The sequence below is a fragment of the Arsenicibacter sp. R0_47 genome (assembly GCF_057652235.1).
This window is the reverse complement of sequence record NZ_JBYFCJ010000042.1, coordinates 1-48037: the sequence shown is the minus strand read 5'-3', so window position 1 is coordinate 48037 and position 48037 is coordinate 1. Positions and strand designations below refer to the sequence as shown.

Annotated in this window: 50 protein-coding genes; 17 read left to right on the top strand and 33 right to left on the bottom strand. The window is 52.9% G+C overall.

Features of this window, described 5'->3' with window-relative positions:
* Window positions 1-269: 269 nt before the first annotated feature.
* Both AC23NW_RS33525 and AC23NW_RS33520 read left to right on the top strand, forming a co-directional pair.
* Window positions 270-989 carry a hypothetical protein gene (locus AC23NW_RS33525; RefSeq protein ID WP_218964890.1) on the top strand — a complete coding sequence of 240 codons (720 nt, stop codon included), beginning with the start codon at window positions 270-272 and terminating at the stop codon, window positions 987-989.
* 12 nt (window positions 990-1001) lie between these two features.
* Window positions 1002-1601 (top strand): hypothetical protein, encoded by a 600-nt coding sequence (locus AC23NW_RS33520; protein ID WP_218964889.1) that lies wholly within the window; start codon window positions 1002-1004, stop codon window positions 1599-1601.
* A gap of 25 nt (window positions 1602-1626) precedes the next feature.
* Here the strand turns inward: AC23NW_RS33520 and AC23NW_RS33515 are convergent, their stop codons facing one another.
* From AC23NW_RS33515 to AC23NW_RS33430, 18 genes are all read right to left on the bottom strand, one after another.
* On the bottom strand, window positions 1627-4038 hold the full coding sequence (locus tag AC23NW_RS33515; protein ID WP_487454994.1) for a TonB-dependent receptor domain-containing protein: 2412 nt from the start codon (window positions 4036-4038) through the stop codon (window positions 1627-1629).
* Between the two features lie 143 nt (window positions 4039-4181).
* Window positions 4182-4760, bottom strand: a complete 579-nt coding sequence (locus tag AC23NW_RS33510) for a hypothetical protein (RefSeq protein WP_138507195.1) — start codon at window positions 4758-4760, stop codon at window positions 4182-4184.
* A 100-nt stretch (window positions 4761-4860) separates the two neighbouring features.
* Complete coding sequence (locus AC23NW_RS33505; RefSeq protein WP_143874721.1) at window positions 4861-5220, bottom strand: hypothetical protein; 360 nt, start codon at window positions 5218-5220, stop codon at window positions 4861-4863.
* A gap of 35 nt (window positions 5221-5255) precedes the next feature.
* On the bottom strand, window positions 5256-5705 hold the full coding sequence (locus tag AC23NW_RS33500) for a 5-fold beta-flower protein (protein ID WP_099077268.1): 450 nt from the start codon (window positions 5703-5705) through the stop codon (window positions 5256-5258).
* Window positions 5706-5964: 259 nt separating this feature from the next.
* A complete protein-coding gene (locus AC23NW_RS33495; protein WP_293871839.1) occupies window positions 5965-7089 on the bottom strand; it encodes a BamA/TamA family outer membrane protein in 1125 nt (374 codons plus the stop codon).
* A gap of 59 nt (window positions 7090-7148) precedes the next feature.
* Entirely contained in the window at window positions 7149-7940 is a 792-nt protein-coding gene (locus tag AC23NW_RS33490) for a PEMT/PEM2 family methyltransferase (protein ID WP_138507197.1), read from the bottom strand.
* 84 nt (window positions 7941-8024) lie between these two features.
* Window positions 8025-8150, bottom strand: coding sequence for a hypothetical protein (locus AC23NW_RS33485; RefSeq protein ID WP_262709547.1), 126 nt, complete (start codon window positions 8148-8150; stop codon window positions 8025-8027).
* Window positions 8151-8168: 18 nt separating this feature from the next.
* Complete coding sequence (locus tag AC23NW_RS33480) at window positions 8169-9398, bottom strand: glycosyltransferase family 87 protein (protein WP_138507198.1); 1230 nt, start codon at window positions 9396-9398, stop codon at window positions 8169-8171.
* Window positions 9399-9429: 31 nt separating this feature from the next.
* On the bottom strand, window positions 9430-10638 hold the full coding sequence (locus tag AC23NW_RS33475) for a glycosyltransferase family 61 protein (protein WP_138507199.1): 1209 nt from the start codon (window positions 10636-10638) through the stop codon (window positions 9430-9432).
* A gap of 50 nt (window positions 10639-10688) precedes the next feature.
* Window positions 10689-12545, bottom strand: a complete 1857-nt coding sequence (locus tag AC23NW_RS33470; RefSeq protein ID WP_138507200.1) for an efflux RND transporter periplasmic adaptor subunit — start codon at window positions 12543-12545, stop codon at window positions 10689-10691.
* A 2-nt stretch (window positions 12546-12547) separates the two neighbouring features.
* The gene (locus AC23NW_RS33465; protein ID WP_171044961.1) at window positions 12548-13996 is read right to left on the bottom strand and encodes a heavy metal-binding domain-containing protein; all 1449 of its coding nucleotides are present in this window, start codon (window positions 13994-13996) and stop codon (window positions 12548-12550) included.
* Window positions 13974-15347 (bottom strand): TolC family protein, encoded by a 1374-nt coding sequence (locus AC23NW_RS33460; RefSeq protein WP_487454993.1) that lies wholly within the window; start codon window positions 15345-15347, stop codon window positions 13974-13976. The genes AC23NW_RS33465 and AC23NW_RS33460 overlap by 23 nt, the downstream gene beginning before the upstream one ends.
* The gene (locus AC23NW_RS33455; RefSeq protein WP_487454992.1) at window positions 15298-17241 is read right to left on the bottom strand and encodes an efflux RND transporter permease subunit; all 1944 of its coding nucleotides are present in this window, start codon (window positions 17239-17241) and stop codon (window positions 15298-15300) included. Before AC23NW_RS33455 ends, AC23NW_RS33460 begins: the two co-directional genes overlap by 50 nt.
* A gap of 10 nt (window positions 17242-17251) precedes the next feature.
* The gene (locus AC23NW_RS33450; protein WP_487454991.1) at window positions 17252-17875 is read right to left on the bottom strand and encodes a class I SAM-dependent methyltransferase; all 624 of its coding nucleotides are present in this window, start codon (window positions 17873-17875) and stop codon (window positions 17252-17254) included.
* Window positions 17862-19256 carry an efflux RND transporter permease subunit gene (locus AC23NW_RS33445; RefSeq protein WP_246082386.1) on the bottom strand — a complete coding sequence of 465 codons (1395 nt, stop codon included), beginning with the start codon at window positions 19254-19256 and terminating at the stop codon, window positions 17862-17864. Before AC23NW_RS33445 ends, AC23NW_RS33450 begins: the two co-directional genes overlap by 14 nt.
* 116 nt (window positions 19257-19372) lie before the next feature.
* A complete protein-coding gene (locus AC23NW_RS33440) occupies window positions 19373-19741 on the bottom strand; it encodes a hypothetical protein (protein WP_487454990.1) in 369 nt (122 codons plus the stop codon).
* A 242-nt stretch (window positions 19742-19983) separates the two neighbouring features.
* Window positions 19984-20211 carry a heavy-metal-associated domain-containing protein gene (locus AC23NW_RS33435; RefSeq protein ID WP_138507205.1) on the bottom strand — a complete coding sequence of 76 codons (228 nt, stop codon included), beginning with the start codon at window positions 20209-20211 and terminating at the stop codon, window positions 19984-19986.
* A 101-nt stretch (window positions 20212-20312) separates the two neighbouring features.
* On the bottom strand, window positions 20313-20852 hold the full coding sequence (locus AC23NW_RS33430; RefSeq protein ID WP_293690896.1) for a helix-turn-helix domain-containing protein: 540 nt from the start codon (window positions 20850-20852) through the stop codon (window positions 20313-20315).
* A gap of 245 nt (window positions 20853-21097) precedes the next feature.
* Between AC23NW_RS33430 and AC23NW_RS33425 the strand changes: the two genes are divergently transcribed.
* Window positions 21098-21316: a hypothetical protein gene (locus AC23NW_RS33425; protein ID WP_138507206.1), complete on the top strand. Its 219-nt coding sequence runs from the start codon at window positions 21098-21100 to the stop codon at window positions 21314-21316.
* A 66-nt stretch (window positions 21317-21382) separates the two neighbouring features.
* On the opposite strand, the gene AC23NW_RS33420 is transcribed toward AC23NW_RS33425, so the two are convergent.
* The 9 genes from AC23NW_RS33420 to AC23NW_RS33380 form a co-directional block, all read right to left on the bottom strand.
* A complete protein-coding gene (locus tag AC23NW_RS33420) occupies window positions 21383-21949 on the bottom strand; it encodes a helix-turn-helix domain-containing protein (protein WP_487454989.1) in 567 nt (188 codons plus the stop codon).
* 53 nt (window positions 21950-22002) lie between these two features.
* Entirely contained in the window at window positions 22003-22494 is a 492-nt protein-coding gene (locus tag AC23NW_RS33415) for a DUF3347 domain-containing protein (RefSeq protein WP_138507208.1), read from the bottom strand.
* Between the two features lie 67 nt (window positions 22495-22561).
* Window positions 22562-24052 carry a multicopper oxidase family protein gene (locus tag AC23NW_RS33410; RefSeq protein ID WP_138507209.1) on the bottom strand — a complete coding sequence of 497 codons (1491 nt, stop codon included), beginning with the start codon at window positions 24050-24052 and terminating at the stop codon, window positions 22562-22564.
* On the bottom strand, window positions 24049-24828 hold the full coding sequence (locus tag AC23NW_RS33405; protein WP_138507210.1) for a hypothetical protein: 780 nt from the start codon (window positions 24826-24828) through the stop codon (window positions 24049-24051). Before AC23NW_RS33405 ends, AC23NW_RS33410 begins: the two co-directional genes overlap by 4 nt.
* 6 nt (window positions 24829-24834) lie before the next feature.
* Window positions 24835-25551 (bottom strand): DUF2231 domain-containing protein, encoded by a 717-nt coding sequence (locus AC23NW_RS33400; RefSeq protein WP_012931293.1) that lies wholly within the window; start codon window positions 25549-25551, stop codon window positions 24835-24837.
* Window positions 25552-25607: 56 nt separating this feature from the next.
* Window positions 25608-26051, bottom strand: coding sequence for an LURP-one-related/scramblase family protein (locus AC23NW_RS33395; RefSeq protein WP_012931292.1), 444 nt, complete (start codon window positions 26049-26051; stop codon window positions 25608-25610).
* Window positions 26048-26731: a class I SAM-dependent methyltransferase gene (locus AC23NW_RS33390; RefSeq protein WP_012931291.1), complete on the bottom strand. Its 684-nt coding sequence runs from the start codon at window positions 26729-26731 to the stop codon at window positions 26048-26050. The genes AC23NW_RS33395 and AC23NW_RS33390 overlap by 4 nt, the downstream gene beginning before the upstream one ends.
* Window positions 26732-26735: 4 nt before the next feature.
* Window positions 26736-27602 carry a DUF2911 domain-containing protein gene (locus tag AC23NW_RS33385; RefSeq protein WP_487454988.1) on the bottom strand — a complete coding sequence of 289 codons (867 nt, stop codon included), beginning with the start codon at window positions 27600-27602 and terminating at the stop codon, window positions 26736-26738.
* Between the two features lie 14 nt (window positions 27603-27616).
* Window positions 27617-28693, bottom strand: a complete 1077-nt coding sequence (locus AC23NW_RS33380; protein ID WP_487454987.1) for a YncE family protein — start codon at window positions 28691-28693, stop codon at window positions 27617-27619.
* Window positions 28694-29511: 818 nt separating this feature from the next.
* Here AC23NW_RS33380 and AC23NW_RS33375 point away from each other — a divergent pair.
* The gene (locus tag AC23NW_RS33375) at window positions 29512-29880 is read left to right on the top strand and encodes a four-helix bundle copper-binding protein (protein WP_012931288.1); all 369 of its coding nucleotides are present in this window, start codon (window positions 29512-29514) and stop codon (window positions 29878-29880) included.
* A gap of 56 nt (window positions 29881-29936) precedes the next feature.
* Here AC23NW_RS33375 and AC23NW_RS33370 read toward each other — a convergent pair whose 3' ends face one another.
* Complete coding sequence (locus tag AC23NW_RS33370) at window positions 29937-30986, bottom strand: sialidase family protein (RefSeq protein ID WP_138507211.1); 1050 nt, start codon at window positions 30984-30986, stop codon at window positions 29937-29939.
* Between the two features lie 116 nt (window positions 30987-31102).
* Between AC23NW_RS33370 and AC23NW_RS33365 the strand changes: the two genes are divergently transcribed.
* From AC23NW_RS33365 to AC23NW_RS33315, 11 genes are all read left to right on the top strand, one after another.
* A complete protein-coding gene (locus AC23NW_RS33365; RefSeq protein WP_487454986.1) occupies window positions 31103-31447 on the top strand; it encodes a DUF6660 family protein in 345 nt (114 codons plus the stop codon).
* 109 nt (window positions 31448-31556) lie between these two features.
* On the top strand, window positions 31557-35969 hold the full coding sequence (locus AC23NW_RS33360) for a CusA/CzcA family heavy metal efflux RND transporter (protein ID WP_487454985.1): 4413 nt from the start codon (window positions 31557-31559) through the stop codon (window positions 35967-35969).
* A 91-nt stretch (window positions 35970-36060) separates the two neighbouring features.
* On the top strand, window positions 36061-37296 hold the full coding sequence (locus AC23NW_RS33355) for an efflux RND transporter periplasmic adaptor subunit (RefSeq protein ID WP_487454984.1): 1236 nt from the start codon (window positions 36061-36063) through the stop codon (window positions 37294-37296).
* Between the two features lie 9 nt (window positions 37297-37305).
* Window positions 37306-37665 (top strand): hypothetical protein, encoded by a 360-nt coding sequence (locus tag AC23NW_RS33350; RefSeq protein ID WP_487454983.1) that lies wholly within the window; start codon window positions 37306-37308, stop codon window positions 37663-37665.
* A gap of 13 nt (window positions 37666-37678) precedes the next feature.
* Complete coding sequence (locus tag AC23NW_RS33345) at window positions 37679-38425, top strand: ZIP family metal transporter (RefSeq protein WP_487454982.1); 747 nt, start codon at window positions 37679-37681, stop codon at window positions 38423-38425.
* A 24-nt stretch (window positions 38426-38449) separates the two neighbouring features.
* A complete protein-coding gene (locus AC23NW_RS33340) occupies window positions 38450-39076 on the top strand; it encodes a hypothetical protein (protein ID WP_487454981.1) in 627 nt (208 codons plus the stop codon).
* A gap of 6 nt (window positions 39077-39082) precedes the next feature.
* Window positions 39083-41080: a heavy metal translocating P-type ATPase gene (locus tag AC23NW_RS33335; protein WP_487454980.1), complete on the top strand. Its 1998-nt coding sequence runs from the start codon at window positions 39083-39085 to the stop codon at window positions 41078-41080.
* Window positions 41081-41105: 25 nt separating this feature from the next.
* Window positions 41106-41534 carry a hypothetical protein gene (locus tag AC23NW_RS33330; RefSeq protein ID WP_487454979.1) on the top strand — a complete coding sequence of 143 codons (429 nt, stop codon included), beginning with the start codon at window positions 41106-41108 and terminating at the stop codon, window positions 41532-41534.
* 63 nt (window positions 41535-41597) lie between these two features.
* The gene (locus AC23NW_RS33325; RefSeq protein WP_487454978.1) at window positions 41598-42122 is read left to right on the top strand and encodes a hypothetical protein; all 525 of its coding nucleotides are present in this window, start codon (window positions 41598-41600) and stop codon (window positions 42120-42122) included.
* A 2-nt stretch (window positions 42123-42124) separates the two neighbouring features.
* A complete protein-coding gene (locus AC23NW_RS33320) occupies window positions 42125-42307 on the top strand; it encodes a hypothetical protein (RefSeq protein WP_487454977.1) in 183 nt (60 codons plus the stop codon).
* Window positions 42308-42413: 106 nt separating this feature from the next.
* Entirely contained in the window at window positions 42414-42797 is a 384-nt protein-coding gene (locus tag AC23NW_RS33315) for a four-helix bundle copper-binding protein (RefSeq protein ID WP_487454976.1), read from the top strand.
* A gap of 35 nt (window positions 42798-42832) precedes the next feature.
* Here the strand turns inward: AC23NW_RS33315 and AC23NW_RS33310 are convergent, their stop codons facing one another.
* The 5 genes from AC23NW_RS33310 to istA form a co-directional block, all read right to left on the bottom strand.
* Window positions 42833-43222: a hypothetical protein gene (locus AC23NW_RS33310; protein WP_487454975.1), complete on the bottom strand. Its 390-nt coding sequence runs from the start codon at window positions 43220-43222 to the stop codon at window positions 42833-42835.
* A gap of 78 nt (window positions 43223-43300) precedes the next feature.
* Complete coding sequence (locus AC23NW_RS33305) at window positions 43301-43675, bottom strand: hypothetical protein (protein ID WP_487454974.1); 375 nt, start codon at window positions 43673-43675, stop codon at window positions 43301-43303.
* Window positions 43676-43713: 38 nt separating this feature from the next.
* The gene (locus AC23NW_RS33300) at window positions 43714-44376 is read right to left on the bottom strand and encodes a hypothetical protein (protein ID WP_487454973.1); all 663 of its coding nucleotides are present in this window, start codon (window positions 44374-44376) and stop codon (window positions 43714-43716) included.
* On the bottom strand, window positions 44373-45317 hold the full coding sequence (gene istB, locus AC23NW_RS33295; RefSeq protein WP_487454972.1) for an IS21-like element helper ATPase IstB: 945 nt from the start codon (window positions 45315-45317) through the stop codon (window positions 44373-44375). The genes AC23NW_RS33300 and istB overlap by 4 nt, the downstream gene beginning before the upstream one ends.
* A gap of 26 nt (window positions 45318-45343) precedes the next feature.
* Complete coding sequence (gene istA / locus AC23NW_RS33290; RefSeq protein ID WP_487454971.1) at window positions 45344-46882, bottom strand: IS21 family transposase; 1539 nt, start codon at window positions 46880-46882, stop codon at window positions 45344-45346.
* 316 nt (window positions 46883-47198) lie between these two features.
* On the opposite strand from istA, the gene AC23NW_RS33285 reads away from it, so the two are divergent.
* Window positions 47199-47501 carry a transposase gene (locus tag AC23NW_RS33285; RefSeq protein WP_487454970.1) on the top strand — a complete coding sequence of 101 codons (303 nt, stop codon included), beginning with the start codon at window positions 47199-47201 and terminating at the stop codon, window positions 47499-47501.
* Window positions 47498-47896, top strand: a complete 399-nt coding sequence (locus tag AC23NW_RS33280; RefSeq protein ID WP_487454969.1) for an IS3 family transposase — start codon at window positions 47498-47500, stop codon at window positions 47894-47896. The genes AC23NW_RS33285 and AC23NW_RS33280 overlap by 4 nt, the downstream gene beginning before the upstream one ends.
* Window positions 47897-48037 lie beyond the last annotated feature (141 nt).

The following is a 48037-nucleotide window of genomic DNA, read 5'->3' as shown; positions in this document are numbered from 1 at the left end:
GAAAAGCAGTATTATCAAGCTAATTTCAATCACAACTCTCAATCACAAGTGTCCGGCTAAACCGACCCACCTCAGCAAACCATATTTTTGATGTAAAGTGTTTGCATAGTAGAGTTTTCGTTTAACCATCAGAAGTGACGAACGGTCTTGTAGGCTTGTTAAAGTTACCACAAAAAAACATGAGTCATCCCGAATTTTAGGGTCTGACTAAACAAGCGAAAACCTCCTGAACTTTGTGGTCGCCAAACTACAAAACAGGAGGTTTTCTAATGAATACTGCTGCAAAACAAACCAATTCTGAACAAGAATGGCCACAATCCGTGGGCCTTTTTTATCAACAGCGCTTAACCCAGTTTACCCACAGTATCCTGGAGGAGTTAACCACTTTGATAGATGTGCGGTTAGTGCGCACCTTTAGCCAACTTCTGATTACCTTACTGCGCTTTCGGCATCGAAATCAGGGACTGCTATTGAGCGAACTAGGCGAACATCTGCTCTCTGCCCGTCAAGCTCCAGCAGGCACTAAACGAATCTCTAACCTACTCAGAAGTCCTCATTGGAGTCATACCCTGATCCAGACAAGCATTCGTGCCAAAGCCCAGACGTTTTATGAGCAACTTCATCAGCAAGGCCAACGCGTATTGGTGCTCTGGGATGAAAGTGTGATGGAGAAACCAGAGACACTGGCCAGTGAAGATCTGGGGGCTGTTCGCAGTAGTAAAGCCCGCCGACTCAAACGTATTCGACCCGGCTATTTCAATCCACCTGACGGCAAACCGGTTTGTGTGCCCGGTCTGGAATGGGTAGGTATTTTATTGGCAGGGGCCAGCGGAGCCCCCTGCCTGTATGAGTTTGCGTGGTGGACTAGACGGGGTGAACATGCTCGTCAAGGGGCAGATGTGCTCAGTGATATCTTGACGGAACTAACCCATCGTTTTGGTCAGACTGTCTTCCATATCTTTGATCGGGGCTATGCCTCCCAAGCTTGATTAGGAAAGCTATTGACGGCCAATCTGAAAGGTCTGATTCGATGGCAAACCCAATACCGCTTACTCAATCAGGCGGGAGAATTGATAAAGACGTGGGAAATAACCCGTGGCAAACGCTCCGTTGATCATCGGTTAGTCTATGATGCCGTCCACAAGTGTACTCGAAAAACAGGTATTATCTATCAGCCAGTAAGGCATCCCGCTTATCCAGATGTGCCTCTGTATTTGATTGTATCTCGCCCTGGCAAGGGTCGTACCCCTTGGTATTTGCTGACCAACGAAGCCATTAACTCGGTGGAGTCGGCTTGGCAACTGGTCTTTGCCTATGCCCGTCGTTGGCAGATTGAGACCTCCTTCCGCTATACCAAATCGGAGTTGGCCTTAGAATCTCCTCGCTTATGGTTCTGGGAAAACCGCCTTAAGTTAATGATGATCGTGGCTTTGTTATACGCCTTTTTACTCTCCTTACTACGGGCTGAACTTAGTCACTGGCAGCAACTACTCTTACGATTGGGTTGCCACCGAACGGCAAAGCGGTGCCGAGAAGCCTCAGCACCGCTTTATCGGATCCGAATTGCCTTCACCCACTTATGGACTCAAAATTCGGGATGACTCATGTTTCTCCGAGTTACAGTCATTACAACTTAATGCCGACGGTCACGTAAAAATTACGTGCGTCGGCGGGCAGAATACCCGGCCCCGGATACCCCCCAGCCCGCCGGGTAAAGTAGCGTTCATCCGTTAAGTTATTAACCCCTGCTTTAAACAGATATCGCTTCCTCCGAAGCGAGGTCGATACGTCTATTACCTGATACGCCGGAATTGGCCCCGTTTGGGCATTGGCAGTGGCGTTTTCAGTATTATTGGCATCGCTGTACGCTTTGCCCACCCGGTTTAGCAGGGCTGTGAGCGTAAAGGTGCGGTAGGTATAGTTCAAGCCAAAACGGCCAATAAATTGCGGGGCGTTCTCCACAAATTTACGCTGTAGGTTCCCTTCTACGAGTTGACCGTTCGTGACGGTTGCCGTAGGCAAATCCAGGTAGCGGGCATCCGTAAAACCCAGTGAGGTAAACAAACTTATGTACCCCACTTTTGAGCGGCCCGCCAATGCTACTATCGGATCAATTTCGACATAGGCTTCTACGCCCTTACTTACGCTCCGACCCAAATTCGTCCGGAATTGGTAGGGGCGGTTGGCTTCATTCAGGCGGGTCAGGGTGCCAATGCGATTGGCGTAGTTCAAATAATAAACGCCCAGGTCGTAGGTCAGGAATTTACGGTACGCGCCCCGCAAACCGGCATCAATCGTGTAGCCCCGCGCATCCCGCAGATTCGGATCAATCACAAAATCGGTCAGGGCAGCGGGTGTCAGGTCGCCGAACAGCACCGGACGATACGCCTGCGAATAGTTTCCGTAGAACGTAGCAAAATGGGCCAGTTTGTACTCCGTTCCCACACCCAGCAGGGCAAATGATCGGCTGCGTTGTTGGCTGATCTGGTTTTCGGTTTCGTTGGCTGCAAAACTGTAACGTCCTGATACGCTGTTATCAAGTAGTTCAACCCGGATGCCCGGTGTCAGCGTCCAGCGGTCGGTCAACCGGAACAGGTTTTCGGCAAACGCGGCTACGTTCGTCGTCCGCAGGTTGAGCGCACGGGGAAAGGCGGCATCCACCAGTCTCAGGTTGAAGTCCGAGCCGACATCGCCTTTACCCTGCTGTCGGCGGTCGGTGTAGCCGTTAAAATATTTCACCCCCGCCGAGAGAACGTGTCGCCGACCAAGCGCGTTATACTGACTAATCAGCCGCAGCTCGCTTCCCCAGTTCTGATACGTATCGCGGTCGATAGTCCGGTTTGCCAACTGACCGCCCGCAGTGGGTACGTCGGGATTGGTGATGGCATTGACAAAGCCGATCTGATTCCGCTCGCTAAACAGGCCATGTACTTTCAGGTTCAGCTGGGTACGCTCATTTATGGTGTAATCAACCGTAACAGAGGGAACCGTCCAGGGTACGTTGAACCAGTTGCGTGCCCGTGAACTCTGCCGGGCATTCTGGGCGAACTGGCCGTCGGTCAGGCCGCCCGGCTGCTGATTGACGCTGGAAGCCCGCGAAATTTCGGCCCCGATCTTAAGCCGGTTCGTGACTAAATAACTGATCGAGACAAAGCCGTTGAAGATGTTGTAGCGGCTATTTTCACGCCAGCCATCAGCCCGGCGGTAGTCTACGTACCCAAAATACTGCCACCGCCCCGACGTGCCGCCCAACGAGTTATAGGTAGAAAATAACCCGTAGCTGCCTACCGACTGCTGCGATTCGATGGCTATCGGTTTGTCGGTTGCCGGACCTTTCAAAACGTAATTGAGCAAACCGCCGAATTGCGGGCCGTATTGCAGCGAGGCTCCACCCCGAACCAGTTCAATCCGCTCGACGGCCTGCATGGGTGGGTTGTAATACGCTTCGGGATACCCGAAGGGGTCCGAACTGATCTGCACTCCATTCTGCCGGGTGTCAAACTCCCAGGAGCGGTTGGGACTCAGCCCCCGCACGGCCACCCCCACCTGCATACCCGACCCTTCGCTTTCCCAGACCATCACGCCCGGCGTTTTGCTGAATACCTGCCGACTGTTGTTGGTAATCAGGTTAGCATCCAGCGCACCCAGGTTAATGACTTCTGTTTTCTTACCGGCAAAAATGGCATTGTGGCCCACTTCGGGCAAAACTTCCCGCTCACGTAATCCTCTGGCGGCAATGACTTTGACCTCCTGAAGTTCCTGTATGCTTTCCTGAATGGTGATCGTCAGGCTGGTGATTTGCTCATCGGTAACGTTGACGGTCTGCTCGTTGGTTTGCAGGCCCACGCCCGATACGACCAGCACATACTGCCCCCGAACAAGGTTTGTGAACTGGTAGAAGCCTTTCTGATTGGTACTTACCTGGCGAATGGTTCCTTTGAGTGCTACGGTAACCCCCTCAGCGCGTTGACCATTAGGGTCCAGCACAAAGCCCTGGAGCACACCCGATGGTTTACCGTCGTCGGCTCTCGCTGCCATTCCAGTAAAAAGAAAAATTGACAGGATTAGGGCACGTATAAGAAGTTGCATAGTTTTATTTAGACTGATTCAAAACTATGCAAAGGTATATGCCATTCTGCAACAAACAAACTTCTTTAGAAATATTCTAAACAACTCTCGGCTTATTGACTTTCTTTAAGCAGCCAGTTAATCTTCGTCATACGGTGCAAGGGATCGTAAACCGATAAATCGCCACCGTTGCTGAACTGAGCATCAAGTCGGTCGTGATAGGCATGATTTTCCGGAAAAGCCCGTTTCAGGGTTTCAACCGTAAGCTCCTGGAGCGGAGCACCTGCGTCTTTGCTAAAAAATAGTTTTGTATATCCGGGCTGTTTGGCTATGGGTGGCCGTACCAGTTTGTAAATCAATATAGGTTCGCCCGGATTGAGGATGGGGTAGTGGTCGTTCTCAGACACAAACCGGTAGCTCTGCCCGGCACAATCGCGAAATCCATACAGGCTATCTTTAGCGTATTGATACGACTGCCTCTGATGAATGATCGTCACATAAGGCTTTCCGATGAACTCGTGCAGCCGTAGTTTATGTTTTTGCGCCCGGCAGTCAACGGCCAGCATTAATTCATTCCGTCTGAAATCTTCAGCCGAACGAAATAAACCGCCCGGCATACTGGCATTCGATTGAGCCTGTGTCAAATCAGGCGAACTTAAATACAGGAGCGATATAAGTAAAACATTACGCATGGCTACGACCGTAGATTGGTTACGTAGCAAATGTATGGGAAGAATTAGGACCTTAAGGTGATCCTACTCACGTATAAGGCTGATTGTGATTAGTTGTTGATTAACCGACGGGGTCTGCCGCATCTTTGCCCTCTTCAACGTGTAGCGTAAAGACCGTTGTGAGGACTGAGAGGTGATGGGAAAATTGAACCCTTGCCTGATAAGTGCCTGCTTCCGGGAACGTAAACAGTTTGGCTAATCCCATGGCACTAGCTTCCAGCAGAAGTATAAAAGGTTTAGCAAGATATTCGGACGTGATAGTAACCTGTGCGTCTACTATATCCGCCAGTTCTGCCGTATCCGCTTCGTTGTTTTGTTGAATGTTGACCTGCATAAACACAGGCCGACCTGTTTGCCACCGGCCGTGGTGCAGACTAAGTTTTACTACGTAGCCTTCGACAACGTTAATTAGCGAATACATATGGCAAATTCTTCCTCCCAGCAAACCCGCAAAGCTCAATGCTTCATTTTACTGTGGTCAGGCTTATTTTTCATCCCGGCCTGAAAGCAGTGGAGGGCGCAAGCACTACCTTTCAGGCTGTCGTGAACATTGCCTACTACGTTCCCCTTGGCATCAATCAGGTCGCAAGTATCGTCCGGCCTGTCTTTTAGAGTAAATACGAGTCCGCCGGTTTCGTTGTAAAAGCTCATGCCATCTTTCGCCATGCGACCCAACAGTTTGCCGTTTGCATCAACCATTGTTCCGTCAGCCTTCAGAAAGGCAATCTTTTTTCCTTTGGCATCCTGAATGATGCCTTCCTTTGATACTGTGCCTACCGTAATGCCATTTTGTTGAATTTGACCAGAACTGGTCAAAATATGGCCTTTATAATCCTTGACGGGCTGCTGCGCCTGAGCAAGAAACGGCGTTAGCAACAAGAGGGTGAGGGCGACGAATCTCATCATTTTTGTGTATATTTTTTTTTGTAGCAAATTAGGAAAAAAAGCATAGATGGCAAATATTATTTTTTAGATGTGGTAAAGTTATGATTATATATTTTAATATTAATACTATGTAAAATAATATTCTGTAAAACGAAAGTTTTCAGATGGTGTTAAGACCATCTGAATAATGAGGATTTCAAAATGCATCCAACATACGTATATACAGGTTAACCGTCTTGTTTGAATTGATAGCCAGATCGGTACGCAGGTAAACCTGCTTTTATCGATTCAGTAGCACACGCATTCCTACCCCGCCAGCGTAACGAGTAGTCGCAAGGGAAAAATCGGTAACGTGTTCGGCCACACCACCCAACGCAGCAAAAGCGGCTGCTAGCAGAAAACGGTTCAGGGTACGCCGGTACTCGGCCTGGGCCGACCAAAGCTGCCGGTCAAGATACCGGCCCTGCACAAAGCCGCGTAACATAGTTGGCCCTCCCAGTTTGGGCAACTCCCGCAGCGGAATAGTTCCCGTTGTGAACTGCCCAACGGCTTGCAGACCAACCATATTTTTCGCATTCAGCGGTACGTACCGGCGCAAATCAACAGACTGTTCAGTGTAATCGAACTGACTACCGAATTTGTGGCTATACATCTGAAAGGCCCACTCAGCGTACCAGCCCCGCGTCGGGCTGAACGGGTTATCCCGGTAATCAGCCAATAGGGTTGGCCCCAGGGCCGACACCACACTGCCCTGACTGCCCGGCAACGATTCGTGCAGGGGCTGGCCCTGACTCAACTGCACGTTTTGCGTGTTAGAATAATAGTAGCTGAGGCCCGCGAAAAAACGCCCTTTTACTCGTCGCCAGAACCGATGTTGCACGTACCAACGTTGATAACTTAACACGTAGAACTCGCGCTCATTCAGGGTTTGATTGCCTACGCCCCAATAATCTTCCGAAAAATCAACGTAGCCGCCCCGCCCCCGCATTACGTACCGTTCAGCCGCGCCATAGGTATTCCATACACCCTCTGCGGCCAGTTGCCGACGGGTGCTGTAAAGAACATGAACGAAGGCGTATGAATCGCGGGTACGTCGATTGAGCGAGTCGAGCCGTTGCCAGTACCGGCTGTGAAAGCGGGGTTTATCAGCTCGCCCCGTCCCTGCGTTGTAAAAGTAATCGAGAGTGATGCCGCCTTTCACGCCAATTTCCGGCCCCGACTGTAATACGGGTAGCGGCACAAAGCGCAACGGGCGGCTCGTCAGCGAATCAGGATGCAGTTTGCGCCAGAACGAAGAACGTGGCTGTGCCTGCACGGAAGACAGCACGACTTGCCCAAACAGAATCAGCAGGCCAAACAGGCGGGGCCAACACGCAGAGACTGGAAGCAAGCAAACCGGTTGCATATGGGTGTTGATTGACAAGTTAGTACGGAAAACACTCAATCTTCAAGCCCTGAAATCAGCTAATTCACTGACAAAGCACTGATGCCAAACGTTCGCTTCATAAAAGGACGCTCGACAACGTAGTAAAAACCAAACACCAACAATTGATTAAGAGCCGCGAAGAGGAGGCCATAAAATGAGTGGTAGTACAAGGCAATTCCGTACACCTGAAGCTGTCCGACTCCATACATAGGATTGGCTAAATACCGGTAAGGGCCTCTGACGACAAAACCGCCAACGGCGCGGCCCAGAAACATATACTTCCAGTAATACACCGGCAGGCCCACCACCAACGCAGACCAAATCTTCACAGCCGTACCGGTGAAAATCAACACTATCGCCAGAATCGTAATTATGGAGTCCATTGACTGAAATGCAGGGAGTGTACTCGCCGTTTGCTGGCTGATATGCGTTAATGCCAGGCCATTATGAAAAAAAGCAAATGCAAACAGGCCCTCAAATGCTCTGAACGCTTTTTCTTCGCCTTTCGCCCCAATCCAGTTAAGGCGAAGTCCATGCTGCGGCAAAACACTACTTATCAAACCGAGATAGAGCAGCATCGACAGCATAACGTATGCTACGCAAAACCAGAGGTCAGTTAGGTCAGGAAGCCCATACCAGGCCCAGCCTAACGATACACCCATAACCAACGCACGACGCCAACTCAATCGGTCCAGGATGAAACCGGAGATACCAAGTGTTACGTAAAGAAGATTACCCGGTGAGTACAACCCCGCCCTTGTCTGCTCTACCTGCCAGCAACAACTAAATTGACCGGCAGAACGGTTGGCGTTGTTTATTGATTCGTTCATAATCCGGTGGTTTTATATGTTTATTGGCAATCTTTTACATGGGATACCTTCACACGTAAAAAGCAGGAGACCACCCGTAAACGGTTAGCTGAACTGACTCCAGGCCGCCAGCAATAGCATACCGGCGATTACGGCGTAAAGCAGCCAGTTCAGGTACGTTCGCCAGCTTGGTGTTGGCTGCTTATCACCTGTTTTACAGCATTCTTTCATTGCACTACTGGGATATGACTACCGGTTAACATGGTTCCGGGCTTGAATAAGCCGCGCATTGACAACAGCCGCAACTCCAAATAAGAATAAGACCAGATAGGTAATCAGGCTGAAGCCCTGAACGTAGTCAGACAAACGACCTCCCAACAGATCGCTGGTCATCAGCCCAACGGCGATGCTTACGACGGTCATTACTTTTCTCAGCCTGAACAGGCTTAGTTCGGTCAGGTACTGATACAATCCTGCTACAACGGGAAGGAGCGTAACATGATGGCCTTCCCACGACACGCCGGCCACAAGAAGTATTGTCAGGTACGTTAGGAGCAGTACCGGAAGGGCCGCCTGCCGACGGGTTTTCCAGGCGAAATAGTACGTGATGCCCACCAGGGCAAGGCGAACAATCAGACTGATTTTATTCACTAGGGCCAACTGCCATTCCGCGATGTGATACCGAATGCCGTTAATGTCGGGATGGGCCGTCAACAGTTTCGATAACGTAGCGGAAATGCCAAATGCAATCCAGTCGGTATATACCCGTCCTTCGAGTAAGAATGGCCGGAACACAACATACCAGTAATCGAGATAATCCTGAATGCCCTGCGCAACGCCCCGTTGCAGAAAGACAAGCAACGCAAAAAGCAGGCTGTAGCCACCGACCTTCCATAAGGTAGAAACAGGACGACGAATCAGCAGAACGACGACCAGCAAAATCGGCATCACTTTAACCCACATAGCCAGTGTGAGCAGCAGCAGGCCCAGGTTTTCCCGTCCGCGCACGTAACTATATAGCCCACCAACGCTCAGCAGGGCTACCCCCTCGTTGACGTTCACCCAAATAATGTTATGCCAATAGTATCGGATTGTGGCGATGACGGCGATGAGCAGGGCGGTTCGCGTAAAGCGGTTGGGGGAAAAATGTACCAACAACAGGTACGTTAGTCCGATTAGGCCCAGCCAAGCGGCAAAATTGAAAAAAGTAAATAGCCCAGTGGCAACCGGAAAAGGGAAAATAGCCAGTAGCTGAAACAGCCACGCTGCAACGGGCGGATAGATGTATTCCTGAGCACCCGGTATTGGCTCGTATAAAGGGGTGTCGGCCATGAATTTCAGGCCAGCCGCCCAGAAAATATACGGATCACCGTGTTCATCCTGCGTGTAGGCTTCGCGAATGGAAAAAACTATAGCCAGTATAAAGAAAGCCAGCAGAACGTACCAGAATCGGCGGGCAAGGGTAGAAAGAGATTGCATTCGTTACGGTAGTTGGTGGTGGACAGGGTACTTACGTACCCAGCATTTTTTTCAGGCACTGCTCTATCTCCGGGATAGACACCGTTATATCGTCTTCGAGGCCCCGCGTCCAATTTCCGGGATGAGCTTCTCCCTGAAAATAAGCCGCATACCGCATACTAAGTACGTTGGCTAAATAGCGAAAAAAGTCGGGGTAATAGGTGGGTGCGAAAAGCTCCAGCAGTTGCGTTCCTGGCTGGCACCAGATCAGGTTGCTGAACGACGCGCCATGTGGCCCTACAATGAAATCAGCATCCCGATAAATGGCCGCCTGTTCCGTAACAGAACGGGGTACATCGTCAATAATCTGAAATTCATACTGGTTGAGTAGCTGAATTAGCGCGGCTTCGTTTGTGATTCGGCGTCGGCAGTTCCGGCTGATATAGATGCGCTTTCTGCGCGTGTCGGGGGCCGGAAGCTGCGGTAGTATATACGTTCGGAGCGCGTTTATATCCGCCAGATTCGGGTAGAACCAGTGGCCGGCATTAGCTACGATACACTCCCTGAATTGTACGCTGGTTTTGCGCGTATCAATAAGTTGATGTGCTTCAACACCCAGTAAAGCCATGAAATCACGCTCGTAGGCAGTTCCAAATTGGGGGTACGCTACGGTTGCATTACGAAATACCGCTTCGGGCAGCACGCCCTTGATGCGGGCCAGTTTTGCCGCTACCAAAAACACAAAATCATAATACCCACCCCAAATAATACCGTCCAGATAGTGGCTCCAGGGAGCGATCACGGTCTGTACGGTTATCGACTGCCGACGTTGCCGATGGAGTACGTTTTGGTAAAAATCGTCGGTATTGATGTCCGTACAAGGTATGTTTCGCTCGGTCAGCACACTGCCGTAGGGGCGCAGTTCGGCCCCTGCCGCAGGGGTCTTGTACCGCCAGACCGAAACGGGTTCAGTTTCGGTCTGAGTCTGGGGGTAATAGACTTTGGAGGGATCAATCAGGTCAACGACCTCCTCCATGCATAGCGCATTGGCCGGGTAGGTTACTAAGCTATAGGGTCGGAGGAAAGCTTCGGTCTGCTCTTTATCCAGAAACTGGTAACCCGCCAGACGATACCCTACCCGGACTCCTTTCCTCAGCACAAGCCTACTTAGTTGAATGAATTGCTGACGGACACGTTTTACGCGCTTCGTCCAGGAGGTATGCACCGCCACGGGTTTCACCGGGAGCAAGTCAGTAGGCATAGTGATGGAGTACAAATGGGGTTAAATTGGGAGTTCATGATAGTTCCCGATTAGGGGATAACTTCCTTTGTCTCGCCACAGGTCAACATTTGATCGCCGAAGTATGGGTTGCGAATGGGCTTTTTGTCGCTAAGCCAATAACTGCCTTTGTTATTCAGGGCCATTGGGCAGAACTGACGATACACGGGTTTATCGGTCACGCCAAACGCTTTGATACTCCGGTACAATCCTTCTTCAAACTGAGCATAAGCCGTTCGTTGCTTTTCCAGGTCAGTAGTCATGTTAAGGGCTTTTAAGGCAGCATTCATGGTGTTCAGGTAGGTCATCCAGTCGGTATGAGCTGCACCCGAAAGCAACATCATATCCACACCCGCTAAGGCTTTTCCGACCCCTCCCGCCAGCGTTTTGGCCTGTTCCGAATTCGCGCCGATCAAGGCTTCGGTCAACTTCAGCGAAGTTTCATAGACAATTGTCAACTGCTTTATAAAGGTGTGCGGGGCTTTATGGCTTTTGGGAATAGTGGCAGCATTGGCTACGGACCGGGCCGCTGGTGCGGTGGGGTTGCTTTCCAGAGTGGGGGTCGATTTCACACCTTCTTCAACTTCGGCAGTAATGGGGTTAATACCCTTTTTAAGAATCAGTTCGCTGTACAGCAGATAGGCCCCCGACATTGCTACCTGTTCATCACCATTTAGCCCGTTGGTAATGGACACCTGCTGATCCGTTTCGGTACCGGTCTGTACCCGGCGGGGCTGAAAAACCGACCCATCGGGCTGTCCCTGACCCGTCTGCACGAACACGACCGCTCCCTGTCCGGCCCGCACCACGGCATCGGCCGGCAGCGTCAGCCCGCGCTGTACGCCGTGCCGAAGCAACACCCGTGCCTGCTGGCCGGGCTGGAACCGCCCCCCTGGATTGGGCATTACCGCCCGCATCACCAGTACCTGACTACCGGCCCGGTATTCGGGGTTAATAAACGTCACCCGCGCATTCATCGTCGGACTGGTTTCATAGCCCACCACCTGTACGGGCACCCGGTCGCCAACCTTCACAAACCGGGCTTCACCCGCATACAACTCGGCTTCGACCCAAAGCTGGCCCAGGTTAGCCAAACGATACAGCAACGCCCCTTCACCCACGTACTGCCCCTCACTGGCGGCAATCTCCGTAACGGTGCCACCTGCCGGTGCCACAAATGGAATACGCGGTTGCACGTTCCGGGTTTTGGCTAACCCGGTAATCTGTTCAGCGGTCATGCCATACAGCCGAAGTTTCTGTTCGGCAGCCCGCCGGAAGTCTTCATAGCGCGGCTCGTTCAGTTCTTCGGCCTGCCGAAGGGCTAACAGGTATTCCTGCTGCTGAGTAAGCAGGGGTTCGCTGTATATTTCATATAATACCTGCCCTTTGCGGATGGGCTGACCCGTCTCTTTCACGTAGAGCCGCTCGATTCGGCCCACTACCCGGCTGCTGATGACATCCGTTTGCTGCTGATCGGCGGCAAGCCGGGCGTTCAGTACGGTACTGTTGCCAATATTGCCCGATGCTACCGGCTGAACCATCACGTTGGCAAGCTGCATCTGGCTTTCGCTGAGCATAATCTCGGTGGCTATTTCGCCGGTCTTCGCCACGGGCACCAAATCCATGCCACAAATGGGGCAGGAGCCGGGCTTGTCCTGCACAATTTGCGGGTGCATGGGGCAGGTGTACGTAATTTTTTCCGCCCCGTCCGGCCCGTGATTATGGCCACTATGGTCGTCGCTGGCGGCTACCGCTGCGGAATCGGCCTGGTCATTGTCGGTCTTTTCGCCCGACTGGCAGGCGGCATTCAGCACCAGCATCAGCAGGAAAGACCAGCGCAGCCCGGCTGATCGCAGCCCGGCCCAACCATATTTCTTTTGTTTCAGCATGGCTATTTTGTGGTGGCTACGTTAACAAAACTTTCGCTGTCGATTAAAAATTGGGCATTGCGGGCAACGACCTGCTCACCCGTCAGCCCGCTGGTGATGGCAACATACCCACCTGTTTGCTGACCGATCTGCACCCGCACGGGCCGGAAGGTATTAGCCGCATCTTCTTGTTGCACAAAGGCGACCTGCTCGTTGCCTAAGTCGAGTATGGCCGTAGCGGGTAGCCAAAGCCCCGGCCCGCCCGACCGCCGAAGCGTAGCGCGGGCCAGTTGGCCCACCCGCACCGAATTACTCCCCGGCAGATACGCCCGCACGGTAACGAACTGCCCGTTTCCTTCAATAAAAGGCACTACAAAACTGACCCGTGCCCGGCGCGGAGCCTCGCCCGTCTGGTCGAAGGCAATGGTCAGCTCGTCGCCGGGTTTGATGCCAGCCGCATCGCGGGCGTAGAGCCGGAACTCGGCCCACAGGCGGCTGGGGTTTACGACCCGGAACAAGGTTTGCCCGGTCTGGACGTACTGCCCCTCGCGTAGCAGCAACGAGCCAACAACGCCCTCGCTCCCCGGCGCGGGGGTTGGCGTTGCAAACGTGATTTCATCCGTACCCGGAGAGCTTCCCCCGTCTGACATACCGCCCCCCATACCTTCTCCACCCCCCATGCCGCTACCGGCTCCGGCACTACCCATGCCGCCAGCAGCAGGCAAAGGCGGTGTACCCGCCGATTCTTCGATGACATACCCATCATAAGGGCTGTACACAGCCAAGGCATAACTGGGTTTACGAGTACGGGTCAGCTCATCAATCTGCCCGTCGGTTACGCCAAGCAATCGAAGCTTTTGTTTGGCTGCGGCAATCAGGGGAGCGTTGTCCGCATCCGCATCGAGTAAATAGAGCAGTTCACGTTGCGCCGTGACGATGTCGGGGCTGTAGAGTTCCAGTAGTTTCTGGCCCTTGCGAATGGGCTGATAATTAACGCGCACGTATAGCTTTTCGACACGTCCGCCGAACCGGGCTGGAATCGTGTAAAGTCGCCGGGTGTCGTAGGTTATGATGCCGTTAGCCTGTACGGATACCGCTGCCGTGCGTTGTTCGGGCTGCACGGTTGCAATATTGGCCACCACCACCGAGTTAGTGGGTTGTAACAGGGCTTTGAGGTCGGCATTGATCGCCAGACTGTCGCCACCGGCCGTTACTTTTTTCACCAAATCCATGCCACAAATGGGACACGAACCGGGTTTGCCCTGCACAATCTGCGGGTGCATGGGGCAGGTGTAAGCTTCCTCGGCGGTCTCGTGGGTATGACCGCTATGAACCCCTGTATTTGGGTTGGCCGGTGCCGTTGCTTCTTTGTTGTCGTTGTCTGCCTGGCAGCCTGCCAACAGAGTCAGGACAAGCCCGACGAGGGAGGCCATCAGCCCCAGCCTGTTCTTATTTCTCCAGTTCTCGCTCATAACTTACAATCATGCGGTAATACTCCTGTAGGCGCGTCAGATAATCCATCTGGGTCATGTTCAGTGTTTCCCAAGCATCAATCACCACGAACAGATCGCCTTTGTTCTGCTCGTAGGCAATTAGCTGGGTATCGTAGTTCTTGCGAATTGTTGGAATCACCCGCCGTTCATAATTCTCCAACTGCGTTCGCATCGTCCGAATGTCGGTGAGCATCTGGGCCACCATACCCTGCGTTTCAATAAGCATTCCTTCGCGTTCGTAGCGCATGGCCGCGATGTCCTGTTCCATGCCTTTGATTTCGGCCTTATACATCCGTGAGGCCCAGGGAAGAACGGGTATCGAGATCATCCCCATTATTGTCATCTGGGTTGGCATCATACTCTTCGTGCCAGCCAGGGGCTGCATATGGTCGAAGCGAACCCGGAAATCGGGCCGGGCCTGCGCCCGCTGCGCTTCAATACCCGCCCGCATACTCAGAATTTGTTTATCCATGCGCAGAATATCTGACCGGATCTGACTGATTTCCTCCGTCGATGGCACAACCGGCTGCGGTTCGGTGGGGCAGTAGGTGGTGTCAATCCCGAACGCTTCCGTTTGGGGGCGGTTCATCAGCGTGTTCAGGCCAATGCGTTTGCGTTGGATCTCCGACTCGGTCATTGTCACCATGTTGTCAAGCTCATACAGTCGGCCTTCCGCTTTGTAAATATTGCCCAGACTGCCCTGCTGATACGGGTAACGAATGTCAGCCAGCTTTTTCATTGTTTGCAGAATCTGCCGGTTCTCGGCCAGCACCGACCGCCGTTTTTCCAGCACCAGCCAGTCGAAGTAAAGCCCTTTGGCATCGGAGCGGAGCCGGTTGAGCGTGATGCCGCGACCAGCTTCTTCCACAGCCGCTTTCGACCGCTGAAATACTTGCTTCGCCCGTTGTTTGACGGGGTTGGGAATATCCTGTTCAATGGCAATCATACCATACCCCATATCCCGCTGATCCATGACCATTTGCATTGGATAGGGGGCCATGAAAACCCCGCCACCTACCATTGGAGCCATCCAACTCCGAGACCCTTCAGCATAGGCACGGGCGGCTGCCGCCCGGCTGCTGTAGGGTTTAAGCAGTGGGTTGTCTCGGTCGATACGAACCAACACACTGTCTAAAGCCAGCACCAGGCCGGATGGAGCAGCGGCCGAAGGCCGCACGTACTGGTCAGTCCCCGTCAGCGACTGCACGGCTGACGGGACTGGCTGGGGCCGCGTCTGGCCCAAACCAACCTGCGTTACCAGCAACGCGGCAAGCAGACTGTTAGTGAGAAGCTTCCAGCACATCCAGTTTACCAAATTTTTTAAGTTCATATTCTTTCGTCAGTAAGAAAATCAGCGGAGTCACCAGCAGAATGTGCGTCGAGGAAGTGAGTACCCCTCCAATCATGGGCAGCACGATGGGCAACATTACATCGCTCCCCACCCCCGATGCCCACAGCACCGGCACTAAGCCAAACAGGGCCACCGATACGGTCATGATTTTAGGTCGGAGCCGTTTGGCCGCGCCGTTGATAACGTATTCGCGCAACTCGTCGCGGCTGATGGTGTCGCGGGAATTACCCCGTTTTGCGACAAGTTGCTTCATGGCATCGTTGAGGTAGATCACCATCACCACGCCCGTTTCGACCGCAATACCGAATAGGGCGATAAAGCCAACCGCCACGGCCACTGACAGGTTTACCCCGTAGAAATAGACCATGTACGCCCCGCCGATCAGCGCGAAGGGAATCGTAATCAAACTCAGAAACGCTTCCCGCGCCGAACCAAAAGCGAGGTAGAGCGAGAGAAAAATGATCACCAGCACCACGGGGGCAATAATCATCAGCGTTTGCTTACCCCGAATCAGGTTTTCGTACTGCCCGCTCCATTCCAGAAAATAACCATTGGGCAGTTTCAATTCTTTGCTTACTTTATTGATGGCTTCCTGCACCGTTCCTCCCAGGTCGCGGTCGCGGACGTTGAACATCACCGCCCCCCTGAGCAGCGCATTGTCGGAGGTAATCATCGGGGGACCATCTTCAAACTTCACCGTGGCCACCGCCGAGAGCGGGATGGTACCGAACGAGGCCGTAGCAATCGGAATTCGCCGGATGCGCTCAACGCTGTTGCGATAGTCCTGCGCCAGCCGCACATTAATCGAGAACCGCCGACGACCTTCAATGGTCTGCCCGATGGGAGAACCGCCAATGGCCGATTCAACCACGCCGTTCACATTTTCCACGCTCAGTCCGTAGCGACCCAAGGCTTCCCGGTTTGCATCAATGGTCAGGTATTTGCCGCCCGTGACGGGTTCGACGTAGAGGTCTTTTACACCCGAAACACCTTCCAAAGCCGCCTTGACCTTCTCAGATACGGCGTAGATGCTGTCGAGCGACTGTCCGTGTACCTTGATGCCCACGTCGGTACGGATGCCTGTAGAGAGCATATTGATTCGGTTAATGATGGGCTGCGTCCAGCCGTTGACCACGCCCGGAATCTGAAGTTTGGCATCCAGCTCGTTGATGAGGTCTTTCTTGGTGATGCCTTCCCGCCACTCGGACTTGGGTTTGAGCATGATAATGGTCTCGATCATGCTGATGGGTGAGTTATCCGTAGCTGTCGATGCTCGCCCCGCTTTCCCCAACACCTTATCGACTTCCGGCACCGACTTAATCAACTTATCCTGCACCTGCAAAATCCGTTTAGCTTCGGCGTTCGATACGTCGGGTAGCGTAACCGGCATGAACAGAATGCTTTGTTCGTCCAACGGCGGCATAAACTCCGAACCCAGACTCATCAGCATTGGTATACTAATAGCCAGGGCTAACAGGTTGATACCAATCGTCGTCTTACGCCAGCGCATCACCCACCGGATGATGGGTTCATACACCCGTTCTAAGAAGCGATTAATCGGGTTAGCGTGGTCATCCTTGAAGCGGCCCTTCATGAACAGCGATAGCATCACCGGGGCCAGCGTCACCACTAATAGCGCATCAACCAGCAGGATAAACGTTTTGGTCCAGGCCAGGGGGTGAAACAACTTTCCTTCCTGCCCGGTCAGCAGAAACACCGGCAGAAACGACGTAATGATGATAATGGTCGAATAGAACACCCCCCGCGACACCTGAATGCTCGACCGCTCGATGATCGCCAGCCGTTCCTCGTCGGGGATTTCAACGTAGTTTTTAGGCCCGAATCCGAACCTTTTCTTTATCTTTTCCCACATGGTCTTTGAATCAGTTTTGATGCACTCGCTGAAACGAGCAGAACAGAAAGTTCTGATTCGTATCGAAGGGCGTAATGTGGTCCTCAGTAATGCACCGAAGTTTGCGGAAACCGCGAGCCAGCTCGTCAGTGAGGGTCTGTTCACTGTAGCGTCGAATGGGCAAACCGCTGCATTTTTCCGGGCCTGTTTCGGAGAATGTGCCAATAGTGACGTAGCCATTAGGAGACACACCAACACGGGCCGTGGTCATATACCGATTAATTTGTTCGGCGGTAGTCAGGAAGTGAAATGCCGCCCGATCATGCCAAAAGTTGAAGGGTTGAATCGGCGCGTAAGTTGTGATGTCACTCACAATCCATTCTACCCGATCCCCCCGTTCGCCCAACCGTTGTTTAGCCCGGTTGAGGGCTACTTCGCTGATGTCAAGGACGCTGATGTCTTCGTAGCCTTCATCCAGCAGAAAATCAACGAGCTTGCTGTCGCCCCCGCCGATGTCGATAATACGGGCCGACTTAGGCAACTGTGCCTGCCGAATGAAATCCAGCGACGTGACTGGTATTTCCTGGGTCCAGCTAACCTCGACAGCTTGCTTAGTTTGGTAGATGGTCTCCCAATGCTTTTTAGGTGCGTTCATTTCCATAGATCTCGGTTGGTTGAGGGGTAGCGGGGCGGTGCTTTTGTCCGTTCAGTTTGCCCTGATCGGTATTGTCAGGCTGGGTCGTTGGCGGTTGCTGATTGCGCTCTGCCATTAATTCAGCCTGCCGGGTGGCTAAGTTCTTATAGGCGTTTTCGGCCATAATGATGCCGTTATCGACGATCACCCCGATAGCCAGCGCGATGCCTGTCAGGGACATGATATTGGAGGAGATATCGAAGGCGTTGAGCAGAATAAAGCTCGTGGCGATGGTGATCGGAATCTGAATAATGATGCTGATGGCCGACCGCCAGTGCAGCAGGAACAGAATCACTACCAGCGACACGACAATCATTTCTTCAATCAGCGTGTGCTGAATCGATGCAACTGATTCCTGAATCAGCCCGCTACGGTCATAGACGATGTTGAACGTTACGCCTTCGGGTAGTCCCTTAGCTACCTCTTCCATTTTCTTCTTGACGTCGCCAATCACCTCGTCGGCGTTCTCGCCGTAGCGCATCACCACGATGCCGCCCACGGCCTCACCCTGCCCGTTCAGGTCGAAGATGCCCAGCCGGGTTTCGCCCGTCATCTGCACCGTCGCTACGTCGGCTACGCGCACGGGAACGCTGCTGATCGTCTTGAGCGGGATATTCTGAATCTGCTCGACCGATTGCAGATAGCCCGTCGTCTTGATAATGTAACCTATACCGCTGAGTTCAAACTTGCGGCCCCCGGCTTCGTTGTTGTTGGCCCGGATAGCCCCGATGACCTGCGGTACCGACAGACCGTAGTAAGTCAGCTTGTTGGGGTCAAGCGTCACCTGGTACTGCTTCTGAAAGCCACCAAACGACGCGATTTCGGCCACGCCCGGCACGTTCTGTAACCCAAATTTGACGTACCAGTCCTGTACGGCCCGCTGCTCACCGAGATCCATAGCGGGCGCATTGAGCGTGTACCAGAGAATATGCCCCACGCCCGTACCGTCGGGGCCAAGCGTCGGCGAAACGCCCCCCGGCAGCAGCCGGGCCGCATAGTTGAGCCGTTCCAATACCCGCTCTCTGGCCCAATACACCTCCGTGTCGTCGTTGAAAATGACATAAACGAAGCTCATGCCGAACATGGACGTACCACGCACATATTTCACCTGTGGCAGTCCCTGAAGGTTCGTCACTAACGGGTAGGTAATCTGATCTTCGATGAGCTGCGGAGAGCGGCCCATCCATTCGGTAAAGACGATGACCTGATTCTCCGACAGGTCGGGAATCGCGTCAATCTTGCTCGTTCTGACGGAGTACACGCCCCAGCCGAACAGCCCGGCTGCAATCAGCAGGACGATGAATCGGTTGCGTATGGAGAATTTAATTAAGCCCTCAATCATTGGGGTAGAATGGTTAAGCGGTAAGCAAACAGTATATAACAGAATAACTCAGTAACTGGCGAAATGGCCCAATAAAGCCACGCACAGTCAATGGGTTACCAAGAAAATCGATAAATTCAGATAAGCAGAGTACGCAGACGCAGAAACACATCGCGCTCGAAGGGAGGGAAATCGTAGCTGTGCGACGGGCGCATACCTGCATCATGGCTGGCTGCCAGCAGAGAGCGGAGCCACTGATGATAGACCAGTACCAGCGAAGGTTGATCATTGAGAACGTCCTGGGCGGGGGCCACCGATACCCGAACCGAAACATCAGCCGGGTTCACCGTTGACGAGCAGGCTTCGGAAGCACAGGACGCGGCAGATTCCGACCTATTTTCGGCGTTGGTCGAATGACCAGCCGAGCAGCAACAGGTGCAGGGAACGGCGGATTGGGTAGGACAGGCACGGCCAGTAACAGGCCGGAAGCCACCGAGTACCAGCATTAGCCAGAGTCCCCAACTTACCAAGCCTATGTTTTTAAGTGTCCGCACCAATGACTGTTTAATGTGAAAACTAATTTAGCACAAAAATAGTGCAAAATCGAACGGGCTGAGTTATAAGATTAAGGCCCGTTTATTATAAAATAATTGGGATTTTAACCGAAATGAATGCGTCTATCCGTTGGCTAAAGCCGGTTGGTATACAGTTTATTATCAGACACCAACCGGTTTTAACCAAAAGGTTATTAACCTAACAATTCAGCTTTGTAACCGGCCTGCTGAACCGCCTGTTGAATCTGCTCGGCTGACACTCCATCTGCCTGTATCGTCAGCACTTTATTAGGGCTGGCCGTATCGACCTGCCAATGCTGTGCACCAACCGTTTTATCTAAAAATGGGGTTACAGTAACGATACAGCTGCCACACTTGATGTTTGTTTTAAACTGAATTTCAGATTGCTTTGTCGTTTCCATTTGTTTCACGAATTATCGGGTGAACTATAGACAAAGGTCTGCTATTCATAACCCGGATGCATTACACAATTTCGGGCAGTGCTTGTAAAATCTGTCGGTCGTTAGTTCATCCCAACGGGAGCAGTAACCAACCTGTGCGGTTTCTGGCCCATTCGGGCATCCCGGAGGGCCAAAAAATGAGCGGGTGGCAAGCCCCGCTCGGCATCTAAGTGCCTGATTAGATGGGCTTCGTCCTGATAGCCAGTTTGCCGGGCTACTTCAGCTATTGTTGCGTTGGAGTACGTGAGCCGTTCAATGGCCTTGTCTAAGCGTTGTAGCACGACATACCGACCGAACGTCATCCCTTCGGTCGCCAGAAATAAATCGTTAAGCTGTTCATAGGGGCAACGGGTCTGTTCGCTGAGGTGTTTTAAGAGGCTCCGAAGCGGTAGTGACCATTGGGCCAGACTATTCACTAATACGTTTTGGGCGTGTTCGATTACCTGCTGCTCCCGCTCATCCAACAGAAAAACTCCCCAGATACCAAGCAGAGGCTCCAGCTTGAGCCACAACCCCGTCTTCTTTATTGTAATCCTCCCCGGACGAATGGCGACGACCCGAAACCCGGCTTCCGAAAGTTCGTACCGAACACGTTGTATCAACCCGCTGCTGGTCAGTCCTTTAACCAATATAGTAGTCAGGCTGCTATTTATGTCTCCTCTCTCCCTGTTCATCAAACAAAAATGGGGAAACGAACCGGCTTTTGTTCTACAAAATTTTGGCCTGTCTTTACAGTTTTTTGCGAAATGAGCTAATCCAAAAATTTTACAAGTCTACCGTTGAACAACCGCGTCAGAGTAAGGTTCAAAACAGGTAGAAATAACATATTTCTTTTAACGAATTTGCCATGAAAAAGACAATCATTGCCTTTACGTTCTCGCTGCTGTTGGTTGGCGGAGGGTTCGCTCAAACCCAGAAACCCGCAAAAGCGGCCAAAAAACAGGCTAAGGCGACCAAAAAAATGGACCATAGTACCATGAAGATGAATGAAAAATCTGGCTCGATGCAGGGTATGGACCACAGTAAAATGGATCACAGTAAAATGAAGATGAAGAAAGATTCCTGAACCCACACAACGCGGCCCGGTCAAGTAGTTGACCGGGCCGCGTCCGTAACTGATCATTTCGACCGTCTATATCCAGTCCAGCGGGTTGCGGTCGGGTGCGTTCAGGTCGCGGTACGTAGAGGGGGTCAGGCCGGTTACCTGTTTGAATTGATTGGACAGATAGGATAAGCTGCTATAGCCTAACTGCGTGGCAATTTCACTAATTGACAACTCCCGATAACTCAACAATTCTTTGGCCCGTTCGACGCGCTGCATGATCCAAAACCGCTCAATAGTGATGTGTTCGGTGGTCGAAAAAATATGGCTAAGGTGGGCGTAGTCTTTACCGAGTTGTTGGGAAAGATAATCAGACAGGGTAATATTCAACTTCGCAATCTGTCCGCTTTGAATAAGGTCGATAATCAGTGATTTAATCTGGTTAACGGTTCGGGCGTTCCGGTCGGTCAGCAGCTCAAAGCCCAATGCCGCTAATCCCTCCTCCAGCACATCCAGCTCAATCAGGGTTCCTTCCACAGCCGCCCGGCCCAGTTCGATATGGCGAACCACGTACCCCTGTCGTTCGAGTTCCTGCCGAACCGCCCGCACGCAGCGGTCGCAAACCATGTTTTTGATATGAAGTTCCTGAATGGCCATTATAGACAAATTTTTGCGCCCGGCCATCCTGAGAAATGGCCAGGCGCAATCCCTTAAATTACTTCTTTCACCGAACCGCACTTCAGCATCTTGTCGCCATAATACGGGTTGCGAACTTCTTTTTTGTCGCTCAACCAGGAGGCTCCTTTACCGTTGGCAGCCATCGGGCAGAACTGCACGTAAGACTTGGCGGGTTTGGTGGCTTTGGCCAGCGAAATCATGCTGGTCGAGAGCATCTCGAACTGCGCCCGCTGATCGTCCACATCGGTTGATTTACCGATGGCAGCAGCGTGAGTTTTGGCCATCGCTAAGGCTTTCTTATCGGTGGCTGAGAGTTTAGCAGCCTCGACCTTGCTCAGGGCTGCGGTCAGCGAGGTTGCCTGCGCTTTGGCTTTGGCCGCATCAGTAGCAACAAGTGCGTCTTTTACGCCGTAGTAGGCGGTCAGTGCGGGGGCAGTGTCCTGCGCCGAGGCAGCCGCCGAAAAAAGGGAGAGACTCAAAGCCGCCACAGCGAACCGCAAGGCGGAGAAACGACTGGTTTTCATCCGTATTAAAAAATTAAGTGAAACAAAATGGTAAACTAAAATTGATTTAGGTGACTTTTTTTTGATGTTAACTAACCCGGAAGTTGAGCATCATGCCGTCGTCCTCGTGTTCGAGATTATGGCAGTGGAAGACGAATGTGCCGGGCTTCGTAAACTGAGCGATAATGCGAACCCGCTCACCAGGCATAACCAGAACGGTATCCTTCCAGCCCTTTTCGGTGGCATTCAACGCATTTCGTCCACCTACCCGGTTCAACACCTGGAAAAACGTTCCGTGCAGGTGCATGGGGTGGGGTTCGTCGCCCTTGCTGTTATCGAACTCCCAGATTTCCGTATCGCCGAGTTTAACCGACTCGTCAATCCGGCTGCTCAGGTACGTTTTTCCGCCAATGGTATGCATACCGCGCATCGCCATGCCGTTCATGCCTTCCATAGAAATCCCAATGTCGAACAGGCGGGTTTTGGTCGCTGAAGCCGTTGAAAGGGGCAAAACCGTTCCGAGGGTCGCGGGCATCTGAAACGGGTCGGTTTCGGCTTTATTGACCGTAAACTTGAGGATATTGAATGCCTGCCCGCCCTGCGAGGTGGCCCCGGTAAAGGAGTTACTTTTCAGAAACACGTCGGTTCCTACGGCGACTTTGCCAAAATCAACCAGCAGATCGGCGCGTTCGCCCGGTGATAACAACAGAGCCGTGACCTGTTCGGGGGCAGTCAACAGACCACCATCGGAGCCAATAATCCAGAAGGGGGCGTTGTTGCTCAGAGCCAGGTTATAGATTCGCCCGTTGGAGCCATTGACCACCCGTAGCCGGTACATGCGGGTCGATACCGTCTGTACGGCACCAGCAACACCATTGACGATGATAGTTTCGCCCATGTAGCCAATCATCACATCGTCTATACTGGGATTATAAGTAGGCGCACCGTTGCCGTCTAAGCGTTTGTCCTGGATCACCATAGGCAGTTCGTAACTGCCCGATGGCAGGTTTAGGGCGCGCTCGGCGGGGGTCTCGACGATAATCATGCCGGCAAGCCCCAGATTTGCCTGTTTGCCGGTTTTTTCATGGGGGTGGGGGTGATACCACGCCATGTTGGCAGCCTGATTCAGCCGAAACGTATAGGTGAACGCCCCCCCCGCTTGTACTAACTGAGTCGGATGGCCGTCCATCTCGGCAGGCACCAGCAGCCCGTGCCAGTGGATATTCGATTCTTCGTCTAAGTTGTTGGTGAAGCGTAACGAAACATCGGAGCCATTCTGTACCCGAATCGTTGGCCCGAGCATACCGCCCCGATACCCCAGCACTCGGGCATTTTTACCAGGCAGAATGGCATCAATGACCGATTTGGCCGTTAACTGACCGGTGTTCGTAATCGTTTCAGGAAACCGAAGGGGTGTCGTGAATGGAATTTCGGTTACCGACGGCCCCATGTTTTCCATGCCCGGAGTCATGTTCACGGCCGACATATCGTGGGTATTGCAACCCGTCAGCAGCGATGAGCCGGTAACAGACGCAACGGCTCCCAAACCAAGTGTCTTTAAAAAGTCCTGTCGATTCATGACGGAAGTGTAATTGGTTTAGGGCGATTAACTTTCTTTCGTCGGAGTTGGGGCGAGGAAACAAAATAGAGCGCGAACCCTGACGTGATGGTTAACAGGCCCAGAATAGAGAAAGCCCGCAGTAAGCCGTTGTTGATGTCGTCGCGGCCTTCGTAGTCCATCGTGTGCAGCATCCACAACAGGTCGAATATTCGCCAGGGATCGGTGCGAACGCTCTGCACGGTGCCCAACTGAGCCGCCACATATACCGTCGCGTGCGCCGGTTGCCGAAACGTTATGGCGTAGGCAGGCAGGGGTTTTTCGCGGTATTCGTGGTGGCCGTTGGTACTTGTCAGATACTCGACTCGCTCGACGGTAGATGGCCCCGCGAAGCGTTGTCTGGCTAACGCAGTAGCCTCCGCCTGCGTCAGTTCACCCCGGAGTTGTCCCGTCGCTGCGTCAGCTAACTGCACCTGCGCCATCGCGTGACCATTGCCATGTTGCATTCGGTAGTTTAGCTGGTAGATAGGCTGGTTCAGCACCTCAATAAGGGCTATGTTCAGGATAGAATCGACACCTTTTTGCTGCAAAGACCGAAGTGGAACCGACGGGGAAACCAGCGACATCGAAGCCGACAATCCGACAGCCGGGCGTTTGAGGTGGTCACCGTGGATGTCGTCCAGATTCGACCAGCTAAAATACAGCCCGCCCACCGTCCAGAGCAGAAACTGGATGCCAATGAACACCCCCAGGTAGCGGTGCGTTTTGCGAATGCGTAAATGCCAGGTTCGATTCATTCTCACTTACTTAGCTTCCTCTGGATGTTTGTGTTCGTGTCGATTTCCATCAGCAGCCCCTTCTTCATGCTGTTCGAGGTATGCCCCGCGCGGCCCAATACCGTACTGGTACGTCAATGCTCCGCCCTGATGCCCGGCCAGCCCTACGGCAATACCGGCCCCGACGAGGGCAATTGCCGTAACGCCCTCCAGCCACTTCAGCGGTCGCCAGAGCGTTACGCCTTTCAGCAGCGTACCGGCCAGCCCCAGCCAGAGGGTGTAATCGGCATAGGTTTCGTGGGTTTCTAAGGCTACCTGAGCAGCCTCGCTCAACCCATCCGTATGCGGATGCACAAACGTACCAGCCACGTATGCCCCCGCCGTTCCACCAAGGGCAACCAGGAAGGTCAACCAGTTCAGCGGACTGGATGGTCTGATCAGGGCAACCAGTTGCAGCAGCGCGGCCAGCAACAGCAGGATGATGGGCGCATGAACAACCATCGGGTGATAGGTTGGGTAGTCCGCTAAGGGGGCAGGCATGGGGGCCATTGCCTGCACCTCGTCCATGTGCATACTATCGGTAGCCATACCCGCGTGAGTCATCGGCCGGGCCGAGGTCATGGCCGAATCGTGTCGGGCCGAGTCTATGGGAGCTTTCTTCTTTTTGTGGCCGCCATGCCCAAAACTGAATTGTACTGACCCAACTAAAAGCAGCAGTACCCAGATGATGTGTCGTTGTCTCATAATCGTAGTATGTGTTAGCTAATCAGCCCGTATAAAAGGGACCTTATTATCCAGATTTATTGCTTATGTGTGTGCCCAGCCTGAAAGCAATGCAACGCACAAGCCGAGCCTTTGTAGCTGTCGTGTACGTTACCGATCTTTTTACCGTTCGCATCAACGATGTCGCAAGTCTCATCGGCGTTGTCCTTAATGGTGAACATCAGGTCGCCGTTGGCATCCATGTATGTTTTGCCATCTTTCCCCATGCGACCCATTTTTTTACCCGTTTTGGCATCTACTAAGTTGCCTTGCCCATCCACGAAAGCGATTTTCTGGCCCTTAGCATCCATAATCATCCGGTCTTTGGAAACCGTGCCAACCGTAGCGCCGGTGCCGTCTTTAACCTGCCCACTGGCATTGATGCTCATGGGATTTTTGTAGTTGGCTGACTGGGCCAGCAACAGCGAAGGCGTGCCCAACAGCAGGGCGAACAGGGCAAAAAACAGGGATTTGGTTTTCATCGTATTGTCGTTTGATTAATGTAGGTTGGTTTGACTGCATAGTACAAGGCCATTGTTCCAAAAAGGGTGTTGACTTGTCCGGTCTGAGTAATCTGCCGAAAACCACCATCGTAGAGCATATTTGGTATAAGCCCGCGTCCATTTGCCCTGGTTGTATCAAAACCGTCAAAGAGTTGAAGCCCGTAGAACAGCAGCCGCATGGCATCGTTGGCGGGTTCCCCCCAATCCGCTAAGGCAAGTGCGCCACCCGGTATCAGCACCCGCCACATCTCCCGGATTGACTGTTTTTTGTCTGTATCCGACAAGTGATGGAGCAATAAACTACAGGTCACAATGTCCATGCTTCCATCGGGATAAGGGAGGGCCGTCGAAAGTCCCTGTTCCAGTGTCACGGGCCACCCGGCGTGGGCGTGTTTTTGCCTGGCTATTGCCAAAACCGTCTCGTCACCATCAAGACCAAAAACGCTGGCATCAGGAAAGAGCCGATGCAACAGCAGAGCTTGTGTCCCCGTACCGCAACCGACATCCAGTACGTAATGCGGCTTTTGATCCCGTATTGGGTCAAGCAACAGCATTCGGAAAAGGTCTTCCCGCATAGTCAGGGCCATGATTTGGTCGTAAAACCGGGTCAGGCTGTTCCAACGCAGGGCTGGTTTGTAAGTCGGAGACAGCGTTTTCATAAAGTCACAGTTTCTTCTCCCACCCGGCAATCAATTGATTGTTCAGCGTGACGAACTCGGTAAACTTCTTTTCGGCGGCTAATTCCGACGATTTGCGGGCTACAGCAATGGCCGTTTTATAATCGCCTGTTTGTGCCAGCAACTTAGCCTGGAGGTGCAGGTAGTTGAAGGCCGGTTTGAGGGTGGCGGCTTTAGTGGCCCAGGCCAAAGCCTGTTTCGGGTCTTTACCCGCGTCGAAATAATACAGGGCCGACTGGTAAAATACGCCCGGCTCCTCGTCGGTAGCCGAGGCTGTGCGCTTCAAAATTTCGGTCGTAATCCGGTCGTCGGCATTGCTCACGAGCGGGAAATGAACTGACGTATTGGCCCAGGTCAGGTACAGGTTGGCCTGATTTTTCACGACATCCTGCACCTCGATGGTGAACGATTCGTAGAACCGCGCCGACGAATCAGGTTTGACGGCAAACCGCAGCACATCGTTTTTTGCGTCGTAGCCCGTCGTGCCGTGCCCTTCGGTGTAGGAATTCAGGATCACCGTCCACTCAGTGCGGGTGGGAATGGTGAAGAGCGAATACTTCCCGGCGGGCAGCGGTTTTCCGGCTACAGTCATCGGGTCGGAGATGGTCAGGATGGTGGCATCCGACGCGCCGGTGCGCCACAACTCGCCGTAGGGAACCAGCTTGCCGAAGATGACCCGGCCCTTCACCGCCGGGCGGGAGTAGTTGATCGTCAGGTCGGTAAAGCCGATTTTCTGCATCACCGTAGCCGATGGCGATGGTTCGGGCATACTCAGTTGGGCCAACGCGGGCCGGGCCATTAAGCCAGCCAGCAGGGCAATGGCCAGCATTGATTTTGTTAAGGAATTGGTCATGTGAATTGGTTAGATTAATACTTAAGCACGATGCCGTTGGGCTTCTTGCCAACTGAAATGTCTTTGATTTTAGTGCGCTTGGCTACGTCCAGAACAGACACCGTTGCGGCTCCCTGATTGGTGATATAGGCCGTGGCTCCGTCTTTGGTGAAAACAATAGCGTGGGCATCCAGGCCCGTCATAACCTCGTCCATCTTCATCCAGGCTCCATTCATTCGCTCGAAAATGACCACTTTATTGCCCGTTCCGGCCTGACTGACCCAGAGTTCGTTCCGGGTGGGATGATAAGCGGCATAACCCGGTGTAAAGCCCAGTTTCACGGTTTCGACCACCGATAGCGTGTTTACGTCAATGACGCTGATGCTTTGGCCTTTTTCATTATCCACGTACATTCGGCCATCCGCGCCCGGCCAGGCACCAACCGGGTCTTCACCAACGGCAATGGTCTTCGCCACCGACTTGTCAGAAACTTTAATGACAGACACTGAATTGCTCATGCCGTTAGCAACAAACGCATATTGCCCATTGGACGACATCGTTACCTCGGCGGGTTCCATACCGACCGTAATGGTATTTTTCAGAGCCATTGTACTGGCGTTATAAACCAGTACCTTGCCCGTCATATCCATTTGGGAAGTCCAGATTTCAGTTCCATCGGCGGAGAAAACGGCGTTATGGTTCATCACAGGAGTTTGCTGGTTTTGGGCTGTTTGGCCCGTTACCGGGTTGACCACCAGTACGCGGCCATTCATTCCGGTTGTTCCCCCCGTATGCCCGGCACTGAGGTCCATGCCCGGCACACCGATGCCCAGTTTGCTGCCATCGGGCGAAAGGTAAATATGGTGCGGCCACATAATCATGTTGCTCATGTTCATGCCGGTCATAGAAGCGTCCCCAAACGAAATAGTTTCTTTCACCTGTTGCCCGGTTAAGTCAATAACCGACAGGCTGTTTCCCTCAGCATTGACCACGTAGGCGGCTGGGTAGTTGATGTTCAGCATTGGCTGAGTTGCGTTCATGTTGTCCATGTTCATGCAACCTGCCAGGGGGATAAGCGGCAGTAATGCCACCAGTTTAGTGTACTTAGTCATTGTTTTAGTAGGTTTGTTGAATTTTATAGAAATACCGGACAACCTTACGTCGGATGTATATCCGAACAGAAATAAGACGATGCCAGGGGGAGAGACTACATGCCAAAAGCCGCAGACCAAGACGCACTGATGCGTCTGCCAGCGGTAATGGCACGAACGAATCGGCTCAGATAAGCCAACTACAGAGAGAGGTTAATCGGAAACGCCCGGATCGGATTAACGGATCGTCGGGCTGTTGGGGAGCAGAGGAAGGCTCACTAATCGGTAATAACACGGATAGGAACCGCGCTAACTGGGCAAAAGAGGGAAGATCACTGATAATCGGGTTCACCTCGATAGCGTGAACAGCGTTCGATTGTTCGGTTTTTAAGTGTTCATACCGAGCGACTTCCTTACAACAGGGTGTTCTGTGAATTGTCCGGGTTGATTTGTCCTGCGGACAGGCGGCTTCCTCTGAACAGGCTTTTAAACACGCCTTGGGCATTAGGTGGCTCTCGACCTTCTTGCCACTCATTAGGCACCAGTGGTCCACCACGACGAAACCACTGCTGGCAAACAGCACGGACCCCGCCAGCCACAAACACAGCAGACGAGTAAACCAGGACCGATGGACAACAGGGTTTTTCACGCTGCAAACATAGGGGTTATTCTGAATAGGTAGTGTTGTAAGATTTTCAGAGTGTCTTATAAAACTTTTCGTTTGTCTGTCAAGGTCAGCTGTTTACTCCTATTATCCTATCGAGTGGTCTGGGAAGAAAAACCTTACTTCATACAACCTGTTAATCACGTAGAAACAAAACCTCAAATTTATTTTAAGTATGACAACTGCCTTAGCCCCTCAACAGTATCAGGATTGCATCGAAGCCTGTCAGGCCTGCGCTGTCAGCTGCGATGCCTGCGTCGAAGCCTGCCTTTCAGAACAGGACGTAATGATGATGGTGGACTGCATCCGGCTCGACCGTGACTGTGCTAAAATCTGCTATACCGCCATCTCGTTTATGGCCAGTGGTAGCGCACACGCGGCCGATGTGTGTCAGCTTTGCGCCCACATCTGCGAAGCCTGCGCCACCGAGTGCGAAAAACATGCGGCTCACATGGACCACTGTCGGCAGTGCGCCGAAGCCTGCCGTCGGTGTGCCGAAGCCTGCCGCAAGATGGCACAGGGGGCGCATAGTATAGCCGCTTAATCAGTTTCCCTTTCTGTCAAAAAGCCCGTAATAGATCGTATTATGGGCTTTTTGATTCAGAGATGTACTATTTTCATCATCACTTGTCCGTCGGCTTCCCAAACGCATATGGCTACCTGATCGGTCAGCGCGACGCTCGGTAGCTGGCCTTTGCCAAGGTTGATCGGATCATTTCCATTACGCTTTAGCCAAACTATACCCCCTTCATCCCAAACTACAGCAGTATCTGACGGGCCGGTTGCAGCCGTTATATTTCGACCTGTACCAATGGCTTGTTCGGCTTGACCCGGTTGGCAGGTAAACAAGGTATTTTCTCGTCGCCAGACAGTTAGTGGCTGACCTGATGGCGACAACGTCACCGCACCGCCATCCATTGGACATGCGTTTAGTTGCCAAGTTCCAGAACCAAGTTTTTGCGCCGGAGCAAAGGTCGCTCCGCCATCAGCCGAGTGGGCCAGGTACAAATCACGGGAGCCATTAAGCCAGTTTCGGAACTGGATATACACTTCATCTCCTATGGCGGCTATCGAGACTTTGCAGCATTCACAAACAGTTCCACTGGGTGAACGATACACTACCCGGTTTGCCGACCAAGTGAGCCCTCCATCGCGGGAAGTGGCCATTACAATTTTGTTCCGTTTGTCCTCCCGCAAATCGAGCCAGGTTGCATGAAATACCTCCGGCGACGCACTGGCTATCGACTGGAATCCTTCTTTGGCTACTTCCGGTACATCATTGATTTGCACGGTAGGAAACCACTTACCCGTTTGCCGGTCAAGCGAGTAGGCGAACAGATTACCCGCTCGATTGACAGCGGTGATGACAACGTATTTTTCAGTTACTGCTATCTGTGGCCCTCGTTTGGCCCCAGCGACTAATTGTGATAACGTCGCTACTGCAACCGGTGGGCTGAATTGATAGGATTGTTTGTCTGCGACGGCGTAGTAGATAGTTGAGTCCTGACCATAGACCAAATGCACTATTCCGTTTTCTTCGGATGTAACGACGGGAAGATGTCCCTTTGCAAAACATAAATCACTCTTAATAGCCTGACTGAAAACGCCAGAAAAACACAGTAGTAACAGAGCTGATAGTAGGTAGCGCATAAGTTTTGTCAGATACTTTGTTAATAAGCAGTCATTGCGGATATTTTAATAACATACTGATCAGGATTCCATTTTTGACTACCTGTTGCACAAACGTTTAGCATAACTTTGTAGCTGTGAAATGGTTGACAGTCATATTGTCCGTTTATCTCCTCGGTCTATCTCTCTGGCCCTGTGCAGATGAACCGCTGCTACCCGTTGGGCAGTCGGAGATAGCTATGATCCTGTCGGCTTCGACCACGGAGTCGGACGCGTCGCATCATCACGAGCATGATGCCTGTACCCCATTTTGTACCTGCGCCTGTTGTGCGGCTACCATTACGGTTGTTCCCCAATTCCACTACGTACCCACTCATTCGGTCGAAATCATACCGATTGCCGTAGCTGCTTTCAGCTCCGCTTCGGATCATCCGTTCGATCCGATAACGGCCATCTGGCAACCCCCTCAACTTCGGGTCTGAACACCCTCGCCGTTTGCGATGGACAGCTTTGCTATGCCCCAAAATGGCGTAGTTATGCGGTTTGCGCGCGTTCGGCATCTTCTTAGTACTCATTTGTTCAGACACGATCATGCTGGATCGCATCATTCGATTTTCTATTCAGAATAAGCTTATTATCGGGCTGTTCACCCTGGCACTCATCGTGTGGGGTGGCTATTCGCTGACCCGATTGCCCATTGATGCCTTACCCGACATCACCAATAATCAGGTGCAGGTCATCACCCAAAGCCCGGCGCTGTCGGCTCCCGACGTAGAACGGCTTATCAGCTTTCCCATTGAGCAAACAATGGCTACCCTGCCCGATCTGGTTGAGGTACGTTCTATTTCCCGCTTCGGCTTATCCGTCGTCACCATCGTTTTTCCCGATGCCGTGGACGTATTAACAGCCCGTCAACAAGTCTTTGAACGACTCCAACAAGCCCGCTCTCAGATACCGACCAACGCGGGTAACCCCGAATTGGCTCCTGTTACGACGGGTCTCGGCGAAATATACCAATACGTTATCCGGGCTAAACCCGGCTACGAAAAACGCTATCCGGCAATGGAACTACGCTCGATTCAGGATTGGATCGTTCGGCGGCAACTATTGGGAACCAAGGGCGTTGCCGACGTAAGTAGTTTCGGAGGACTGTTGAAACAGTACGAAGTAGCCGTTGATCCACAGCGGCTGAGGGCCGCAGGCGTAACGATGGACGAGTTGTTCACGGCCCTCGAACGCAACAACCAGAACGCGGGTGGGGCCTATATCGACCGCCGACCCAACGCCTACTTTATTCGCTCGGAAGGGCTGATCGGTACGCTACAGGACATCGGTAAAATCGTGGTGCGCCGAACAGATGAGGGCGTACCCGTGCTGATCCGCGACGTGGCCCAGGTGCAGCTTGGCTCGGCCATTCGCTACGGGGCCATGACGCGGAATGGAGGTTCCCGCAACGACGAAGGCGAAGTCGTCGGGGCCATTGTGATGATGCTCAAAGGAGCCAACTCGTCGGAGGTAATCGGCAACGTGAAAGAGCGTATTGAGCAGATTAAGAAATCCCTGCCCGAAGGCATCGAGATTCACGCCTTCTTAGACCGCACCCGACTGGTTAACCGCGCCATCGGTACCGTCGAACGCAACCTGATCGAAGGGGCCCTAATCGTCGTGTTCGTTCTGGTGCTGATGCTGGGCAACTGGCGGGCGGGGTTGGTTGTCGCGTCTGTCATTCCCTTATCTATGCTCTTTGCCGTTATTCTGATGAACCTCTTTGGCGTGTCGGGCAACCTGATGAGTTTGGGAGCCATCGACTTTGGGCTGATCGTGGACGGGGCCGTAATCATCGTCGAGGCCACCTTGCATCACATAGCCCTGAAAAAATTTCGGCATTCGCTCAGTCAGGACGAGATGGATGAGGAAGTCTATGAATCGGCCAGTCGTATCCGCTCGTCGGCAGCCTTCGGTGAAATTATCATTCTGATCGTGTATTTGCCCATTCTGGCCTTAGTCGGTATCGAAGGTAAAATGTTTCGCCCGATGGCGCAGACTGTCGCTTTTGCCATCGCCGGGGCCTTTATTCTGTCCCTGACCTATGTGCCGATGGTGTCTGCCCTGCTCTTAAGCAAAAAGCCCGTGCGCGGAGGTACGCGAACCATTTCCGACCGGATTATGGCCTTTTTTCATCGACTCTATGATCCGGCTATTCGGTGGACGCTAAACCGCAAAGGTATCGTCGTCGGGTTGTCGGTCGCCTTGTTCGCTGTTTCCTTGTTTGTCTTTAGTCGGTTAGGTGGCGAGTTTATCCCGCAATTAGACGAAGGCGATTTTGCGGTAGAAACCCGCGTAATGACCGGATCTTCGCTGGCCCAGACTATTGAGGCTTCTCAGCAGGCTGGCGCATTGCTTAAAAAAGAATTTCCGGAGGTCATCGAAGTAGTCGGCAAAATCGGTGCCGGCGAAATTCCTACCGATCCAATGCCCATCGAAGCGGCTGATATGATGGTGATTCTGAAAGACCGTAAAGAATGGACTTCAGCAACAAGCCGCGAAGAGTTAGCAGAGAAGATGCAGTCAACCTTAGAACAGATTCCGGGCGTGAGTTTCGGGTTTCTACAACCGATTCAGATGCGCTTTAGTGAACTGATGACGGGCGTGAAGCAGGACGTAGCGGTGAAGCTCTACGGCGAGGATTTGGGTATTCTGGCTGACTATGCCGCCCGAATTGGGCGGGTGGCGGGTACCGTACCGGGCGCAACTGACCTCTACGTCGAGCAGGTATCAGGTTTGTCGCAGATTGTGGTCAAATTTGACCGCGATGCCCTGGCCCGCTTCGGTTTGAGCATCGAAGAAGCGAACCGTTATTTACAGGCGGCCTTCGCTGGAGCCTCGGCAGGATTGGTGTACGAAGGTGAACGACGCTATGATTTGGTAGTCCGTTTGCAACAGCAAAGCCGCCAACGGCTCGAAGACGTACAGAATCTGTTAGTCTCTACTGTCAATGGTCAAGCAGTGCCGTTAGGTCAGATTGCGGAGGTTTCGTTTCAGAACAGTGTCAATCAGATTCAGCGCGAGAACGCCCAACGGCGCATCACGGTGGCGTTTAACGTGCGCGAACGCGACGTAGAAAGTGTTGTACGCGAGTTGCAGCAGAAATTAGACAGCCAGGTGAAGTTACCCCCCGGTTACTACCTGACCTACGGTGGGCAGTTCCAGAATTTAGAGGAAGCCAAAGACCGCCTAACTATCGCCGTACCGGTTGCCTTGGGGCTGATTTTTCTCCTGTTGTTCTTTACGTTCGGCTCAGTTCGGCAGAGCCTGTTGATCTTCTCCGCCATTCCGCTTTCGGCCATTGGGGGTGTATTTGCGCTCTGGCTCCGGGGGATGCCGTTTAGTATTTCGGCGGGAGTAGGCTTCATTGCCCTGTTTGGTGTTGCGGTGTTGAACGGTATCGTGCTAATTGGCGAGTTCAACCACCTTAAAGCGGAGGGCTTAACTGATTTGAGGAAGATCATTTTGCAAGGCACGGCTACCCGGCTTCGCCCTGTCATGATGACCGCGCTGGTAGCCTCATTAGGCTTTTTACCGATGGCTTTAGCCACTACCGCCGGAGCCGAAGTGCAACGGCCATTGGCTACAGTGGTCATCGGTGGGCTGGTATCGGCTACGCTGCTAACACTGTTGGTACTGCCCTGTCTGTACTGGTGGGAACAAACTCGTTTCGGGGCAAAGAAATCTGTTGTCACGGCCAGGCCCGTCGAAAAGTTAGCTGGTTGGTTGCTAATTACCGGTTTGTCGGCTGGCGCAGGTACTATCGCGCAGGCGCAAACGCCGACAACCGGCCCGCTGACGCTCGATGCTGCCCTGAACCAAGCATTGACCAACAACGGGTCGAGCCGGGTAAGCAGTCTGAACATTGCCATCCAACAGTCGGGTCGGCGCACGGCCCGCGAGATTGGCCGTACCGACGTATCGTTGGTGAGCGGTCAGTATAATTCTCTCCAGTGGGACAACAATCTCACCATCTCTCAGAGCATCCCGAATGGCAAGCTGATTCGGGAGTTGGAACGGCTTGCCGATGCCAATATCCGGGGAGGTGAATTACAGGCCAGATTGACCCAAACGGAGTTGCGGACGCGGGTGAAAGGGACATACTTAGAATTGACGTACCTGACCGAACGGCTAAAACTATTGGCCCGGCAGGATAGCTTGTTGTTGGCCTTTCGGCGGGCCACCGAAGTGCGGCAGCGCACCGGCGAAGGCACCGCGCTCGAAGTGGCCACCGCCGACAACCTGATCGGCGAGGTACGTAACCAATTAGCCCTGACCGAAGCCGACCGGCAGATTGCCCTGATGGGCCTGCAAACGCTGCTTAACACGACAAGTCCGTTAACACTCCCGACTAACCCGCTGGCTCGTCGTCCATTACCGCTACTGGCGGATTCGGCCTTAGCGCAGAATCCGACGTTGGCCCTGCTTCGGCAGCAGACATCAATTGCTGAAGGGCAGATCGCTGTCGAACAGGCCCGTTTACGGCCCGATTATTCGGTGGGCTATTTCAATCAGTCGCTGATCGGTACGCAGAACATCGACGGGCAAGACCGGTATTTTGGTGGGGGAAAGCGATTCCAGGGAGTGCAGTTGGGCGTGTCGATTCCGCTGTTCCAGAAAGCCCAACGCGCCCGCATCGAATCGGCCCGGTTGGGGCAGCAGTTAGCTGAAGCATCACTGGCCTTCAACCAACGGAATCTGCAAGGCAATTTGGCCGCAGCCGTGCAGGAAGTGCGTAAGCAGCAAGCCAGTCTGAGCTATTATGAGCAGACCGGCTTGCCCGTCGCCCGCCGATTGGCTGAGGGAGCCGAAAAAGCATTTCGGGCCGGTGAAGCGGGTTATCTGGAATACAGCCAGGCACTGACACGGGCCTATCAGACCCAGACGGGCTATTTGGACACGATCAATCAATACAATCAGGCGGTCGTTGCCCTGGAGCAACTATTAGGATTGCCGTAACCTCACTGAATCAATGGTTTATAAATCAAAAATAGTTTCTGTGGCTCTATTGGTCGGCTTGTTGCCGTTGGCCAACGCCTGTAAGAACGATATGCCAGCCCAAACGGGTGAGAAAATCGAGCAAGGCGACCCGGAAGCTCATCATGAAGAAGGTCCGGCTGATGTCGTTGAATTAACCGACGATCAGCTACGCATTGCCGCCGTTCAATTAGGCAGCGTCGAATACCGCAACCTCGGCCAGATTCTACAGGTTAATGGTCGGTTGGCCGTACCTGCCCAAAGCCAAGTGAACATCACCGCCCTGCAAGGTGGTTTCGTGCGGGCCATTCCACTGCTGCCCGGTCAGCCGGTGCGAAAGGGGCAGGTATTGGCCCGCATCGAAAATCCTGACCTCATCGGTGTGCAACAGGAGTACGCCGAAACGCACAGCCGCCTGACGTACTTAGAAGCGGAGTTTGCCCGGCAACAGGAACTAAGCCGGGAGAACGTCAGTGCATTGAAGGTGTTGCAGCAAACAACCGCCGATTTGAAGGCGACCCGCGCCCGTGTGACAGGACTCGCGCAACGGATTCGGTTAGTTGGCCTATCTCCCCAGGCAGCATTGGATGGTAAATTCAGTGCCACCTATGTCATTACGGCACCCGTGGCCGGTGTGGTCACGGACATCCCCGCTACGTCGGGGCAGTTCGTGCAGCCCGCCGACGTGATCGCCAGGCTCACCAGCAGCCAGGGTTTATACGCGGAACTAACGGTATTCGAGAAGGATTTGCCCCAGTTGCGGGAAGGTCAGCGGGTAAGCATTCTGTTGAATAACGAGGCAGGACGGGAACGGTTGGGCCGCATTAGCTACATCAACCGGGCTATCGACGCGGATCGTTCGGTGCGGGTCGTTGCCCGGCTCGACAAACCTGACGCTCGGTTAACCCCGAATACGTTTCTGAAAGCGGGCTTAGACGTAGGCAATAGCCGGGTAACGGCCCTGCCCGAAGGGGCTATCGTATCCGCCGAAGGTAAGGATTACATCTTTGTGCAGACCGACGAACGAGCACCGGAACATCATGACGGTCCAGCGACCCGGCACCAAGAGGGCGAAGCCGAAGATTCAAAAGAGGAAGAACACAGCCACAAAGCAGGCGAAAAAGAACAGCATGGTACGGCCTTCAAGCAAATACCCGTGCGTCGGGGTGTGACTGAAGGCGGCTATTCGCAGGTGACGTTGCCGGAAAGTCTTGACGTAACGAAAACACGGGTTGTAGTGAAAGGAGCCTACGCGCTGTTGTCGCAGCTCAAAGCGGCCAGTGGGGAAGAGGAAGGACACGCACATTAAACAGGATAAATGATGGATTCAGTTTTGTTCACCTCAGAAAATAATCGGCTCCAACTGCATAACCGCGATGGCGTTTCGTCGGTACGAGTCGATAGGCTCATGTCAGAAACAGATAAGCCATTTGACAATTATCCGGGGTTAGCTTTGGCGGTTAGCGATGAGGCCAATTTGGCATTGTGGAGCGAGGAGCTGTCGCCCTACATCAACCCGAATAACCGCTGCGAGACCATCATTGGAAAGACGTTTGCCGTTTGGGAAAGCCTGATGATTGGTGTCGGTCCTGTTGGGGCAATAACTCAGCCGTTCCCCTTGGACTTTTGCATTCGGTTGTACTATACCGTCAATCCACCGGATACCGAACCAGCTTAAAACGAATCAGGTAATGACCCCACTTTTCGACCAGATTATTCGCTATGCACTGCTACCGACGATTGCGCTGGCGGGCGGTGGATTGTTGGCGTTGGTAATACGGTTTGGGGTTCAGGCCCGCTCGGCCATCCTGCATTTTGCCGCTGGAGTCGTTTTTTCGGTCGTTGCAGTCGAAATCTTGCCCGATGTCGTTCGGCTACATGATCCGGGGTTGACCGTGCTGGGCTTCAGTATGGGTATCGGGCTGATGCTGTTGATTCGGCGGTTCACGGAAGCCGGGCCAGATAAGGATGAATCAGGCCCGGTTCAATCAGCAAAGATACCCCATTTACCCCTTTCGTTGTTACTGGCTATTGGGGTGGATTTATTCATTGACGGGCTGCTGCTCGGCATTGGATTCGCAGCCGGAGCCAAAGAAGGTGTATTGCTGGCGTTTGCCTTGGCAATTGAGGTACTGTCGCTGGGACTGGCTACTGCTACTTCGTTGACGGACGACGGAATTGCCCGTTCTCGGATTATCGGGTTGCTAATAAGTATGTCGGTGCTGTTCTTTCTCAGCACTGTGATTGGCGCAACGCTCCTACACAACCTGCCAGAAACAGGTCTGGACATGGTGTTGTCGTTTGGGTTAGCCGCGCTGCTGTTTTTGGTAACGGAAGAACTGTTAGTGGAAGCACACGAGGGGCCGGAAAAGCCGTGGCTAACCGCTACGTTCTTTGCAGGCTTTTTGTTGTTTCTAATACTTGGCATGGTCAGTTAGCTGACTGTTGAATGAACGTGGATCATGAACGCAATACTATACGGTAGTCTGACCCTGAGCCTGCTCCATGCGCTGATACCCAGCCATTGGCTCCCTTTCGTCACTATCGGGCAAACCGAACGCTGGAGTTTGAGGCAGACGCTGACGGTCACGGCCATCGCGGGGCTGGCTCATACGATCAGCACTACATTGTTGGGCATACTGGTTAGTCTCGCGGGTTGGCAGTTGGCTGAAAATTACCACGATCTGTCGGAGCGGGCGATACCCCTTTTGTTACTGGCATTAGGGCTGTGGTATCTGATGCAACATCTGCGCCATCGTCATGTGCATGTCCACATTGATGCAGGGACTGTGCGTAAGGCACGCTCATTTTCGGCCCTTCTTCTATCGTTGGGGCTGGCTATGTTTCTATCGCCCTGTCTGGAAATCGAAGCGTACTTCCTCAGCGCGGGCGCGAAGGGGTGGGGGGCGGTAGTACTCGTTGCCCTGATCTACAACGTCATCACCCTGTCGGGAATGCTGTTGATGGTAACGCTCGGACGACGGGGTTTGCAACGAGTCAACCCACACTGGTTCGAGCATAACGAAAATCTGATTACCGGCCTGACGCTCGTCGGCCTGGCAGTACTGAATCTTTTTATTGAATTCTAAGATACTATGGCAGACGATCATAACCACGAAGAGGACGATCACACCCACGACGACGTGGACGTAATCGAAGCGGGTACGACCCCGGCAGCAACAGCGGCTGAAAAAAAAGATCCCCAGCAAACTTGGCGCACCTACGCCCCTGCCGTCATTAGCTTACTATTATTGCTGGGCGGTATTGCCTTTGACTCCTACAAAGTCGCCTGGTTCAAAGACCCAATACGGCTTATCTGGTACGTGGTGGCATATTTGCCGGTTGGGTGGCCGGTACTGCGTCGGGCGTGGAGTAGCATTCGCCGGGGCGATGTGTTCACGGAATTTTTCCTAATGGGCGTGGCCACCCTCGGCGCGTTCGCCATTCGGGAATATCCCGAAGGCGTGGCTGTCATGCTCTTCTACACCATCGGTGAGTTGTTTCAGGATGCGGCCGTGCTGCGGGCGCGTCGGTCGATCAAAGCCTTGTTGGACGTGCGGCCTGACGAAGTAACGGTGATGCGAAATGGTCAGCCCCAGACGGTGCAGGCGGCTACGGTTGCGGTGGGTGATGTTGTGCAAATCAAGCCGGGCGAAAAAGTCGGATTAGATGGCACGATGCGTTCAGAGACTGGAACGTTCGATACGGCGGCTCTGACGGGCGAGAGCGTTCCGCGCACCATCGAGAAAGGGGAAGCGGTGTTGGCGGGTATGATAAATCGACAGTCACTGGTAGAGATGGACGTAACGACTCTCTATCAGGATTCCAAACTATCGCGCATTCTGAAATTGGTGCAACAGGCAACGGGGCGCAAGGCGCAGACTCAGGAGTTCATTGCCCGGTTCGCCAAGATTTACACGCCGATCATTTGTTTGCTGGCCGTCCTGATTACGGTCGTGCCGTACTTCTTCGTGGCCGACTACCGCTTTGCTGACTGGCTGTACCGGGGATTAGTGTTCCTGGTGATTGGTTGCCCCTGTGCGCTGGTTATCTCTATTCCGTTGGGTTATTTCGGTGGTATCGGGGCAGGATCGCGGCAGGGTATTCTGTTCAAAGGCTCGGTCTTCTTAGACCTGATGACTCAACTCAAAACAGTTGTCATGGACAAGACCGGTACACTAACCAAAGGGGTTTTTAAGGTGCAGGAAGTCAAGCCCATTGGCATCGACGGGACGGAGTTGGCCCGGCTAACAGCCGCGCTCGAAAGCAAATCGACCCACCCGGTAGCTACGGCAGTGATTGAATACGCCCGTGTGAACGGCAAGGGAAAGGGCTACGAAACCGTTTCGGTGGAAAGTGTTGAGGAGATTGCCGGGCATGGTCTTAAAGGCCGGGTAGAAGGGAAAGAAATGCTGGCGGGCAATGCCAAGCTGCTTCGCAAGTTTAACGTGTCGTTCGATGAAGCTCTGACTCAGATTTCCTACACGATTGTTATGACGGCCATCGACGGGAAATTTGCGGGGTACTTTACCATCGCCGACGAGGTGAAACCTGACGCAGCCGATGCTGTTAAGCGACTCCAGAAAGAAGGCATCCGTACCGTCATGCTGTCGGGCGATAAGTCGGCCGTTGTCGAGATCGTGGCCAAACAGGTCGGCATTGATGAGTGGCATGGCGATTTGTTGCCCGAAGACAAAGTCGCGCAGGTAGAACGGCTCAAAGCGGATTTGGCTGACAACCCTAAAGCGAAGCTGGCCTTCGTCGGCGACGGAGTCAACGACGCGCCGGTCGTGGCATTGGCCGACGTAGGTATGGCAATGGGCGGCTTAGGCTCGGATGCTACTATCGAAACCGCCGATGTTATCATTCAGAACGATGAACCCTCGAAGATTGCAATGGCGGTAGAAATTGGCCGGGCCACGCGCCGGATTGTCTGGCAGAACATCACTCTGTCATTAGTGGTCAAAGCTATTGTGCTCGTGTTAGGGGCTGGTGGCCTGGCTACGATGTGGGAAGCGGTCTTCGCCGACGTAGGCGTGGCGTTGCTGGCGATTCTGAACGCCGTTCGGGTGCAGAATTTGAAATTCGACTGATAAAAAATTGTTCACTGACAAAAACATGAAACTGTACTTTTTTACCGGTCTAACATGGTTAGTCTCACTGGCTTGCTGGGCGCAGGCAAAACCAACAAAAGCAATGGAAGTCGAATTGAAGCAGAAAATCGCGCTGGCCTGCAAACTTACTGACCGCGAACAGATTAAGCGAATGAATCAGTTGCACCAAACGCTGTTCATGAAAGTAACCCGAACCGTTGAACATCCAAACAGCTATGAATTGATCTTTGACCAGTCAGACGATGCAACGCTTGCGGACCTGGCTGAATTTATCAAGTTCGAGCGGCAGTGCTGCCCCTGGCTGGTCTTCCACCTGACATTTCAACCCGAACAAGGTCCCATATCGTTGGAAATGGGTAATTCGGCGGAAACCAAGCAAATGGTATATCTGGTCATGGAGCTTGATAAACTTCGCCCACCGGCTTCCCGATGAGTAAACAGTTCCGCTGGAAACATCCGATACGGCTCAACTTTCAACTAATAAACAATTCATAACATGACACGTATACTTTCTTTATCTCTATTACTCCTGTTTCCCCTGCTAACGCAGGCCCATAGCTACTGGCTCGAACTCAAAGGTTCCGGCAAAGTTGGCGAGCCGATGATGGTGCAATGCTATTTCGGCGAACTCGAAAACGGCCTGCGCGAAAAAGGCTCTGCCCTGAACGGCATCAAATTGTTCACGGCATCGGTGCTGTTGCCCGACGGTACTACAGAGCCGCTTAGTCTATCTTTTGCCGAGAACTGCTATCAGGCGCAGTTTACGCCCAACCAGGCGGGAACATACCAGGTGCTTTTGGTCAACGATACCCGTGCCGTTCAGGATTGGACGAAGCATAATCTTGGCATCGTTCGTCCCCGTGAATACCTGCGGGCCATCTGTCAGGTCGGTGGCGGAACGCTGTCGGCCAAACCTGTTTTTTATCTGGATGCAACCCCGCAAAGTAAGCCAGCAGCGGGTAAGGCAGCGACTGTTCTGATTACAATGGTGCCGCCTACGCCAACGCCCCGGTCAAACTGATAATGCCCAATGGTAAGCAGAGCAAGCTAACCGCCGATGCCAACGGAATCTTGACGCTGACCCCGACCGGAGCGGGGCAGTACGTCGTGGACGTGGACTTCATGGATAAAACGCCGGGTAAGTACCAGGAAAAAGAGTACCAGGCGATTCGTAACAAGATGGCTCTAACGTTGACATTGCTTTAGATGCCTCAGATGCTAACTTTTACTAACTCTTTCATCGGACGACAGTTAAGTTAGGAAACAAAACCTTAACGACGATGCACCAACATAAAGATGCTGCTAATGACAAGTGCATCGCAAGTTGTCATTTTCCGAAGGCGTGTGTACACGCATCCGTTCTCAGGATGACCAGCTCGTCCAAACCCTGATTGATTGCGCCCGCGCTTGTGAGTACTGCGCGACGGCCTGCCTACAAGAAGCCGAGGTGCAGATGATGACCCGTTGCATTGCCCTCGACCGCGATTGCTCCGACATCTGCTTTCAGGGTGCCCGATTACTGGAGCGAAATGCTGAAATTGGGCATCAGTTCTTGGTCATCTGCGAAGAGATGTGCCGGATGTGCGCGGATGAATGTGGTAAACATGAGCATGACCACTGCCGCGAATGCGCCGAGGCTTGCCGTAAATGTGCCGATGCCTGCCATCAGCACCACGAAAAAATCACTCAGACGTAGATCAATGTGCAGCCAGGGTAACACCCTGTTTTGAATCAGCGTAGATTGTGCCTGCCGACAACACCCGCTAACAGTCGGTCATTCTGTAGTTTAGGTAAAATTGCACTCTCGCTGACAGGGGCACGGTGAATCTCATCACCGTAGTGGTTGTAGAGGACGAAGGTGCTTTGTGTGGCTCTTGGTATGATCAGGTAGAGGACGAAGACTTCCTGTCGTTCGTAGCGGGCCTGATGCATTTTCCAGCCACCACGAGCCGCGTAAGAACGAACGTCGGCGATCAAGTCACTGAGCCAGCGTAATTGCTCGACCGGACGTTCGCACCAGTGTGAAGATGGTCGAACCCGCAATTGCTGACAAGTCACCAGGCACAAGGCTATTGAGCCAACTGTAGCAACTAATAAACGTTTGGAATAAAGGCCAGCCATTAGAAATAGCCGTTATAATTAGACAGTCATCAGTATATTAAGTGTATATATCAAGTTGCGGGAGGCCAATATAGGGTGTCATCGCGCAGTCATAGATCGTCCTGGATGTTCCGCTAAAAGCCGGTCGTTGATTAGGGTGGATACCCAAATCGAGTCGGCTCCCTCACCCCGTCCGATCAGTTCGCCGTAGTGGTTGTAAAGCAGAAACCCCCGGCTCCGGCCACAGTAGCGGCATAGATGCAGGACAAATACTTCCTGACCCTGATATTGGGCTTGATGTACTTCCCAACCGTAGTGATAGGTAGGCCACGATTGGGCGTTTTGAATCATTTGATTCAGCCATCGTAGCTTACGAACGGGCTGTTCGCACCAATGCTGATTAATCGGCGGGAGGCCACCCCGACGAGGTTGAATCGCCAGCAGGCCCAGGCTGAGAAGTAGTAGGAGTTTCACGCAGGTAATGTTTAGGAATAGTCATAGGGTTACTCAGGTTAGAACTTGATCACGATCATGGCCGCTGCGAAAGCCCCGAAGGTCGTGTAGGCAGCGGCCCGGTGATAGGGCTTCAACTCGTAGTTATGCTGGATCTGTTTCGCCAGAATATTTGTGGCAATCATTCCTGTCAGGTGAACGATGGCTAAATACTTGTGTAATTTGATGGAGTTAAGCCCTCGTTGCCGTTTCCCTAAAATCGGGGGTGGGGCCGTTAACGATAGCAGTGCGGTGGTAGCGTAGCTAATGTTGACCGCCGTGCCAACGGCTTCGTGCGCGTTCCGCAGCCGCGTATAACGGGCACCCTCAGCATTATAGAGGTTAGCTCCCAAAATACCTTGAGCGATAAAGCCAGCCAGCGTCACAAAGCCCAATACCTGATGGCTTACCAGCATCGTGCGTCGTACTTTCAATTCTCTCTGCCGACTTTCAGTATTTAGCGGAGCCAGGCCCGTCAGCCTTAACAAGCCCTTTTCACCCCAAAAAGCCCGTTGAGTAAATACCATCCGTTCCGGTAGCAGTGGTTGAGTGGTGGACGAACTGTCGAATAATTCCGTCAGCAAACTATCAGCGGCCGTAGGTGCCACTACCCGCGTTGTATCCTGCGCGTACAGTGGCCCGGCCAGCAGGAGGTACAATGCCCCCCAAAGCAATATTTTCATACCAGAAAGTGGCTTACCAGACTAAATCGGTGAGCCTGACAGGGTTTAGAAATAAGTCGAAAAGCCAAACTGGAAGCCAGCGGTGCGGGCGGGTATATATTCCGGCAATCGAAGGCCACGCATTTCGGCAATATCAGGCCACTGTGGATAAGTGCAAAAGGAACGATACAAAGGTACAGGCTATACTGATTTTTCTTTCCGCGCGGCGGCCGCCCTTTTGTTTGTTTTCGCTGAGACTCACCCTTCAACTCAATGCGGTGAGCTTGATGTAACAACCGGTCCAGGAAGGCATCGGCGATCGTTGGTTCTGCCAGATAGTCATACCACTGGGCAACAGGTAGTTGGGAGGTTATGATCGTTGAGTGACGACCATATCGGTCCTCCATGATCTGTAACAGAGCCAGTTTAGCCTCCATGTCCAGCGGGGCCAGTCCCCAGTCATCCAGGATTAGCACGTGTAGCCGCTCCAGACGGGCCAGCTCCTTAACAAACGAACCGTCGGCACGGGCCAGATGCAGTGCCTGAATCAGTTTCGGCAAGGCGAAGTAGCCTACTCTGAACCCTTTCAGACAGGCCTGATAGCCGAAAGCGGTCGCTAGATAACTCTTACCACAGCCCGTTGCACCGGTTAACAACAGATTCTCGCCCCTCTGTACGAATGACAGATCAGCCAGCCTCAGGATCAGGCTTTTATCCAGCTGTCGTTCCGGTGTGTAACGGATTTCTTCGAGCGAGGCCTGGTAGCGGAAACGGGCCTGCTGTACAGCCAGTTGTGTGCGCCGGTGATGGCGATATTCCCACTCTGCGTCCAGCAGGCGTGCCAGCAGTTGTTCCTGCGGAGGCCATTGATGGACCGGTAACCCGGTCAGCGTTTGCCATAGAGTCGCCATTCCGGTGAGTTTGAGCGCATTCAAGCGGTCGAGTGTTGCCTGATTATTCACTTTTGATCGTTGGTTTTAGTATTAACTTATTGATATGCAGCCGCTCCCCGTATGTTCTCGTGAGCCGGTATAGTCGTTGTCGTGGCTTGTGGCAGGGGGAGCCGGTCAAGTTCACTATCCAGGATGCCGCGGATGATTTTGTAGGATACACTCCCATAGTACAGTGCCCGTTCACAGGCTTTTTCCAGCCGGTCAGGTTCCGCTTTTTTCACCAGCGACAGAATACCCGCACAGGAGCGGTAGACTTGTTGGGGATAGGCATTGACAGGAGCATCCAGCCGTTTGAGTACTTGTTCAATGGCGCTCCTCATCCATGGACCGGTTTCCTGTGCCTGCTGGCGGAAAAAGTCGGCTGACCACTCGCGGACCCACTGTTGCTGAGCAGGCAAATGGGCGGGCAAGGTCGAATACCCGTGAGCCAGACGGCAGCGTGCATGAAACGCAATCCGCTCATGCTGATGGTATATCTCAACAGTATGATGGGTATATACCAGCTTAACCTGCTGGCCAACAACCCGGTAAGGTACACTATAGTAGTGCTTGTCGGGTTGTAGCAGTACATGGCAGTTGAACTGAACTTTCGCCAGACGATACTCCTTCAGTTCGTACCCCTCAGTTGGCAGCGGTCGTAACTGAGCCGCTTCCACGGTCTCGAACCGCTGTCGCCGGCTGTAGGTTTTGCCCTGAAACAGGTGTTGATTATGCGCTTCAACCAGGAGCATAATCTGCTGGTTAAGCTCCTGGAGGCTGTGAAACGACCTATCCTGAAGTACGGTGTACACCCGCTGATAGAGGATATTCACTGCCCCTTCTACTAAAGCCTTGTCACGGGGCTTACGGCTGCGGGCCGGGTAGATGCATGTGCCGTAGTGCGCTGCAAAATCCTGAATCGTCTCATTCAGCTCAGGCTCGTAGCGGTTGGCAGTTTGTACCGCAGCCTTCAGATTATCAGGGACGATAGCAGCTGGCACTCCACCCATAAACGCCAGGGCATTGCCCAGTCCCGCCAGAAAGTCTGCTTTCCGCTGACTGTTCATGGCCATGGCATACGTCAGCTGGCTGCACCCTAATATAGCTACGAAAAACTCATAGGTAACCGGCTGTTCAGTGGTTGTATCCATCACTGTCAGCTTTTTACCGGCAAAGTCAACGAAGAGTTTGTCGCCGGCTTTATGTTCGACGTGCATTACTGTTCGTTGAGTCTGACGCCACTGTTTATAGCGCAGACAAAACTGGGTATACTGAAGCCCCTCGGGATTATGCTGCTTGTAAAGCGACCAAAGCTGAAACCGGGTTACTCCGGGCTTACTGAGCTGAATATCAAAGTCGGTGAAACGCTCATACAGATCACCGATACGATCAGCTTTTGGTGCCAGCGGCTGAGTGAATAACCGGTGGAGCTGGTCATCCTGCCAGCTGAGAGCCTGCTCCAGCGAGTCAAAATGGCTCTCAATAGTCGCCAGATATTGATCAACTGTTGAACGGGCTAAGGCTAATGTGGCCGCAATGGCCCGCTTGCTGTAGCCTTGCTGACGGAGTTGGAGAATACGTCGGATCTGATACATGGGTAAGCGTTGGTTAGCCATAGTTGCTCTGCGGGTCAGGGAAAATCTGACTCACAGCCAAACTACGGGCCTTCTTACACTTATCCACAGCTGGCCTGATATAGCCGTAATGCATGGCTTGTCATCGCCGTATTAACTGGCCTGCTTTAGGCCGGAATACTCAATAAACAGGATAGCTGGGTTACCGTTATTATTATGCAGGTCATTCCGGAGTTTCAGCGCTTAACTTTTATCATCAGTGGCTTAGTTGGTGTATGGTGCGCCCCAAAATTAGGACCACTTGCTAAGTTGGATAACGGGCTAACTTTAGACCCGTATGAAAGGCAAAACCAAACGCAAATTCACCGCCGACTTCAAGCTCAAGGTGGTCCTCGAAGTCCTCAAAGAAAAGGATACGCTGGCTGTCATTAGCAAGCGGCATGAGTTGCATCCTAACCAGATCAGCGACTGGAAGAAGCAGTTTCTGGAAGCGGCCCCCAGCCTGTTTGAGCCCCCCCCTAAGCCGGCTGTTGCTTCCACCGAACCCGACGCAGCCCTGCTTTATGAGCAGATTGGACGGCTACAAATGGAGTTGACCTTCTTTAAAAAAAACAGGGCCGCCTGGCGGTTGCCGCTATGAGCCTGAATCAACGTCGTGCCTTGGTTGATCCAGCCGCCGAAGCGAGCCTTCGGCAACAATGCCGGTGGATGGGTTTGCACCGATCAACCTACTACTACCAGCCTGCCAAGGCTTCGGCTGAAGACCTTTTGCTGATGCGGTTACTGGATGAGCAATACTTGCTGACTCCCCAATACGGTTATCGGAAGATGCAGCGGGTGTTGGCTCAGGCTGGTTATCAGGTCAACCATAAAAGGGTGCGTAGACTAATGCAAGTGATTGGTATAGAGGCTCTTTATGCCAAACCTAACACCTCAAAGCCCGGTGCAGGCCATCGAATTTACCCCTATCTGCTCCGGGGGTTGGTGATTGACCGGGTGCATCAGGTCTGGGCCACTGACATCAGTGCGCCATGAAGACGCAGTTTTTTTTTGAAGACTGCGTTGGCTGATTTTTGACCGGCAGTTGTAATACTGTCCTCCCCAACCAGGGAAGTTGGGGTGAAGGGGGCTGCAAAGCTCGCTGGGTGCTGCCAAGCGGGTGTCATAAGCAGAGCA

Coding starts and splice junctions, on each gene's coding strand:
- AC23NW_RS33450 (WP_487454991.1), bottom strand. CDS start 17,875: ATGAACGCACCTAAAAAGCATTGGGAGACCATCTACCAAACTAAGCAA.
- AC23NW_RS33495 (WP_293871839.1), bottom strand. CDS start 7,089: ATGCAACCGGTTTGCTTGCTTCCAGTCTCTGCGTGTTGGCCCCGCCTG.
- AC23NW_RS33485 (WP_262709547.1), bottom strand. CDS start 8,150: ATGAAAGAATGCTGTAAAACAGGTGATAAGCAGCCAACACCAAGCTGG.
- AC23NW_RS33470 (WP_138507200.1), bottom strand. CDS start 12,545: ATGCTGAAACAAAAGAAATATGGTTGGGCCGGGCTGCGATCAGCCGGG.
- AC23NW_RS33340 (WP_487454981.1), top strand. CDS start 38,450: ATGAACGCAATACTATACGGTAGTCTGACCCTGAGCCTGCTCCATGCG.
- AC23NW_RS33395 (WP_012931292.1), bottom strand. CDS start 26,051: ATGAAAACCAAATCCCTGTTTTTTGCCCTGTTCGCCCTGCTGTTGGGC.
- AC23NW_RS33280 (WP_487454969.1), top strand. CDS start 47,498: ATGAGCCTGAATCAACGTCGTGCCTTGGTTGATCCAGCCGCCGAAGCG.
- AC23NW_RS33350 (WP_487454983.1), top strand. CDS start 37,306: ATGATGGATTCAGTTTTGTTCACCTCAGAAAATAATCGGCTCCAACTG.
- AC23NW_RS33505 (WP_143874721.1), bottom strand. CDS start 5,220: ATGTATTCGCTAATTAACGTTGTCGAAGGCTACGTAGTAAAACTTAGT.
- AC23NW_RS33440 (WP_487454990.1), bottom strand. CDS start 19,741: ATGCTGGTACTCGGTGGCTTCCGGCCTGTTACTGGCCGTGCCTGTCCT.
- AC23NW_RS33410 (WP_138507209.1), bottom strand. CDS start 24,052: ATGAATCGACAGGACTTTTTAAAGACACTTGGTTTGGGAGCCGTTGCG.
- AC23NW_RS33515 (WP_487454994.1), bottom strand. CDS start 4,038: ATGGCAGCGAGAGCCGACGACGGTAAACCATCGGGTGTGCTCCAGGGC.
- AC23NW_RS33355 (WP_487454984.1), top strand. CDS start 36,061: ATGCCAGCCCAAACGGGTGAGAAAATCGAGCAAGGCGACCCGGAAGCT.
- AC23NW_RS33460 (WP_487454993.1), bottom strand. CDS start 15,347: ATGAACTTAAAAAATTTGGTAAACTGGATGTGCTGGAAGCTTCTCACT.
- AC23NW_RS33390 (WP_012931291.1), bottom strand. CDS start 26,731: ATGAAAACGCTGTCTCCGACTTACAAACCAGCCCTGCGTTGGAACAGC.
- AC23NW_RS33415 (WP_138507208.1), bottom strand. CDS start 22,494: ATGAAAACCAGTCGTTTCTCCGCCTTGCGGTTCGCTGTGGCGGCTTTG.
- AC23NW_RS33285 (WP_487454970.1), top strand. CDS start 47,199: ATGAAAGGCAAAACCAAACGCAAATTCACCGCCGACTTCAAGCTCAAG.
- AC23NW_RS33445 (WP_246082386.1), bottom strand. CDS start 19,256: ATGATTGAGGGCTTAATTAAATTCTCCATACGCAACCGATTCATCGTC.
- AC23NW_RS33360 (WP_487454985.1), top strand. CDS start 31,557: ATGCTGGATCGCATCATTCGATTTTCTATTCAGAATAAGCTTATTATC.
- AC23NW_RS33500 (WP_099077268.1), bottom strand. CDS start 5,705: ATGATGAGATTCGTCGCCCTCACCCTCTTGTTGCTAACGCCGTTTCTT.
- AC23NW_RS33400 (WP_012931293.1), bottom strand. CDS start 25,551: ATGAGACAACGACACATCATCTGGGTACTGCTGCTTTTAGTTGGGTCA.
- AC23NW_RS33330 (WP_487454979.1), top strand. CDS start 41,106: ATGAAACTGTACTTTTTTACCGGTCTAACATGGTTAGTCTCACTGGCT.
- AC23NW_RS33345 (WP_487454982.1), top strand. CDS start 37,679: ATGACCCCACTTTTCGACCAGATTATTCGCTATGCACTGCTACCGACG.
- istA (WP_487454971.1), bottom strand. CDS start 46,882: ATGTATCAGATCCGACGTATTCTCCAACTCCGTCAGCAAGGCTACAGC.
- AC23NW_RS33405 (WP_138507210.1), bottom strand. CDS start 24,828: ATGAATCGAACCTGGCATTTACGCATTCGCAAAACGCACCGCTACCTG.
- AC23NW_RS33480 (WP_138507198.1), bottom strand. CDS start 9,398: ATGCAATCTCTTTCTACCCTTGCCCGCCGATTCTGGTACGTTCTGCTG.
- AC23NW_RS33420 (WP_487454989.1), bottom strand. CDS start 21,949: ATGGCCATTCAGGAACTTCATATCAAAAACATGGTTTGCGACCGCTGC.
- AC23NW_RS33455 (WP_487454992.1), bottom strand. CDS start 17,241: ATGTGGGAAAAGATAAAGAAAAGGTTCGGATTCGGGCCTAAAAACTAC.
- AC23NW_RS33370 (WP_138507211.1), bottom strand. CDS start 30,986: ATGCGCTACCTACTATCAGCTCTGTTACTACTGTGTTTTTCTGGCGTT.
- AC23NW_RS33320 (WP_487454977.1), top strand. CDS start 42,125: ATGCCCAATGGTAAGCAGAGCAAGCTAACCGCCGATGCCAACGGAATC.
- AC23NW_RS33510 (WP_138507195.1), bottom strand. CDS start 4,760: ATGCGTAATGTTTTACTTATATCGCTCCTGTATTTAAGTTCGCCTGAT.
- AC23NW_RS33525 (WP_218964890.1), top strand. CDS start 270: ATGAATACTGCTGCAAAACAAACCAATTCTGAACAAGAATGGCCACAA.
- AC23NW_RS33385 (WP_487454988.1), bottom strand. CDS start 27,602: ATGACCAATTCCTTAACAAAATCAATGCTGGCCATTGCCCTGCTGGCT.
- AC23NW_RS33335 (WP_487454980.1), top strand. CDS start 39,083: ATGGCAGACGATCATAACCACGAAGAGGACGATCACACCCACGACGAC.
- AC23NW_RS33300 (WP_487454973.1), bottom strand. CDS start 44,376: ATGAAAATATTGCTTTGGGGGGCATTGTACCTCCTGCTGGCCGGGCCA.
- AC23NW_RS33490 (WP_138507197.1), bottom strand. CDS start 7,940: ATGAACGAATCAATAAACAACGCCAACCGTTCTGCCGGTCAATTTAGT.
- AC23NW_RS33475 (WP_138507199.1), bottom strand. CDS start 10,638: ATGCCTACTGACTTGCTCCCGGTGAAACCCGTGGCGGTGCATACCTCC.
- AC23NW_RS33380 (WP_487454987.1), bottom strand. CDS start 28,693: ATGACTAAGTACACTAAACTGGTGGCATTACTGCCGCTTATCCCCCTG.
- AC23NW_RS33310 (WP_487454975.1), bottom strand. CDS start 43,222: ATGGCTGGCCTTTATTCCAAACGTTTATTAGTTGCTACAGTTGGCTCA.
- AC23NW_RS33375 (WP_012931288.1), top strand. CDS start 29,512: ATGACAACTGCCTTAGCCCCTCAACAGTATCAGGATTGCATCGAAGCC.
- AC23NW_RS33435 (WP_138507205.1), bottom strand. CDS start 20,211: ATGGAAACGACAAAGCAATCTGAAATTCAGTTTAAAACAAACATCAAG.
- AC23NW_RS33465 (WP_171044961.1), bottom strand. CDS start 13,996: ATGAGCGAGAACTGGAGAAATAAGAACAGGCTGGGGCTGATGGCCTCC.
- AC23NW_RS33425 (WP_138507206.1), top strand. CDS start 21,098: ATGAAAAAGACAATCATTGCCTTTACGTTCTCGCTGCTGTTGGTTGGC.
- AC23NW_RS33325 (WP_487454978.1), top strand. CDS start 41,598: ATGACACGTATACTTTCTTTATCTCTATTACTCCTGTTTCCCCTGCTA.